50 protein-coding genes (2 of these 50 running past the window's edge) are annotated in these 57671 nt (G+C 70.1%); 24 read left to right on the forward strand and 26 right to left on the reverse strand.

The features are described 5' to 3' along the window. The 5 genes from ACQEVI_RS11135 to ACQEVI_RS11155 all read right to left on the reverse strand — a co-directional run. Window positions 1–977 carry the 5' portion of a D-arabinono-1,4-lactone oxidase gene (locus ACQEVI_RS11135; RefSeq protein ID WP_432898269.1) on the reverse strand. Its footprint begins 283 nt before the window's first position, so the window shows 977 of its 1260 coding nt (coding positions 1–977); the start codon lies at window positions 975–977; its stop codon lies off the left edge, out of view. Between the two features lie 40 nt (window positions 978–1017). Then, window positions 1018–1365, reverse strand: coding sequence for an STAS domain-containing protein (locus ACQEVI_RS11140; RefSeq protein ID WP_116677346.1), 348 nt, complete (start codon window positions 1363–1365; stop codon window positions 1018–1020). A gap of 324 nt (window positions 1366–1689) precedes the next feature. Continuing rightward, window positions 1690–2157: an aminoacyl-tRNA deacylase gene (locus ACQEVI_RS11145; protein ID WP_432898273.1), complete on the reverse strand. Its 468-nt coding sequence runs from the start codon at window positions 2155–2157 to the stop codon at window positions 1690–1692. Window positions 2158–2228: 71 nt separating this feature from the next. Then, entirely contained in the window at window positions 2229–2558 is a 330-nt protein-coding gene (locus tag ACQEVI_RS11150) for a DUF2087 domain-containing protein (protein ID WP_432898276.1), read from the reverse strand. Continuing rightward, the gene (locus ACQEVI_RS11155) at window positions 2555–4480 is read right to left on the reverse strand and encodes a D-alanyl-D-alanine carboxypeptidase family protein (RefSeq protein ID WP_432898279.1); all 1926 of its coding nucleotides are present in this window, start codon (window positions 4478–4480) and stop codon (window positions 2555–2557) included. Before ACQEVI_RS11155 ends, ACQEVI_RS11150 begins: the two co-directional genes overlap by 4 nt. 315 nt (window positions 4481–4795) lie before the next feature. On the opposite strand from ACQEVI_RS11155, the gene ACQEVI_RS11160 reads away from it, so the two are divergent. From ACQEVI_RS11160 to ACQEVI_RS11170, 3 genes are all read left to right on the forward strand, one after another. Next, a complete protein-coding gene (locus ACQEVI_RS11160) occupies window positions 4796–5065 on the forward strand; it encodes a hypothetical protein (protein WP_432898282.1) in 270 nt (89 codons plus the stop codon). A gap of 200 nt (window positions 5066–5265) precedes the next feature. Continuing rightward, window positions 5266–5757 (forward strand): hypothetical protein, encoded by a 492-nt coding sequence (locus ACQEVI_RS11165; protein WP_432898285.1) that lies wholly within the window; start codon window positions 5266–5268, stop codon window positions 5755–5757. A gap of 171 nt (window positions 5758–5928) precedes the next feature. Beyond that, window positions 5929–6666 (forward strand): HNH endonuclease family protein, encoded by a 738-nt coding sequence (locus ACQEVI_RS11170; protein WP_432898288.1) that lies wholly within the window; start codon window positions 5929–5931, stop codon window positions 6664–6666. Window positions 6667–6693: 27 nt separating this feature from the next. Here ACQEVI_RS11170 and ACQEVI_RS11175 read toward each other — a convergent pair whose 3' ends face one another. After that, on the reverse strand, window positions 6694–7308 hold the full coding sequence (locus ACQEVI_RS11175; protein ID WP_432898291.1) for a hypothetical protein: 615 nt from the start codon (window positions 7306–7308) through the stop codon (window positions 6694–6696). 251 nt (window positions 7309–7559) lie between these two features. On the opposite strand from ACQEVI_RS11175, the gene ACQEVI_RS11180 reads away from it, so the two are divergent. From ACQEVI_RS11180 to ACQEVI_RS11200, 5 genes are all read left to right on the forward strand, one after another. Next, a complete protein-coding gene (locus tag ACQEVI_RS11180; protein ID WP_432898294.1) occupies window positions 7560–9086 on the forward strand; it encodes a glycoside hydrolase family 76 protein in 1527 nt (508 codons plus the stop codon). Window positions 9087–9194: 108 nt separating this feature from the next. Then, complete coding sequence (locus ACQEVI_RS11185) at window positions 9195–13946, forward strand: DUF3418 domain-containing protein (protein ID WP_432898297.1); 4752 nt, start codon at window positions 9195–9197, stop codon at window positions 13944–13946. 88 nt (window positions 13947–14034) lie between these two features. Continuing rightward, on the forward strand, window positions 14035–14232 hold the full coding sequence (locus ACQEVI_RS11190) for a PspC domain-containing protein (protein ID WP_377141573.1): 198 nt from the start codon (window positions 14035–14037) through the stop codon (window positions 14230–14232). Between the two features lie 91 nt (window positions 14233–14323). Next, window positions 14324–14512 carry a PspC domain-containing protein gene (locus ACQEVI_RS11195; protein WP_116677359.1) on the forward strand — a complete coding sequence of 63 codons (189 nt, stop codon included), beginning with the start codon at window positions 14324–14326 and terminating at the stop codon, window positions 14510–14512. A 150-nt stretch (window positions 14513–14662) separates the two neighbouring features. Continuing rightward, window positions 14663–16102, forward strand: a complete 1440-nt coding sequence (locus ACQEVI_RS11200) for an alpha-amylase (protein ID WP_432898301.1) — start codon at window positions 14663–14665, stop codon at window positions 16100–16102. Between the two features lie 118 nt (window positions 16103–16220). On the opposite strand, the gene ACQEVI_RS11205 is transcribed toward ACQEVI_RS11200, so the two are convergent. After that, window positions 16221–18656, reverse strand: a complete 2436-nt coding sequence (locus ACQEVI_RS11205; RefSeq protein WP_432898304.1) for an esterase-like activity of phytase family protein — start codon at window positions 18654–18656, stop codon at window positions 16221–16223. Window positions 18657–18813: 157 nt separating this feature from the next. On the opposite strand from ACQEVI_RS11205, the gene ACQEVI_RS11210 reads away from it, so the two are divergent. Both ACQEVI_RS11210 and ACQEVI_RS11215 read left to right on the forward strand, forming a co-directional pair. Then, entirely contained in the window at window positions 18814–20115 is a 1302-nt protein-coding gene (locus ACQEVI_RS11210) for an MFS transporter (RefSeq protein ID WP_432898307.1), read from the forward strand. A 106-nt stretch (window positions 20116–20221) separates the two neighbouring features. Continuing rightward, a complete protein-coding gene (locus ACQEVI_RS11215; RefSeq protein WP_357448055.1) occupies window positions 20222–20626 on the forward strand; it encodes a hypothetical protein in 405 nt (134 codons plus the stop codon). Window positions 20627–20672: 46 nt separating this feature from the next. Here ACQEVI_RS11215 and ACQEVI_RS11220 read toward each other — a convergent pair whose 3' ends face one another. Continuing rightward, window positions 20673–21500 (reverse strand): hypothetical protein, encoded by an 828-nt coding sequence (locus tag ACQEVI_RS11220; protein ID WP_432898310.1) that lies wholly within the window; start codon window positions 21498–21500, stop codon window positions 20673–20675. A 94-nt stretch (window positions 21501–21594) separates the two neighbouring features. Between ACQEVI_RS11220 and ACQEVI_RS11225 the strand changes: the two genes are divergently transcribed. Beyond that, complete coding sequence (locus tag ACQEVI_RS11225; protein ID WP_432898313.1) at window positions 21595–24879, forward strand: SNF2-related protein; 3285 nt, start codon at window positions 21595–21597, stop codon at window positions 24877–24879. 307 nt (window positions 24880–25186) lie between these two features. Further along, window positions 25187–25921, forward strand: coding sequence for a hypothetical protein (locus ACQEVI_RS11230; protein ID WP_432898316.1), 735 nt, complete (start codon window positions 25187–25189; stop codon window positions 25919–25921). A 50-nt stretch (window positions 25922–25971) separates the two neighbouring features. On the opposite strand, the gene ACQEVI_RS11235 is transcribed toward ACQEVI_RS11230, so the two are convergent. Next, entirely contained in the window at window positions 25972–26367 is a 396-nt protein-coding gene (locus ACQEVI_RS11235; RefSeq protein ID WP_432898319.1) for a DoxX family protein, read from the reverse strand. A gap of 135 nt (window positions 26368–26502) precedes the next feature. On the opposite strand from ACQEVI_RS11235, the gene ACQEVI_RS11240 reads away from it, so the two are divergent. Continuing rightward, a complete protein-coding gene (locus ACQEVI_RS11240; RefSeq protein ID WP_432898322.1) occupies window positions 26503–27396 on the forward strand; it encodes an HNH endonuclease in 894 nt (297 codons plus the stop codon). A 199-nt stretch (window positions 27397–27595) separates the two neighbouring features. Here the strand turns inward: ACQEVI_RS11240 and ACQEVI_RS11245 are convergent, their stop codons facing one another. Continuing rightward, the gene (locus ACQEVI_RS11245) at window positions 27596–28081 is read right to left on the reverse strand and encodes a hypothetical protein (RefSeq protein ID WP_432898325.1); all 486 of its coding nucleotides are present in this window, start codon (window positions 28079–28081) and stop codon (window positions 27596–27598) included. Between the two features lie 497 nt (window positions 28082–28578). After that, on the reverse strand, window positions 28579–29250 hold the full coding sequence (locus tag ACQEVI_RS11250; RefSeq protein WP_432898328.1) for a hypothetical protein: 672 nt from the start codon (window positions 29248–29250) through the stop codon (window positions 28579–28581). A 309-nt stretch (window positions 29251–29559) separates the two neighbouring features. Between ACQEVI_RS11250 and ACQEVI_RS11255 the strand changes: the two genes are divergently transcribed. After that, window positions 29560–30087: a PDDEXK nuclease domain-containing protein gene (locus ACQEVI_RS11255; RefSeq protein WP_432898331.1), complete on the forward strand. Its 528-nt coding sequence runs from the start codon at window positions 29560–29562 to the stop codon at window positions 30085–30087. A gap of 39 nt (window positions 30088–30126) precedes the next feature. Here ACQEVI_RS11255 and ACQEVI_RS11260 read toward each other — a convergent pair whose 3' ends face one another. The 13 genes from ACQEVI_RS11260 to ACQEVI_RS11320 form a co-directional block, all read right to left on the reverse strand. Beyond that, window positions 30127–31032 (reverse strand): hypothetical protein, encoded by a 906-nt coding sequence (locus tag ACQEVI_RS11260; RefSeq protein WP_432898334.1) that lies wholly within the window; start codon window positions 31030–31032, stop codon window positions 30127–30129. Next, entirely contained in the window at window positions 31032–31652 is a 621-nt protein-coding gene (locus ACQEVI_RS11265) for a DUF6318 family protein (protein ID WP_432905899.1), read from the reverse strand. The genes ACQEVI_RS11260 and ACQEVI_RS11265 overlap by 1 nt, the downstream gene beginning before the upstream one ends. Window positions 31653–31775: 123 nt before the next feature. Further along, the gene (locus ACQEVI_RS11270; protein WP_432898336.1) at window positions 31776–36335 is read right to left on the reverse strand and encodes a LysM peptidoglycan-binding domain-containing protein; all 4560 of its coding nucleotides are present in this window, start codon (window positions 36333–36335) and stop codon (window positions 31776–31778) included. Continuing rightward, window positions 36335–36793 (reverse strand): pilus assembly protein TadG-related protein, encoded by a 459-nt coding sequence (locus ACQEVI_RS11275; protein WP_432898339.1) that lies wholly within the window; start codon window positions 36791–36793, stop codon window positions 36335–36337. The genes ACQEVI_RS11270 and ACQEVI_RS11275 overlap by 1 nt, the downstream gene beginning before the upstream one ends. Next, the gene (locus ACQEVI_RS11280; RefSeq protein ID WP_432898341.1) at window positions 36790–37224 is read right to left on the reverse strand and encodes a TadE/TadG family type IV pilus assembly protein; all 435 of its coding nucleotides are present in this window, start codon (window positions 37222–37224) and stop codon (window positions 36790–36792) included. The genes ACQEVI_RS11275 and ACQEVI_RS11280 overlap by 4 nt, the downstream gene beginning before the upstream one ends. Beyond that, window positions 37224–37598, reverse strand: coding sequence for a TadE/TadG family type IV pilus assembly protein (locus tag ACQEVI_RS11285; protein WP_432898344.1), 375 nt, complete (start codon window positions 37596–37598; stop codon window positions 37224–37226). Before ACQEVI_RS11285 ends, ACQEVI_RS11280 begins: the two co-directional genes overlap by 1 nt. A 10-nt stretch (window positions 37599–37608) precedes the next feature. Further along, window positions 37609–37896, reverse strand: coding sequence for a hypothetical protein (locus tag ACQEVI_RS11290; protein WP_432898346.1), 288 nt, complete (start codon window positions 37894–37896; stop codon window positions 37609–37611). 87 nt (window positions 37897–37983) lie between these two features. Beyond that, window positions 37984–38877: a hypothetical protein gene (locus ACQEVI_RS11295; RefSeq protein WP_432898349.1), complete on the reverse strand. Its 894-nt coding sequence runs from the start codon at window positions 38875–38877 to the stop codon at window positions 37984–37986. Window positions 38878–38905: 28 nt separating this feature from the next. Next, on the reverse strand, window positions 38906–39784 hold the full coding sequence (locus ACQEVI_RS11300) for a type II secretion system F family protein (RefSeq protein WP_432898352.1): 879 nt from the start codon (window positions 39782–39784) through the stop codon (window positions 38906–38908). Next, on the reverse strand, window positions 39781–41418 hold the full coding sequence (locus ACQEVI_RS11305; RefSeq protein ID WP_432898355.1) for a CpaF family protein: 1638 nt from the start codon (window positions 41416–41418) through the stop codon (window positions 39781–39783). Before ACQEVI_RS11305 ends, ACQEVI_RS11300 begins: the two co-directional genes overlap by 4 nt. Then, window positions 41415–42275 (reverse strand): hypothetical protein, encoded by an 861-nt coding sequence (locus tag ACQEVI_RS11310; protein WP_432898358.1) that lies wholly within the window; start codon window positions 42273–42275, stop codon window positions 41415–41417. Before ACQEVI_RS11310 ends, ACQEVI_RS11305 begins: the two co-directional genes overlap by 4 nt. Window positions 42276–42280: 5 nt before the next feature. Next, the gene (locus ACQEVI_RS11315) at window positions 42281–42985 is read right to left on the reverse strand and encodes an SAF domain-containing protein (RefSeq protein WP_432898361.1); all 705 of its coding nucleotides are present in this window, start codon (window positions 42983–42985) and stop codon (window positions 42281–42283) included. 481 nt (window positions 42986–43466) lie between these two features. Continuing rightward, window positions 43467–44324 (reverse strand): hypothetical protein, encoded by an 858-nt coding sequence (locus ACQEVI_RS11320; RefSeq protein ID WP_432898364.1) that lies wholly within the window; start codon window positions 44322–44324, stop codon window positions 43467–43469. A 238-nt stretch (window positions 44325–44562) separates the two neighbouring features. Here ACQEVI_RS11320 and ACQEVI_RS11325 point away from each other — a divergent pair, with 238 nt between their 5' ends. The 9 genes from ACQEVI_RS11325 to ACQEVI_RS11365 all read left to right on the forward strand — a co-directional run bounded on the left by ACQEVI_RS11325 (window position 44563) and on the right by ACQEVI_RS11365 (window position 55281). Continuing rightward, entirely contained in the window at window positions 44563–44892 is a 330-nt protein-coding gene (locus ACQEVI_RS11325) for a hypothetical protein (protein WP_432898367.1), read from the forward strand. Beyond that, window positions 44889–46037: a hypothetical protein gene (locus ACQEVI_RS11330; protein ID WP_432898370.1), complete on the forward strand. Its 1149-nt coding sequence runs from the start codon at window positions 44889–44891 to the stop codon at window positions 46035–46037. The genes ACQEVI_RS11325 and ACQEVI_RS11330 overlap by 4 nt, the downstream gene beginning before the upstream one ends. Before the next feature lie 12 nt (window positions 46038–46049). Beyond that, the gene (locus ACQEVI_RS11335) at window positions 46050–46349 is read left to right on the forward strand and encodes a hypothetical protein (protein WP_432898373.1); all 300 of its coding nucleotides are present in this window, start codon (window positions 46050–46052) and stop codon (window positions 46347–46349) included. A 112-nt stretch (window positions 46350–46461) separates the two neighbouring features. Then, complete coding sequence (locus ACQEVI_RS11340; protein WP_432898376.1) at window positions 46462–47121, forward strand: hypothetical protein; 660 nt, start codon at window positions 46462–46464, stop codon at window positions 47119–47121. 6 nt (window positions 47122–47127) lie between these two features. Next, window positions 47128–49659, forward strand: coding sequence for an ATP-binding protein (locus tag ACQEVI_RS11345; protein WP_432898379.1), 2532 nt, complete (start codon window positions 47128–47130; stop codon window positions 49657–49659). Continuing rightward, window positions 49656–51650, forward strand: a complete 1995-nt coding sequence (locus tag ACQEVI_RS11350; RefSeq protein WP_432898381.1) for a hypothetical protein — start codon at window positions 49656–49658, stop codon at window positions 51648–51650. The genes ACQEVI_RS11345 and ACQEVI_RS11350 overlap by 4 nt, the downstream gene beginning before the upstream one ends. Beyond that, the gene (locus ACQEVI_RS11355) at window positions 51650–52276 is read left to right on the forward strand and encodes a hypothetical protein (protein WP_432898384.1); all 627 of its coding nucleotides are present in this window, start codon (window positions 51650–51652) and stop codon (window positions 52274–52276) included. Before ACQEVI_RS11350 ends, ACQEVI_RS11355 begins: the two co-directional genes overlap by 1 nt. Next, the gene (locus ACQEVI_RS11360; protein WP_432898387.1) at window positions 52273–53574 is read left to right on the forward strand and encodes a M23 family metallopeptidase; all 1302 of its coding nucleotides are present in this window, start codon (window positions 52273–52275) and stop codon (window positions 53572–53574) included. Before ACQEVI_RS11355 ends, ACQEVI_RS11360 begins: the two co-directional genes overlap by 4 nt. A gap of 189 nt (window positions 53575–53763) precedes the next feature. Next, a complete protein-coding gene (locus ACQEVI_RS11365; protein WP_432898390.1) occupies window positions 53764–55281 on the forward strand; it encodes a DHA2 family efflux MFS transporter permease subunit in 1518 nt (505 codons plus the stop codon). An 89-nt stretch (window positions 55282–55370) separates the two neighbouring features. On the opposite strand, the gene ACQEVI_RS11370 is transcribed toward ACQEVI_RS11365, so the two are convergent. Further along, window positions 55371–56636: an SMI1/KNR4 family protein gene (locus ACQEVI_RS11370; protein ID WP_432898393.1), complete on the reverse strand. Its 1266-nt coding sequence runs from the start codon at window positions 56634–56636 to the stop codon at window positions 55371–55373. 62 nt (window positions 56637–56698) lie between these two features. Here ACQEVI_RS11370 and ACQEVI_RS11375 point away from each other — a divergent pair, with 62 nt between their 5' ends. After that, entirely contained in the window at window positions 56699–57649 is a 951-nt protein-coding gene (locus tag ACQEVI_RS11375; protein WP_432898396.1) for a ribose-phosphate diphosphokinase, read from the forward strand. 20 nt (window positions 57650–57669) lie between these two features. Here the strand turns inward: ACQEVI_RS11375 and ACQEVI_RS11380 are convergent, their stop codons facing one another. Continuing rightward, window positions 57670–57671, reverse strand: partial view of a CCA tRNA nucleotidyltransferase gene (locus ACQEVI_RS11380; RefSeq protein WP_432898399.1) — a 2-nt sliver only. Its footprint extends 1435 nt past the window's final position; a 2-nt sliver of its 1437-nt coding sequence is all that appears in the window; its start codon lies beyond the right edge, outside the window; the stop codon is cut by the window's right edge — 2 of its three bases fall inside, at window positions 57670–57671.

Below are 57671 nucleotides of genomic sequence, written 5' to 3' on the forward strand. Positions count from 1 at the left end.
CCGGCGATCGTGCGGATCTCCGAGGTCAGCAGCAGCGGCCCGATCCGGTCCCCGAGCGCCCGCAGCGCGCGGACGGCGTCAGGCCCCGCCGCACGCGGCAGGAGGTACTCCGACTGCAGCTCCTCGCCGAGCGACGGCATGAAGTCCAGCCGGAAGTGCGGCAGCCGCTCGAACCAGGGTCCCGGCACCCCGCCCTGCTCGGTGCACGCGACCGCCGCGACGTCCGGAAGGGGGTGCATGGGCTCGGTCGCCGGTGCGGCCCCCAGCTCGACCAGGAGCGTGGGCGCCTCGACGCCGGTCGAGACCTTCGACTTGCACCAGACCATCCGCACATCGGGCTCGAACCAGCTCGTGAAGACGCTGACGGAGTACGCGCTGCCCATGACGGCGTCGAGGTTCTCGAACAACGCGTCCCAGGGCAGGCCGGTGAAGACGTCCTGGCGCACGTCGAACGTCGGGACCGTCGCCAGCTCCACGCGCGTCACGATGCCGAGGGCGCCGAGCGCCACCACGGAGCCCGGGAAGTCGGCGTCGCCACGGCGCACGACCAGCACCTCGCCGGAGGCGGTCATGAGCTCCACCCCGACGACGTCGCCCGCGAGCGAGCGCGTCCCGTCGCCCGAGCCGTGGGTGCCCGTGGCGACGGCACCGGCCACCGAGATGTGGGGCAGCGAGGCCATCGCACCCAGGGCACGGCCCTCGGCGTGCAGGCCGGACGCGACCTCGCCGTAGCGCAGGCCCGCACGGACCGACGCGACGCCCGTCTCCGGGTCCACCTCGAGGGACGGCCTGCCGTCGTCGAGCAGGTCGAGCTGGACGTGCACGCCCGTCGTGTCGGCGACGTCGCAGAACGAGTGGCGCGAGCCGAGGGCCCGGACGCGGGGCTCACCGGCGACGATGCCGGCGAGCTCCGCGAGGGTCCGGGGACGTTCGATGCGCTCGGAGGAGTAGGTGAGGTTCGCTGCCCAGTTCTTCACCGGACAAGGGTGCCACTCCTCCGACTGGTTCGGTTCCGGCTCAGGCGCTGGCGGCAGCGCTGCGGACCACCGGGATCCGTTGACTGATGCCGACCATGTCCAGGACCTCCATCACCACGGCGGACGGCTCACGGAGCAGTACGGGCGAACCCGTCTCCTCACCGAGCACGAACACCTGCAGGATGAAGGCCACCCCGGAGGAGTCGATGAACGTGACATCCCGCGCGTCGACGATGACGGGGTCGGGATCGGGTCGTGCTGCGAGCGTGGCCATCGCCGCGCTCGCGTTCTCGCGCAGCAGCGCGTCGATGTCGCCCCAGAGGGTCAGCACCGTGCCCTCGTAGGTGTTCCGGCAGGCGATACCGGATCCCGGGCGACCGGGAACCATGTCCTGCGCTGAGTCTGACGGGAGAGGGTCCATGGGGTCATTCGCTCCGTCCTGCATTGGTCGGGCCTCGACTTCGTTAGACACTGACTTACCAACCGACTTTCAACGGCGACCTTGCACTGGCGACCTTGCACTGGCGGCTTGGACTCTTCTTGGTGCTCCCTGACCGCTCCTTGGTCGGGAGGGGCAAGAATTGCCTAGGGTGAGTGTTCACCCGGCACCTGGCTTCCGTCCACCCCCCAGGCGTTACGGTCACGTTGCACGGAAGCGAACTGCCGGCCTCCGCACCCTCGCGGGCCTGCTCGATCCCGGTCCGAGAACGCCTCAGACCGGGTCGGTCACGTCCGCAACCGTGGCGTCGAGCGCCGTCGTGAGATCAACGGCGTCAACCGTGGCACCCACACCGTGAGCGCCTCCGCCGATCGACACCGGACCTGGCTCACTGAGCCGGGAGTCCGCGACGACGGGCCACCTGTGGAACGACCCGAACGGAGTGATGGTTCCCCTCTCATAGCCCGTGACCTCGAAAGCGACGTCCTTGCTCGGCATCGAGAGCCGGGAGACGCCGAGCAGCGCACGCAGCTTGGGCCACGAGATCTGCCGGTCACCCGGGACGAGCACGAACAGGTAGTCCTCGTCCGCCCGGCGCACCACGATCGTCTTGATCAGCTTCGCCGGCTCGACCCCGCGCGCGGCGGCGGCCTCAGCGAGGCTAGCGACCTGACCGTGTCGCGTCATCTCGAACGGGATACCCGCCGCCTCGAGCGCTGCGACGGCACGTTCTTCAGTCATGAAATTTCCTATCCCGAAAAGACGAGTCTTCGTTGTCTCGACATATGGTCAAGACTTCGCCCTGGGGCAGCTCAGAGGTCGTACTCGGTCCGTTCGGTACGCCAGTACTCGGCTCCGTCCCGGGTGCGCTGCACCAGACCGTGGTCGACCATCGCACGCCGCATGCCCACCGGGTCGTGCGCGACCTCGTGCAGCCGGTCGGTCAGCTCGCGTTCCGTCACCGGCTCCAGCAAGGTGGGCAGCACCCGCGCCGCCAGGTAGCGGGTCACCGCCACCTTGTCGCGCCACCTCCGCGGCATCGACTCGAGCCGCCCCGACCGCAGGAACCGCAGCGGGTCGCCGGCGGCGCCTCCCGGAGGAGACGCCGCGGGCCGGTCGTTCGGGGCATGCTCCGCCGTCATGTGGCGATCAGTCCTCGCCGCCTGACCAGGCTGAGCCTCTCGGGACGGCTCGCCGACAGAGCTGCCGCCGTCACCGTGGCCGAGGTCCCGTCGCCGCTCGCGTCCGTGGACCCGGCGCTCTCCGTGGTCTTGTCGGCTTCCGAACCCTCGTCGGGCGCGCACGGGTCGTCCGCAGGCTCCTCGGCCCCGGTGCTCGGCGCGGGCGTCGGCTCGGGGCTGACGCTCGGCTCGGGCGACGCGCTCGGCGCCGGTTCAGGGTCGCCGTCCGGGCAGGTCGGGTCCGACGGCGACGGGCTGGGTGACGGGCTCGGCGAGGACGGCGACGGGGTCGGTTCCGTCGGAGTCGGCGCCGGGGTCGGCTCCGTCGGAGTCGGGGTCGGAGTCGGAGTCGGTTCCGTCGGAGTCGGGGTGGGCGTGGGCGTCGCCGACGGCGTGGGTGTCGGCTTCGGCGTCGCCGACGGCGTGGGTGTCGGCGTCGGCTTGGGCGTCGGCTTCGGCGGCTTCTGCGACGGCGGGTTGTCGCCCGGCCGGTCGGACGGCTTCGAGGCCGGCGGCTTGTTGCTCGGCTTCGGGTCGAGCGAAGGCTTGTAGCGCGGGGTCGTGTCGTCCGACGGCACCCAGGTCCCGACGTCGGACGGGTCGATCGCACGGTTCGGGATCGAGCCGGCAGCGAAGAACTCGAAGTGCCACGGCTCCGGCTTCGACCCGTCGAGCTGGGCCCACGACGGGTTGTCCCAGCCGTAGTCCGGGCCGTGCAGCCGCAGCCAGACGTACTCCGGTGAGCGGCCGCCGGCGATCGGGTTGCCGAGGTCCACCGCGATGCCCCAACCGTGGTTCGACGTACCGGGGATCGCGGCGAGGTGCGGCTTGATGCCGGCCAGGGTGACCTGGGCCTCGTAGGAGCGGTAGGAGTCGGTGATCGGGATCGGGTAGCCGAACTCCTGCTCGAACAGATCGCTGAGTGCCGTCAGCCGTTCTGCCGCGTCACAGCGCAGCATGTGGCCGGACGCGAACTCCAGGGGGCACAGCACGTCAGTCGGGATGCGGCCGTTCGCGTATCCGGCGGTGGTCCCGCCGAACATGCCCACGACGTCGAGCAGGCTCTCGCGCAGCGAGAAGCCCTCGCGCTGCCCGGCCCCGTCCACCTCGACGAGCGCGTTGGGCACCGACGGGTCCAGCATGTTCGCGAGCCGTACCGCGGCGATCACGACCTCGTCGTAGGTGATGTAGCCGGCCGTCGGGTCCTCGTCGTGCGGGTCGATCACCGAGGTGCGCTCGTTCGACACCTGCACGGCGGGCGGGGCCTCGTCGTCGGTCCCCGGCCCCGGGCGGGGCTCGCGCTCCTCGGGCTCGCGCTCGGGGTTGTCCTGCTCGTCGCTGTCCTGGGCGTCGTTGTCCTGCTCGTCGCTGTCCTGGGCGTCGTTGTCCTGCTCGTCGCGCTCACGGTCGGCATCCGCAGCCGGATCCGCCGCGTCCTCCTGGGCGTCGCGCGCCACCGGCGCGTCCTCGACGCGGAGGCCCTTGTTGTTCTCGCCGAAGGCCAGCTGCTGCATCTGGTACGTCGTGTAGAGCATGCCGAGCTCAGCGGCAGCCTGCGCGATCGTAGGGCTGAAGTTGGGCCCCTGTTCCTGCGCCTGCTCCTCGGCCCGCTCGAGGACGGCGACGATCTGGGCGAGCGTGACGCCGTCGGGAGCGGTCTCCGTCTCACCGACCGTGACGCTCTGCAGCAGCCCGTAGAGCCTGATGGGCAGCTCGCCACCGTTCCCACCGGCGAGGTGCGAGGCGGGGACGCTCGCGGAAGCACTGAACAGCACGCCCACCGCGATGACGCTGGCGACCGCACCGGTCCAGGCGGTCCGGAAGTACTTGCGCAGACCCGCGCGGGAGTCGTGCGGACTTGGCTTCTTCGCCTCGTCGTTCACGCGTCGCCCCCTCGGTCGGTGCGCCACTTCGTGGTGCGGTACGTGCGTCTTGGTCCTTGCACAGGCCTATCACGCCCAGGTGAACTCGAGCGGCGTAATTGTCGGCCGCCCAGGGTGAACCGGTCCCCAGGGTCAGGCGCAGGACCCTGGGACGGATGACACCCCATGATCGCCAAGGGTAACGATTCGGGCGTACGGCGCAATGAAACCTTTCGTGGACATCTCGTGATGCCTCACACTTGCCCGCGTCCCAACGGGCGCACCTGCGTCCGCAGTCGAACGGCCGGAACAGTGGCCGTGAAAGGAAAGTCCCTCATGAGCGAGACCACGAGCGCCCCCGCCGACCAGGGCACGGCCCAGGACCCGAAGGCCAACACCCTGGCGATCGTGGGCTTCATCCTCGCGTTCGTCGCGCCCCCGATCGGGATCGTCGTCTCGGCGATCGCCGTCTCGAAGGCCGGCAAGGCGGGCCTCGACAGCAAGCTCTCGAAGTGGGGCCTGGGCCTCTCGATCGTCTTCACGGTGCTGTACCTCGTGCTGTTCGGCCTCGCCGGCTACGCGGCGATCACCCTCCAGGCGGCCTGACCCGCCGAGACCGCCCCGGGCGCCGCGACGTGCCCGGCAGCGCGACCATGCGTACCCAGCAGCGCGGAGGCTGCCGTTCCCGAAGGAGCGGCGGCCTCTGCCGCTTGAATGGCTGGTACCGGTCTATCCAAGACCATTCGGATACTCCACAATATGGCCTGACATTTCCTAAAACCTGCAACCAGGGGAGCACTACCGACATGACCACGCCCGACACCACGACTCCCGAGGCCGCTGTCGACCAGAGTGCGGCAGCCACCGCCACCGAGGTCGTGGAGACCGAGCCTGCCGCGCCGGAGGCGACGTCCGAGGCGAAGGCAGAGGCCGAGGCCCCCGCAGCCGAGACGGCGCCCGTCGAGACCGCTGCCGCGACGTCTCCTGCCGAGGCCGTCACCGAGGCAGCTGTGGCCGTAGCGACCCCCGTGGCCGCCGAGACCGCGGTCGCCGCGCCGGCTGCCGCGGTCGAGGAAGAGGACCCGCAGACCGCGGTCTTCAGCCTCCTCACCTTCTTCCTGGCAGCCCTGCCCGTCATCGGCGTCATCCTGAACGCGATCGCCGTCGCGCGCGCCGGCAAGGAGGGCTTCGACCTGTGGCTCGCTCGCTGGGGCCTCGCGCTCGCCATCATCGAGACGCTCGGCGCCCTCGCCCTGGTCGGCCTCGGCTACTACCTGGGCGTGCTGAGCGCCGGCTGAACCGCCTGAGCCGCCGGACCCCTCAAGGCCCGCCTGCACGCGGTCCCCTCGCGCGGTCTCCCCGGACCCGCCGCGAGCGGCCGGTGGAGGCGGGCCTTGCGTCGTGGAGCGACATGGCGGACTATGACGACAGACCGGGTGAAATTTCGCTAACCGTCACATCATGGTCATTTGGACGACACCGCCCAGGTCGACGATGAACGCGCCCTGACCGGTCTCGCGAAAGGTCTGCCCATGCCGCAGCTCGTCGTCCAGCACGAACCTCGGCGAGAGCCTCGCCACCGCCTGATCGCAGCGGTCACCGCGCTGGCGCTCGTCGCACTGCTGATGGTGGCGTTCCCGCAGCGGGCAGGCGCCTACCCGCCCGGACTACCCACCAAGGCGGTGGCGCAGTCCGAGCTCAACGCGCTCACGGTGCGGGCGGAGAGCGCGTCCACCCCGTACGACCGCACCCTGTTCCCGCACTGGATCACGGTCAGCGGCTGCACCACCCGCGAGACGGTCCTCCAGCGCGACGGCGAGGACGTCGAGGTCGGCAGCGACTGCTACCCGACGTCGGGCAGCTGGTACAGCGAGTGGGACGGGCTGACGGAGACGGCGCCGTCGGACATCGACATCGACCACGTCGTGGCCCTGTCCGAGGCCTGGGACTCGGGCGCCAGCGAGTGGACGACGAGCCGTCGGCAGGACTTCGCGAACGACCTCACCGGCCCGCAGCTGATCGCCGTCACGGACAACGTGAACGTCTCGAAGAGCGACAAGGACCCCGCCGAGTGGGTCCCTCCGCTCACCAGCTCCCACTGTGCCTACGCGAAGATGTGGATCCGCACGAAGTACCGCTGGAGCCTCACCCTGGACTCCGCGGAGAAGTCGGCGCTGCAGCCGCTGCTCAACACCTGCTCGGCCTGACCGGCCCCGTCCGCCACCGCGGTGCTGTCAGACCCTCAGGTCATTCCGGTGACCTGAGGGTCTGACACGGACGTACGACAGTGCCGCGTAGAGCGCCTCCTCGGCGTCGCGCGCGGCCTCGTAGGCGTCCTGACAGGCGGCGTAGCCCGCGCAGGCGACGTCGAGCACGGCTATCGCGGCCGAGGAGGCGGCTTCGGTTCGTTCCGGGTCGGCGCCGACACCGGCACCCGCGCCCGCGCCCGCGCTCGCGCCACCAGCCACGGTGAGACCCGTCGCGCGCTGTCGGGCGGCTTGGAGCTGCGCCAGCCCCGCACCGTGCCTGGCCTGCCCCGACTCGAGGGCCGAGGCGTAGGACTCGAGCGCATCAGCCACCGCCCCGAATCCGGGCACCCCGTCCCGGACGGTCCGGGCGCCGACCCGGAGTGCCACGGGATCCCCGTCCGGCGAACGGCTCACTGCCGCGTCCCAGTCGGACGCCGTGGTCCGCAGGTCGTCGATCAGTCCCTCGACGTGCTCGGGCGCGTCGCTGTGCTCGAATGCCTGTCGGATGCGGCTCAGACCGTTGATCCGGCTCTCGCACAGAGCGGCGAGCTCACGGGTCGTCATGCCGGCCCGTCGCTGGCTGGTCAACCTGTCAGTCATACCGCTCCCCTCGGGCATCCCGGTGCACGTCACAGGAATCTCAAAAGCCTACGGAAGCGACGCCCGTCGCGACATGGGGAGCCATCCCCATCCTGCGAGCGCCGGTCCCCCACCCGGGCCGCCGACGCTCTTGACCTGCTGTCCGTTCCGGGTGAATCTTGTCGGGCCGCGACTCGGGTCGTGCCGCGTCTGGTCGCTCCATCGCTCCACCACTCCAAAGACGGAAGCAAGGACGAGCACAGGGAGTTTCGATGACATCGCTGTCAGTACCCCCCGACCATCCACGCCGACGTGTCGGCGCCCGCCGCGCCGTCGCCTCGGCGACGGCCCTGGCCCTGGCCTGCCTCCTGACCGTGCCGCTCACCCCGGTCACGCGGGCCGAAGCTGTTCCGCGATCGGCAGCCGCGCCGGACGCCGTCATCTGCGACATCTACTGCGATGCCCGGGACCCCGGGCTCGCCGCGGGCGACCGCACGCCGGTGAGCGCCGCCGTCCACGGCCGGACCTTCCGGCTCCACGTCTCCGACCCCGACGTCATGGGCTGGGGCACTGTCGAGGGCGGCCGGGCGGGCGACGAGGTCTGGCTCGACCGGTCGTTCGACGGCGGCCGGACGTGGGCCTCCGGCAGCAGGCTCGGTGTCACCACGATCCCCGCGGGCAGCACGGGCTGGCGCACCCAGATGTACAACGTGGACGACTGGAACAACGCGGGGATCGGCGCCCTCCGCGTCTGCGGCAAGGCGGGCGACCGGCCGGAGATCGCCTGCACCGGCTGGGCACGTAACGACCGCAACGCCGGGAGCCGCTCGACGGCGGCCGCCACCTCGCTGATGATGCTGTGGGACCGCAACACGGGCCTGTTCGAGACCAACGGCTGGTGGACGGGCGCCAACGCGCTGACCGCCGTCATCGACAACGCCCGGATCAGCGGGATGGGCAGCTACCGGTACGTGATCGCGCAGACGTACGACAAGAACGTCAACGCGCGTGACGGCCAGTTCCGCAACGAGTACCTGGACGACACCGGCTGGTGGGGCCTCGCCTGGATCGCCGCCTACGACCTGACCGGCGACAGCCGGTACCTGAGCACGGCCCGGGCCGACGCCGACCACATGCGCGCCTACTGGACGTCCAAGTGCGGCGGCGGCGTCCAGTGGAACACCGGCATCCCGTACAAGAACGCCATCACCAACGAGCTGTACATCCAGCTCAACGCGGCGCTGCACAACCGCATCCCCGGCGACACCACCTACCTGCAGCGCGCCCGGGAGGGCTGGAGCTGGTTCCGCGCCAGCGGCATGATCAACTCCGGCGACCTGGTCAACGACGGGCTGAACGACTCGTGCGTCAACAACGGTCAGCCGACGTGGACGTACAACCAGGGCGTCATCCTGGGCGCCCTGGCCGAGCTGCACCGGGCCACCGGCGACGCGTCGCTGCTCAGCACCGCACGCACCCTGGCCAACGCCTCGACCAGCTCCACCTACCTCAACCCGGGCGGGGTGCTGCGCGAGGTGAACGAGGGCGACGACTGCAACAGCGACGGCGCCTCCTTCAAGGGCGCCTACGTCCGCGGACTGGGCAAGCTGAACGCTGCGCTGGGCGACCGGCCGTACAGCGCCTACCTCGACCGGCAGGCCGACACCGCGTACGCCAACGACCGTGACTCGCTCAACATGTACGGCCCGCACTGGAACGGTCCGCGGGTCCCGGTGAGCTCGGGACACGGCTGCCAGCACGGCGCGCTCGACCTGCTCAACGCGGCGCAGGCGAGCTAGGACCCGCGACGTGTCAGGCGCACAGCTCGCCCGAGCGACCCGTGCGTCTGACGCGTCGCGGGTGCCCGGTGGCAAATGACCTTGCCGTTCCTGGGAGAATGGGGGGTTGTGAGTACCGAGCCTTCTTCCACCCCGGTGTCCGACGGCGATCGCGGCCGCGCGGGCGGAGGCCGGAACCGCCGCCGTGGGCCGGGCAAGCAGGCGGACAAGCAGAACCGGCGACCCCGGCGCAGCGGGCCGCAGCGCGTCTCGACCGCGCAGCTCGAAGCGGCCGCCGCCAAGCGTGCCGCCGTCGAGGTGCCGCCCATCACCTACCCGGGGCAGCTGCCCGTCTCCGCGCGCCGCGCGGACATCGCCGCGGCGATCCGCGACAACCAGGTGGTCATCGTGGCCGGCGAGACCGGCTCCGGGAAGACCACCCAGATCCCGAAGATCGCGCTGGAGCTCGGCCGTGGACGGCAGGGTCAGATCGGGCACACCCAGCCCCGGCGGCTCGCGGCCCGTACGGTCGCGGAGCGCATCGCGGAGGAGCTCGGCACCGAGCTCGGCGGCGTCGTGGGCTACCAGGTCCGGTTCACCGACCAGTCGAGCGAGGACACGCTGGTCAAGGTCATGACCGACGGCATCCTGCTCGCCCAGATCCAGCGCGACCCGCAGCTGCTGGCCTACGACACGATCATCATCGACGAGGCGCACGAGCGGTCCCTGAACATCGACTTCCTGCTCGGCTACCTGTCGCGGCTGCTCCCCCAGCGGCCCGACCTCAAGCTGATCATCACGTCGGCCACCATCGACTCGGAGCGGTTCGCCGCGCACTTCTCCCCCGCGGCCCTGGCCGAGCGGGGCGGTGCCCCCGCGTACGTCACCGACGTGCTCCCCGAGCTGGCGCCGATCGTCGAGGTCTCCGGCCGGACGTTCCCCGTCGAGATCCGCTACCAGCCGCTGTCGCCGGACGAGGATCCGTCGGGAGCCGATGCCTCGCGGGCCGAGCCTGTCGAGGCCAAGGGGTCTCGACAGGCGCGACCAGGCGGAGCACGGCCAGCGGGTGGAGCACGACCAGGGGGCAGCGCCCGGGCACCGAAGAACGCGCGCGAGGAGAAGGATCTCGTCACCGGCATCATCGAGGCCTGCGACGAGCTGCTGCGCGAGGGCAACGGCGACATCCTCGTGTTCCTCTCGGGCGAACGCGAGATCCACGACACCGCCGACGGGCTCGCCGGCCACCTCAAGGAGCGTGTCCGGGACCCGAAGCATCCGCAGCACGTCGAGATCCTGCCGCTGTACGCGCGGCTCTCCAGCGCGGAGCAGCACCGGGTCTTCCAGCAGCACGCGTCGCGGCGCATCGTGCTGGCGACCAACGTCGCCGAGACCTCGCTGACCGTCCCCGGCATCCACTACGTCGTCGACCCCGGTACGGCCCGGATCAGCCGGTACTCCAAGCAGACCAAGGTCCAGCGGCTGCCGATCGAGCCGGTCTCGCAGGCCTCGGCCAACCAGCGCAGCGGCCGGTCCGGCCGTGTCGCCGACGGCATCGCGATCCGCCTCTACTCGGAGGAGGACTTCAACGGGCGCCCCGAGTTCACCGAGCCCGAGATCCTGCGCACGTCGCTGGCGTCCGTGCTGCTGCAGATGATCTCGGTGGGCGTGGTCAGCACGCCCGACGATGTCGCCCGCTTCCCCTTCGTCGAACCCCCGGACACGCGCGCGATCCGCGACGGCGTCCAGCTGCTCACCGAGCTGGGTGCGCTGGAAGAGGTCTCGACAGGCTCGACCAACGAGATGGTCACGCGGCTCACCGAGGTGGGCCGCACGCTCGCCCAGCTCCCGATGGACCCCCGGCTGGCCCGTATGGTCATCGAGGGCTCACGGCACGGCGTCGCCCGCGAGGTGGCGATCATCGCCGCCGCGCTGTCGATCCAGGACCCCCGCGAGCGCCCGGCGGAACAGCGTGCGCAGGCCGACCAGCTGCACGCCCGGTTCGCCGACCCGCGCTCCGACTTCCTCACGTACCTGAATCTCTGGGAGTACGTCCGGGAGCAGCAGCACCAGATGGGCAGCTCGGCCTTCCGGCGCCTGTGCAAGGCGGAGTTCCTGAACTTCCTGCGTATCCGCGAGTGGCAGGACGTCGTCGCCCAGCTCCGTGAGATGTCGCGGCCGCTGGGCATAGAGATGTCGTTCCAGCCGCGTCACCGTCCCGCCACCACACCCCAGGTCGCCGACACCGACGGTGACCCCTCCGCCGGACCCGACCAAGAGACGCCGTCGTACCGCCAGACGTGGGACGACGACACGATCCACAGGTCGCTGCTCGCCGGGTTGCTGTCGCAGCTCGGGATGCAGGACAGCGGCGAGGTGAAGGCGTCCGCCGTCGCGCACCTGCGTGGGGCACAGCGGGAGATCGCGCTGAAGCGAGCCAAGAAGCAGGCTCGCAACGAGTACATCGGCGCCCGCGGGGCGCGGTTCGCCATCTTCCCCGGGTCTCCCCTGTCGAAGAAGCCGCCGGTGTGGATCATGGCGGGCGAGCTCGTCGAGACCAGCCGCCTGTGGGCGCGCGACGTCGCCCGGATCCAGCCGGAGTGGGCCGAGGACCTCGCCGGTCCGCTCGCGAAGCACACCTACTCGGAACCGCACTGGTCCTCGAAGCAAGGTGCGGCGATGTGCACGGAGAAGGTGCTGCTGTACGGGGTGCCCATCGTCTCCGACCGGCGCGTGCTCTACGCGAAGGTCGATCCCGAGGCGGCGCGCGAGATGTTCGTGCGGCATGCCCTCGTCGAGGGCGAGTGGACCACGCACCACCGGTTCTTCCACGACAACCGCGCGCTCCTGGAGGAGGCCGGCGAGCTCGAGGCCCGCTCCCGGCAGCGTGGCCTGGTCGCGGACGAGGACGACCTGTTCGCCTTCTACGACGAGCGCGTCCCCGACTCCGTGGTGTCCGCCGCGCACTTCGACCGCTGGTGGTCGCGGGCCCGCAAGGAGACGCCGGACCTGCTCACCTTCACGATGGAACAGCTGGTCGGCGACGCTTCGGTCGACACGTCAGCGTTCCCCGAGGGGTGGCCCCAGGGCGAGCTCTCCCTGCCGCTCACCTACCAGTTCCAGCCCGGGTCCGACGCCGACGGCGTCACCGTGCACATCCCGATCGCGGTGCTCGCGCGGGTCGTGCCGGACGGGTTCGACTGGATGGTGCCCGGGCTCCTCGAGGAGCTGACCATCGCGACCATCAAGTCGCTGCCCAAGGCGGTGCGGCGCGAGCTGGTGCCGGCGCCGGACGTCGCGCGCGACGTCGTCGCGTGGATCCGCGAGGAGTGCCCGGCGTGGGAGGACATCGTCCGGGCCGGCGACATGGCGGAGTCCTACGTCTCCGCGTTCACGCGGGCGGTCCGCGCGCTCCGCGACGTGCTGGTGCCGCCGGAGGTCTGGGACGAGGAGCGGATCGCACGCCTTCCTGGGCATCTCCGGGTGACGTTCCGGGTGGTCGAGGAGCGCGGGCGGGGGCGGGACGCTTCGGCGATCGTGCTGGACGAGTCCAAGGATCTGGTGCTGTTGCAGCGGAAGTTGGCTTCGCGGGCTGAGGCTGCTGTGCGGTCGGCGGTGAAGGGTGCTGTGGGTCGGGCTCTGGCTGAGGCGCGAGTGGCTGGGGCGGGCGCGGAAGGCGAAGACTCTCGCGCGGACGCGTTCACGGGCCCCGGGGGGCCCTCCACTTCGGGAAGGAATACGTCCGCGCGAGGGTCTTCGCCTTCCGCGCCCTCCGTAGGTGCGTCGCCTTTGGCAGTGGGGGCGCGCAGCTCCAGTGGTGGGGTGGTTGGCGGGGGTGCCGGCGCTGGTGGGGGTGCTGGGGTTGGTGGGGGTGCTGGGGATGCTGGTGTCGGCGGTGCTGGTGGCGCTGTTGTTGTCGGGGAGCAGAGCGGGCTGACGTCTTGGCCTTCTGGGTTGGCGGACGGCGGATCGTTGCCGGTTTCGGTGTCTACCGGGGTCGGGGCCGGGGTTGTGGTGCGCGGGTTCCCCGCGCTGGTGGAGGAGGTTGCTCCCAAGGTGAAGGGGCAGGCTCGGTCCGTGGGGGTCGCGCTGCGGATCCTGGCCGACGAGACACGGCAGGATGCGCTGCACGCCGCTGGTGTTCGGCGGTTGCTGGTGTCCGAGGCTGCGCTCGGGACCGGGCGGGTGACGTCGCGGTGGACCGGGACGCAGTCGCTCACGATGGCGGCTTCGCCGTATCCGAACACCGAGGCGCTGGTCGCCGATCTGCAGCTGGCGGCCGTCGTCTCGTTGACGTCTGGTCCGGACTCGGCGCGGTATGACACGCCTTCGGGTGGGCCGGATGCCGTGTCCGTGCGGACTGCCGCTGCTTACGCCGACGCGCTGGCGTTCGTGCGTCGGCACCTGGAGGACGAGGTGTACCGCGTCGTCGGGCATGTGGTCGCCGCGCTGTCGGCGAGCCGGACGCTCGAGGCGGAGGTCCGCGCGTCGGGCAGCCTCGCGCTCCTGAACACGCTGCAGGACCTTCGCGAGCATCGCGCGACCCTCATCCACGACGGGTTCGTGTCGGCGACGCCGCCGCGACGGCTGCCGCACCTCGCACGCTATCTGCGCGCGGACTCGCACCGCCTGACGAAGGCGGCGGAGAACCCGGCACGCGACTCCGACCTCGCCTGGCGAATCGGCGACGTGACCGCGGCGTACGAGAAGGCGCTCGCCACCTACGCGGCGGGTTCCCCCGACGCCGCGCGCGCCGCCGAGCTGGCGGACGTGCGCTGGATGCTGGAGGAGCTGCGGGTCTCGTTCTTCGCGCAGCAGCTCGGCACGGACGGCACGGTCAGCGAGAAGCGCATCCGCAAGGTGCTGGTGCCGAACGGCTGGTGAGCCTCATCGCTGCGGAGGGGCTGGATCAGGGCAACACCAGGGAGTCACCGGATACCCGCCAGCCCGCGACGGACGTACCGTCGACGGCATGAGCACACCTACACTTTTCCGTCCCCGTCAGGGCCGCATGATCGGCGGCGTCTGCGCCGGTATCGCCCGCCGCTTCGGCTGGAATCCCACGACGGTGCGCATCGTCGCCGTCGCGTCGATCCTCATCCCGGGACCGCAGGTCCTGGCCTACGTGATCGGCTGGATCTTCATCCCGAACGAGCGCCAGGCGGCGTGAGACCACCCTGGGGACTCCCAGGGAAGGATCAGGGGCCGACCGGGGCATCACCGGATACACAGGCGGCCGCAACGTCCGTACCGTCGATGACATGACCACACAGACACTTTCTCGTCCGCGCCAGGGACGCATGATCGCCGGCGTCTGCGCCGGAATCGCGCGCCGATTCGGTTGGGATCCCACGCTGGTCCGGATCCTCACCGTCGCCTCGTTCCTCATCCCGGGGCCGCAGTTTCTCGCGTACATCGCGTTCTGGATCCTCATGCCCAACGAGGACTGAGTCCACACCTCCGACACGCCAGAGGCCCGGGTCTTTCACCCGGGCCTCTGGCGTGTCGCCGAATGCTCTGCAACGCTTGCAGCAAGATCCGGAAACAGCCGTGCAGCGCCGCACGTGCCTCAGCCCGGGAACACGCCGCAAGGAGCCGCTATGACGCGCCGTCCGAACGCGCCCCGACGATTGCTCGCCACCCTGACGACCTTCGCCGCCGCACTCACCCTTGGCCTGGTCGCGACCACGGCCACCCCCGCCGTCGAGCCTGCCCGGGCCGCGACTCCCGCGCACGGTGACGGTGACGTCATCCTCAACATGTTCCAGTGGACCTGGGACTCCGTCGCCGCGGAGTGCACCGATGTCGTCGGTCCGGCCGGGTTCGGCTACGTGCAGGTCTCCCCGCCCATGGAGCACGTCCGCGGCTCCCAGTGGTGGACGTCGTACCAGCCCGTCAGCTACCGGATCGAGTCCAAGCTGGGCACCCGCGCCGAGTTCGCGAACATGGTCGCCGCCTGCGACGCCGCCGGTGTGGGCGTGATCGCGGACGCCGTCGTGAACCACATGGCAGGCGCCGGCCGGTCGGGGACCGGCGTGGCCGGGACCCCGTACTCGGACGACAACTTCACGGGCACGTACAGCGCAGCCGACTTCAACGACTGCCGCACCGACATCTCGGACTACACGAACCGGTACCAGGTGCAGAACTGCCGCCTCGTCGCGCTGCAGGACCTGCGCACCGGCTCCGACTACGTCCGCGGCAGGCTCGCCGCGTACTTCGACGACCTGGTCTCGCTCGGCGTCGACGGGTTCCGGATCGACGCGTCGAAGCACGTGCCGGCGTCGGACCTGGAGGCGATCAAGTCGCGGATGAGCAACCCGAACGTCTTCTGGGTGCACGAGGTGATCGGTGCCGCCGGGGAGCCGATCCAGCCATCCGAGTACCTGGGCAGCGGCGACTCGCACGAGTTCGACTACGCGCGTCAGCTCAAGCACGACTTCGACGGGCAGATCAAGAACCTGCGGTACATCGGCGACGGCAAGCTGCAGTCGGGGCGGGCGGGCGTGTTCGTGGACAACCACGACACCGAGCGCAACGGAGAGTCGATGAACTACAAGTGGGGCGCCAAGTACGTGCTGGCCAACACGTTCCTGCTGTCCTGGCCGTACGGGTCACCAACCGTGTACTCGGGGTACGAGTTCTCGAACAATGACGCCGGCGCGCCGGGTGCCGGCGAGGCCTCCGTGCCCGACGCGACCTGCGGTGCCGGGCGGTGGACGTGCACGCAGCGCTGGACGGAGATCCGCGGCATGGTCGGCTTCCACAACGCCGTGGCGGGCACGGCGGTCACCAACTGGTGGGACGACGGCGGCAACCTCATCACGTACGGCCGCGGCAACCGCGGCTACGTGGTGCTGAACAACACGGCGTCGGCCGTCCAGCGCTCGTTCCAGACGCCGCTCCCGGCGGGCACGTACTGCGACGTCGTCGCGTCGTCGAACTGCTCGGTGAAGCGGACCGTCAACGCTGACGGCTGGTTCACGGCGACGGTCCCGGCGTACGGCGCTCTCGCGATCCACGTCGACGCGCGGGGCTGAGCAGGTCCGGGGGAAGTACTACGAATGCGGGGTCTGTTGCTCCGCGTAGATCTTGTCCACGCAGAGCAACAGACCCCGCAGACCTGTGGTCACCTCACCGGTCGACCAGCGGATCGCCTCACCTGAACAGCTTGCGAGCCTTGCCCAGGTCGAGGAACACGGTCTCGCCCGTCGCGTCCTGCACACCGTCGTTGTCCGTGACCGCGTACACGTGGCCGTCACCACCGATCGTGAGGCCCTCCAGCTTCTCCTGCGTCCACCCGTTGGTGGCACGCAGCGCAGGCAAGGCGTCGATCGCGAGCCGCTTGCGCAGCACCGGGACCGTCCCCGGACGCGGGTCGCGCTTCGGCAGGTCCACCGTGTAGACCGCCTTGAGCGCCGCCGCCGGGCCATTGAGCTTGTCTCGCTCGATCACGGCGAGCGTGTCGCGGTCCACCACCGTGATCTCGGACAGACCCACCCAGTCGCCGTCGGACGTCGGGGCGGACAGCGGGTAGCCGAACCAGGTCCACTCACCGGTCGCGACGTCGTACCGCCCGATGCGGGCGTAACCACCCACGCCGTCGTCGCTGGTCAGACCCCGCTGCAGCGCGACGAACAGGTGCTCGCCCGCCCGGTCCACGGAACCGGTCACGCCCTCGATGCCCCACTTGCCGAGACCGGCGGCGACGTCGGCGGGCAGGCTCACGCGCTCCTGCACGCGGCCCGACGACGACACGCGCACCAGCGCGTTCTCCGCACCCGTGGCGCCCTCGACGCCGAGCCAGAACCCACCGGACGAACCTCGGCCCGACGGCCGCGCCCAGATACCCTCGGCATCCAGGCCGACGGGTTCGCCGTCCTCCGTCACGACGATCTCGCGGTCGATGACCGCAGGGAGTTCCGCGCCACGCCGACCGGCGGTCGAGACGGAGAGGATCGACGTGGGCGACTTCGCGGCGTCGGTCACGGTCCACAGCCGGTCGCGCTTGCTCGGGTCGGCCGAGAGCGCGCCGAGAGCGGACCAGCCGATCGGCTTGCGCTCACCCGTCGCGGTACGGGCGTCGGCCGACACGATGGACGGGAAGGCCGGCGAGCCGGCGTCACGGGCGTAGCGGTGTCCCTTGCCGAACACCGATACGGACGCACGGACGCCGTCCTCGGCCGAGTCCTCCTCGGAGGACACGACGAGCAGGTTCCGCGACGGGACCGGCAGGATGCCCTCCGGACCGTTGGTCGTGGCCAGGACCTGCACGAACCGCGGGGAAGTCGGGTCGGACACGTCGTACACGGCCACGAAGTTGGAGCGTTCGGAGCCCACGAAGGCGTAGCGGACGCCGTCGAGCGTGGCCACCGCGAGGCCCTCGATCTCGACGCCCTTCTTGCCGGCGCGGTCCTCGTTGTGCAGGCCAACGCGCACAGCCAGCTCCTCGAGGTCCGCCCCCGCGTCCCAGACGACGTCGCCCGTCGCGGCCTCGAAGACGGTCCAGCCGCGGGTGCCGCCCTTCCAGTCGCCCTCGTTCGCGGTGGCGACGTGCTCGTCGTCGACCCAGCCGATGGCGTCGGGCTCGCGCGGGGCCGCCTCGACGGAGCCGGTCTGGTCGATGGCTCCGTCGTCGGCGGCGTCGACGCCCTCCAGCGCGACGGTGCCCGCCGAGAACACGTTCTCGAGCTCGCCGGACACGACGTCGAGCACCGCGACGCCGTTGTTCTCCTGGAGCGTCACCGCGACCCTGGTGTCGGACGGGTTGATCGAGACGTACTCCGGCTCAACGTCCTGCGGGGTGTCCAGGCCCGCGGCCGCGAGCGCCGCCACGTCGAGCGTGACGGGGCGGGTCCGCCAGGTCTGGGGGTCGGAGCCCGGGAGGTCGACGAACTGCAGGAACCCGGCGGGGGCCTGCGGCAGGTCGCCCTCCTCACCGTCGCCGGTGTCGGGGAGCACGTCCTCGTCGCGCTGGTTCTCCATGGCGATGACGGCGTGGGCGCCGTCGTGCGTGACCGCGATGGAGTCGGGCTGGCCGCCCAGGTCGATGGAGCGCACGCGGGTGCGGGTCGCGAGGTCGACGACGTCGAGGCGGCCCGACGGCGCGGTGAACGACGTCGAGCTGTCGACCACCACGAGCACGTAGTCACCGACCACGGCGACCGACGTCGGCTCGTCGTGCTCCGAGCCGAGCTCCGCGAGGGAGAGCGAGCCGAGGCCTCGGGGCGAGTCGGGGTCGCTGATGTCGACGAACCCGATGCGGCGCGCGGCCGCGTCGGTGTGGATGAGGGTCTTGCCGTCCTCGCTGACCGCGGAGATCTCGGCGACCGTCTCGTCGGCGGGGTCGGCGCCGACGGGGGCGTTCTGGAAGACGGGGTAGGTGGCGAGCCGGTGGAAGGTCTCGCCGCGACGGGCGGAGCCGAACCCACCGGTCGAGCCCGACCCGGCGGTCGAGTCCAACCCGCTCGTCGAGCTTGTCGAGACCTCACCACGCTCGGTCGGGGGAGCGGCGAAAGCCGGGAACGCGCTCAGCCCCAGTGCGAGGACGGCGCCAGAAGCTATGAATGCCGCGTGGCGGCGATCGGGAGACACAGGGGCAGGTTGACGCCGGCCCGTGGCAGCCCGGCCGACCCCCGATGACGACAAGATGGACACCGCATGAACTTCGGCGGCAGGCCTGGTCCCCCTCCCCCGCGTCGGCACCGCCGTCGCCAGTCGCCACAGCAGGTCCGACAACTACTGTGAGCGAGTGACCGTCCTTGCCGAGCTACGAGCGCTGCTGCGTCTGCCCGGGTTCCGCAAGCTGTTCACCGTGCGCCTCGTGTCCCAGGCAGGCGACGGCATGTTCCAGGTGGGCCTCGCCAACCTGCTGTTCTTCAGCCCGACGTCGCAGGGGTCGGCGGCGGCTATCGCAGGCGCGTTCGCGATCATGCTGGCGCCGTTCACGATCGTCGGACCGTTCGCCGGCGTTTTCCTGGACCGGTGGCAGCGGCGGCAGGTGCTGGTGTACGGCAACGCCGTGCGTGTCCTGATCACCGGCACGATGGCGGCGCTGATGCTGACGCAGGGCGTCACGCCCGCGATCTATGTGCTGGGGCTCGCCGCCCTGAGCGTCAACCGGTTCCTTCTCGCCGGCCTCTCGGCGGGCCTGCCGCGCGTGGTCCAGGGCGACCTGCTGCTCACGGCGAACGCACTGACGCCGACGCTCGGTGCGGGCGCCGCGTTCCTCGGCGGCGGCATCGGATTCGTGCTCGGCCTGGCCGTTCCGACCGGTCGCATCCAGGACGCGGCTGCCCTGACCTGCGCCTGCGTCGTCATGGGCTGTGCCTCGCTGCTCGGGCTGCGGATGTCCCGCACGCTGCTGGGACCGCTGCAGCCCGCCGTCGGCTCGATCCGGAGCGAGCTAGCGGCAGTGGCGAGCGGCCTGGTCGACGGCGCCCGTTACCTCGCCGCGCGCCGTACCCCCGGCCAGGCGCTGCTGGTGATGGCGCTGCACCGCTTCCTGTACGGGGTGGTGTTCATCGCGGCGATCCTGATGTCGCGCAACCTTCTGGCCGAGCCGGGCGACCGCGCTGCCGGTCTCACCACCTTCGCCACGGTGATCGGCGCGACGGGCGTCGGCGGCGGGCTGGCGATCCTGCTTACCGCGGTGCTGGCGCGGCGGATGGCCCCGCAGTCCTGGATCGCCGTGATGCTGGTGGTGGCCGGGGCGTCGCAGCTGATCCTCGTGCCCGAGCCGGGCTTCGTCAGCGTGGTCACCGCTGCCGCCCTGCTCGGGCTCGCCGCACAGGGCGCGAAGATCGCGGTCGACACGATCGTGCAGCGCGACTCGGAGGACGCTTACCGCGGCCGCGCGTTCGCCTTCTACGACGTCCTCTACAACGCGGCCTTCGTGGGCGCGGCAGCCCTCGCGGCCTTCCTCGTGCCCGACGCCGGATGGTCGCCCGGGCTCTTCGTCGCCCTCTCTCTCGGGTACCTGGCAACTGCGATCGTGTTCGGCATGCGTGGCTCTCGCACGGCTTCCGTTCCTCGGCAACCGCTGGGCGGGTGAATTAGTGGATGAGGTCCGGTCACCAGAGCCAATCGTGCCTGTTTAACGAGTAGAACGGTGCAAGGATTGAAGCACTTACCTACACAGGGACAGGAGGCATCCGTACATGTCCGACGCACCAGCCGTCACCCCCACGCCCACCTGGGGTGAGGTGTTCCCATGGTTCCGCGAGGTCATGGCCGAGGACGACGCGTGGTACGTCGGTCAGGTCGACAGCAAGACCGACATCGGTACCGCCCGCCTCGCCGAGGCCGCCGTAACCCGCCTCAAGTCGTTGCCCGTCGGCCGGCTCTTCCCCGCAGTGCGGCGGGTCGAGCGCCTCGACGAGCTCGACTGGCCCAAGCACCGACTCGTCAACGCGCTGCACCGCGGCGGCTGCTTCACCGGGGACGACCTGTCCTACATGGTGATCGCCGAGATGCTCTCGTGGGAATCGGTCGGCCCGATCATCGTGAAGCAGATCCTCGAGGTAGTCGCACTCGAGGAGATCCGGGTGAGCACGGCGAAGTAGTAGTACACGTTTGGCCCCGGGCTCAAGCCTCTGCAGGGGGCGGTGCCTACGCCTGGGGCTGAACATCCGCGGCGCTCGTGGCCTGCCTGGCCGCCACCAGCCGTCGCGCGGCAGCGACCGCCAGCACCACCGCGGCGAGCATCACGAGTCCCCGCACGAGCCGCACCGCAGCGTAGGCCATGTCGCTCACATCGAAGGCACTGAACGGACCGGGGACCGAGACGAGCCCGAACACGCCGACGACGGCGACCAGCAGTGCGCCGATCCGCCGGGACATGGGCGAGGCCCACCCGCACAGCACCGCCGCTGCGACAACGAGCAGGCTCATCGCCACGTTCAGGGCCAGGGCACCGATCAACCCGGGCGGCGGGCCGCCGTAGGGCATGAGCGCGACCAGCGGCAGCAGCACGTTTGTCCACAGGCTGTGGATGAGTGCGCCGACCAGCACGACGATCACGCCGGTCCGACGCGCGGCCGCCGGCGTGCGGAGGACCCTGGCCAGCACGGCACCGCCGAGGACCACAGTCAGCGCGAGCGCGGCGATGAGGGTATCGAGGACCAGTTCGGGCCGGGCGCCGTTCACCAGCTGCACCCCCGCTGTGCCGAGCTGGAACAGCAGGTGCAGACCGACGACCGCTATCGCCCCGACAAGGACGCGTCTGGCCCGGAGAGCTGCGGCTCCGACGCCGAGCACGACTGTTCCGGCCATCGCCGCGTTCTCGATCACGAAGATCGCGTTGTCCACCGTGAAGCCGAGGTCGAGCTCGGTGCCGGGAACCAGCAGCCGTATCGGGACGGACATCCACACGGCGGCCGCGAGGAGAAGGACGCTGAGTGCGGCGGGCCGGCGTCCGGCGTCGGGCAGGGTGTGCATGGCGACACTCTCCCAGAGGTCACCCACACCGTGGGGTTGAAGGCACGCTGTGGATAACTCCGGACCGGTGGCTCGGGCGTGGAACCATGGAGGGGTGCCCGCAACCGTTCCCGCCCCGCGCATCCACCCCGCGGCGATCAAGCTCCTGGTGGGCAGTGGCGCATACCTGCGCGGCGAGGACTACCAGAAGCAGGGCCGGGTCATCTCGTGGGAGTGGCTGCCGGACGACCTGCTGCTGATCTCGTGGGTGCGCGGCAGCGGCCGCAGCACCTACTCCTGCTCCATCCAGTTCAGGACCAACAGCCCCGGGCCGCCCGTCGTCGTCGGCACGGACTGCACCTGCCCGGTCGGATCCGCCTGCAAGCACGTCGTCGCGACGCTCATCGAGTCCGGGTCGGACGGCCTGGCGTCGATGGTCCGGCCCGCGTCCTCGCTGAAGCGCACGCCGCAGGTCCCTGCGTGGAAGGCGGCAGTGCAGCAGCTCGTGCCGACGGCACCGGTCGAGGCTCCGCCGGCACACCCGTCGACCGCCGATCCCCGGCCCGTGCTGGCGCTGCAGCTCCGCGTGGACGGCACGACCGTCGACAACAACCTCTCCCTGTCGATGCGGCCGGTCCAGCGCAACGACAAGGGTTCGTGGGTGGGTGGCACCGCGTCGTGGAACTACATCCGCAACGGGTTCCTGCGTGGCATCGACCCCGTCGTCCGGGAGTGGTTCACCACGCTCGACGCCCTGCGGGCCACGAGTCCGCGCGGCTACGGCTACATCAGCGCGGGCGACTGGATCAGTCTGGACGACGTGCTCCCCCGCCCCTTCTGGCGCCACCTCGCCGACGCCGCCGACCTCGGCATCAAGCTGGTCGGCAAGTCCAAGCGGGAGTCGTTGCGGCTGGCCGGCGAGGCGTCCATCGCCCTCGACCTCTCCCTGCCCGACGGCGGCGCGCGCCTCGAGCGGACAGTCGCCTTCGACGGCGCCGTCACCCTGGCGACCTCGGTCGGCGCGCTCGGCCGGCACGGCCTGTTCGCCGTCGAGGAGTCCCCCTCTGGCCGCACCATCACCCTCGGCCCGACGACGGCACCCCTCACCGACCAGGAGCTCGCGGCGGTCCACCTGGCCGATCTCAAGATCCCCGCGGACGCGGTCGACGAGTTCCTGGCGGACTACCTGCCGCTGCTGCGCCGGGAGGTGCAGGTGCACGCCGACCCCGACGTCGAGCTGCCGGACCTGCCCCAGCCCCAGCTGGTCGCCACCGTCAAGGCGGTCTCGCCGGCGGAGATCAGCGTGGCGTGGCGGTGGGCGTACCCGCCGTCGGACAAGGAGTATCCGCTGACCACTGCCATGGAACCGGGTGCGGACCTGCGTGATCTCGCGGCGGAGGCCGCGACCCTGGGCAGGGTGATCGCCGCCGTGCGCGAGGTGCCGGGATTCGGTCACTTCCGGGTGGCGCCCGAGGTGTTCCGCGGGCTGCAGGCGATGGACTTCGCCACCACCGTGCTGCCCGTGCTCGAGGAGCAGCCGGACGTCCGCGTGGAGAGCGAGAAGCTGCCCGAGTACCAAGGCCTCGAAGCGGTGCCGGTGGTCAGCATGCGTGCGGACGACAGCACCGACCTGGACTGGTTCGACCTGGGTGTCATGGTCACGATCAACGGGCGCGAGATCCCCTTCGGCCCGGTGTTCGATGCGCTCGCGCGGGGCAAGAAGCGGTTCATGCTCACCGACGGCACCTGGCTGCGGACGGACCTGCCCGTGTTCGCGCAGCTCCGGGCGCTCATCGAGGAGGCACAACGACTCTCCGACCAGCCGGGCAAGCTGCGGATCAGCCGGTTCAACGCCGGCCTGTGGGCAGAGCTGGAGCAGGTGGCCGACATCGTCGAGCAGTCCGACCGCTGGCGCCGCTCGGTGAGCGACCTGATATCGCTGACCGCCGACGGCGTCGACGGGCCGGAGCCCGTGCCGCCGCCCGTTGGGCTCAAGGCCGATCTGCGGCCGTACCAGCAGCACGGTTTCGAGTGGCTCACCTTCCTCTGGCGGCACGGGCTCGGCGGGATCCTCGCCGACGACATGGGCCTCGGCAAGACCGTGCAGACCCTCGCCTTCGTCACCCAGGCCAGGCAGGAGCGGCCCGACGACGGCGCACCGTTCCTGGTGGTCGCGCCGGCGTCGGTGGTGAGCAACTGGGCCGCCGAGGCGGCCAAGTTCACGCCGGACCTGAAGGTGGCGATGCTGTCGACCACCGCCGCGAAGGCACGGACCACCGTCGCGCGGGTGGCCGCGGACGCCGACGTCGTCGTGACGTCGTACGCGATCTTCCGCCTGGACTTCGAGGCGTTCGCCGACGTCGAGTGGAGCGGTCTGATCCTGGACGAGGCGCAGTTCGCCAAGAACCACCAGACACGCGCCAACGAGTCCGCCCGCCGCCTCAAGGCGCCGTTCAAGCTGGCGATCACCGGCACGCCCATGGAGAACAACCTCATGGAGCTGTGGGCGATGCTCGCGATAGTGGCGCCAGGACTGTACGGGTCACCGACCAAGTTCCGTGAGGACTACGTCAAGCCCATCTCGGGTGAGGGCGACTCGACGCAGCTGCTGGCCCGGCTCCGCCGTCGGATCCGGCCGCTGCTGCTGCGCCGCACCAAGGAACAGGTGGCGCCCGAGCTGCCCGAGCGGCAGGAGCAGGTGCTCCGCGTCACGCTGGACACGAAGCACCGCCGGATCTACGACACACACCTGCAGCGCGAGCGGTCGCGGCTGCTGGGTCTGCTCGAGAGCTTCGACGAGAACCGGGTGGCGGTCTTCCGCGCCCTGACGACGCTGCGCCGCATGGCGTTGGACGCCTCCCTGGTGGACCCGGAGTACGAGGGTGTCCCGTCGGCCAAGCTGAGCCTGCTCGCGGACCAGCTCGCGGAGGTCGCCGCCGAGGGACACCGCGCGCTGGTGTTCTCCCAGTTCACGTCGTTCCTGGCCAAAGCGGCGGAGGTGTGCACGGCGCTGGGGATCCCCTACGAGTACCTCGACGGGTCCACGCGGAAGCGTGCCGAGGTGATCAACCGGTTCAAGGACGGCACCGCACCCGTGTTCCTGATCAGCCTCAAGGCCGGCGGGTTCGGGCTCAACCTCACCGAGGCCGACTACGTCTACCTGCTGGACCCCTGGTGGAACCCGGCGACGGAGGCGCAGGCGATCGACCGGACGCACCGGATCGGGCAGACGCGGAACGTGATGGTGTTCCGGATGGTCTCGGAGAACACCATCGAGGACAAGGTGATGGCACTCAAGGCACGCAAGGCACGGCTCTTTGATGCGGTGCTGAGTGATGACGCCGGGGCGTTCGCGGGCTCGCTGGGACCGGAGGAGATCCGAGGCCTGCTGGAGGCTTGACCCTCCTTCTTCCTGCGCGCCGGGCGCGGCGGCACACCAGATCGCGAGCGGACCGCCGTGCCCGTGATCCGAGAAGCTCACGAAGGTCTTCTTGACGAACCACGTGGGCGAGCCGTGGCTCAGCTTCTCGGTCACCTCGGGCAGAGCGAGGCAGATCTCGCGAACGCGATCGAGTGGCTCGGTCACCGATGGACCTCCAACGTCTGTGGTGGCGGGCGCCCGTTCCGTCCCATCATCCTCTGACCTGTACCTTTACCCCGTGGCCGACCTGATCAGCGCTATCGCCGCCCTCCTGTGGCCCCTGCTCGTGATCGTCGTGCTGCTGGTCTTCGGACGGCAACTCCTGTCGAAGCTGCGCAGTTCTGACGATGTCACCCTGGAGATCGGTGGGCAGCGCCTCAACTTCAAGCAGGCGACGGACCAGCAGTCGGACATGATCACCGACCTGCAGCGCGAGGTGGCATCGCTGAAGCAGCGGCTGGACCATGCGGACAGCGTTCCCGGGGGAACCACGTCCCGGCCAGGGGAGCGAACCCCACCGGGTTACGCCTTGCCGGATCCTGAAGCCGAGCCCGCGGAGGGGTCAGAGGGCGCCGCGTGGGATCCCGACGATACATCTTGGATGCTGGAGGAACAGGAGCGCCGGATCTCGGCACCGACCGGCCCCGCGTTCCACTCGATCCTCTGGGTCGACGACCACCCGGAGAACAACGCCGTTCTCGCCGACTCCTGGCGACGCGACGGCGCACACGTCGAGATCGCGCGCTCGACCAGCGAGGCGCTGCAGCTCCTCGAGAGCCACGCGTATGGCCTGGTCATCTCGGACATGGGCCGTCAGGAGTCGGGCGTCGATGTCCCGGACGCCGGACTACGTCTGCTGACGAAGTTCCGAATGACCGATCCGGTCACGCCGTTTGCGCTCTATGGCAACGTCGGGCCGTTCGCGGCAACCGCAAAGGCGGCTGGCGCGACCATGGTGACGGGCTCGACGTTCGAGCTGATGGAGTTCGCGAGCAGCCTGGGGATGCTCGACCAGGTGTGAGGACACCCGACGATCGGACTCAGCTCCGCTGGTCGAGCTCGTCGAGACCCCTACTTCCGCGTCGCAGCCAACGCCCACGCGACGAGAACCGGCTGTCCAATAAGCCGGAGCGCCCGCTTGCGATCAGTGTCGAGGCCGAACCCGTCCCGATGCTCCACGAGCTGAGCGATGTTCCCCGGGAAGACCGCGACGAAGAACGCCGCAACCAACGCCCCGAGCCGACGTCGGAGAGGCTGCTTCCAAGTGGCCACTAGCGCGGCACCAAGGCCGATCTCGACAATCCCCGACCCGACCACAACCGTGTCGGGATCGATAGGCACCCAGGTGGGGACCTGGGCCTGGAACTCCTTGCGCGCCTTGGTCAGGTGGCCGATGCCGGCGGTGAGCAAGACGGCGCCGAGGGCTACTTGGCCGATACCGCGGACGATGCTTCCTGTAGACGTCATGCGGTCTATCCTGCGCCGCATAGTGAGCGCGTCAAGCGCTCGGCCTGCGCCGACCCGGCCTCCGCTCGACCGTCGCTGGGCCGCTCACCCGCTTCAGAGCTATCGCGAGTCGCCGACATCTGGTGAGCTGTGCCCATGGAGTCCCAGGTCGAGAATGCCCTACGCGCCCGCATCATCGCCTGGGTCCAGGAGCGTGCTGAGGCAAATGGCGGATTCCTGCTCCGCGATGAGCTTCTCGGATTCTGGATTGACGACCAGAAGCTCCCGATCATCGACTACTCACGCGGCATTCGAAACCCGACGTCCTTCGAGGCGACCCTGTCCATCGTCAGCGCCCCCAACGGCCCGTACGACGACACGGAGTCCGACGACGGACTGCTCCACTACGCCTACCGCAAGGGCGACCCGTGGTCGGGTGACAATCGAAAACTCCGCAACGCGCTCGTGTCGGGATCGCCGCTGATCCTGTTTCGCAAGGAGCAGCCGAATATCTATACGCCCGTCACGCCGGTCTACGTGGTCGGGGATCGGCCAGAGGAACGCACCTTCATCATCGCGCTCGACGAGTCGTTCAACTTCATACCCAGCATCACGCGCATGCCTGAGCCACAACGGGAGTATGCGCGTCGTCTGGCGAAGCAGCGGCTGCACCAGCCGGCATTCCGCACGCGGGTCGTCGTCGCGTACGACAAGCAATGTGCGGTGTGCGAGCTCAAGCACGCGTCACTGCTCGACGCAGCACACATCGTCCCGGACTCGGAGGAGCGTGGAGTGCCTACGGTGGACAACGGGCTTGCGCTCTGCAAGATCCACCACGCTGCGTACGACCAGAACATGCTCGGCGTGACGCCTGACTTTGAGGTTCGCATCGCCCACCAGCTTCTTGAGGAAGTGGACGGGCCGATGCTGAAGCACGGCCTACAAGAGATGCACGGCCGTACGATTACGCTTCCCAGACGACGGGCCGACCGGCCGAGCCCGGAGCTGCTCGCCTGGAGGTACGAGCGCTTCGGGGAGCTGGTCTCCTAATGCAGCCGTAGACCGGGTCGGCGGTTCACCACAGGCGACCCTTGCGTCGTCCCCCTGTCGCCGCGAGCGAAGATCGCTAGCACGGCAAGACGACCTTATCGGCGGCGAGGTGGCGCGTCCGAACATTTGTGTCGTTGACAGTGTGAACTAGCAGCACGACGGTGATCGGCCATAGAACAGTCGACGGCCCTGGTGGATCTCAGTCCCGCACGATTGCCTGGAGCTCGCCGATCCGGATCTGGGTGTTGTTGGGCGGCGACGTGAAGAGGATCTGGCCAGACTCCCCATTGGTGCTCTGCCATTCGACGGTCCAGTGCGACGTTCCGGTTAGAGTCAGGTTGCCCGAGCTGTTGTTCAGATCGGCACCGAATCCGCAGGTGGGCGACGGCTCCGCGCTATTACGGCCGTCGTACGGCGTGCCTGCCGCGTTGGGGCCGTCACACGAAATTGCACCCACCGTGGCGCCATTCTCAGTGGTCAATGTCCACTCGACACGGTCAAGCGTCCCCCTCGCCGTGACGCTGAGGCCTACCCCCGGCTGAGGAGGGCTGGTGATTGGGCCAGTCGTGTTCGGCGCGGGATTGGCGATCCAGAGCCAGATGGGAAGTCCGATGGTTCCGACCGAACTAGGCGCACCGGTGGACGATGGCGGGGTGGAGCCGATCTGCCCCATGGAGAGGTTCATCGCAGCCACGGCACGCTGCGCTAGCTCTTCGGCAGAAGGGCCCACTGGTGCGGGGGCATCCGGCGACCAATAGAAGGAATGGCCTGGGCAGTTGGTTAAATCGCCGCCCGCCTGTGCGCAGGCGTATGGGGTGCATTCAAGGATGTAGCCGTCGTCGTTGCCTTCCCACGCGCCTGAGCCCTTGGGAGGCTGTGGGACGGCAGCACGCACGTAGCAATCGCCATCCCACGAGCCATACCGCGACGAACATGGAATCTCATCTCCCAGGTGGTCACATTGCTGTGGAACACCACCACCTGGGTTATCGCCACCCCCACCTCCGTCATCACCTCCACCCCCGCCAACTTCACAGGGAATGACGACGCCATCCGGCGTCGTACCGGGAATGCACACGTCGGCAACCGCTGTCGGTGCTTGGATGAGGACTACAAGCGTCATCGCCAAGGCCGTCACCGATGAAGCCAGAAGGCGACCAACTCTTAAAGTGGCTATCGACGTCAGCATGCCTGCTCCGGATGTGGCACCTGCTGGTTAATAGTCCAGACACTGTCCGGTCCTTGATGCCGCATTGCGTAGTCAAATATATAGCGCGTTGGAGCGCCTGCCTGACGAGGGATCGGTTCAGCATCCTTCGAGAAGTTCTTCACCTGGCCGAAATCAACGCATGCGCGCAAGTGGACCGTCTCGAAGCCAGCGTCATCCGGTCGATATTTCGCGACATCAAGCGTCTCGACACTGGCCGCTCCGGTCGTATAGTCGCTTTTCTTCGCGTAGTCGGTATATGCCGTTCGCAAGGAGTTCCGGATATCTGGGTGCCCCCAGAACGGCAACAACTTGGACTCCCAGTCCTGGTACCCGTTGTTTGCCACCGATGCCGTCGTCTCGTAGTACTCCACGAGCCGCGCCTTCGCGTCGGCGATGTTCTTCGCCTTGATCTGCGCCGGCGTCGTCGGGTCGGGCGCAGCCGTTGCTGTCGGGGACGGCGATGCCAATGGGCTCCGTGACGCCGAGACCGAGGGGGACGACGAGCCCGGACCCGGGATCGCACCTTGGACCGTCCCTGGCTCGAACACTCCTGAGCGCACGACCGCGAACCCGGCTACCGCAATGACTGCGACTCCGATGAGGATGGCGATGGTGCGCGTAGGCGTGATGGCGGACGAGACCATCCGGCGACTCCCTCAACTTCGGGCAGAACTCAGTGAACACGGCCGTAGCAAGGGTGCGCTATATCCGTCTCCCCGGCAAGGCGCTTCCGTGATAATTCACAACATCCGGCCAACGTAAGACATGGGAAGCCCAGGAACTCGTCATGAAGCACTGCTGGCCCGGCACCGTATCGTATGGTTTCGTTGCACATATGCAACTCGGGTGGCGGATGCTGGAATGCCTCTACAGGCTTGGGCTATGAGCGATTTCACCTGGCCCGATGTCAAGCACCACCCCGCTCGCGACAACGAGATCGAGGGGAGCGGTTCATGAGCTTCTTCCAGCGCACCGAAGACTTTCGGCCTGAGGGATTCGAGGACGTGGTGGGCGAGCTCGTCGACTCGATCCGACGGTCGTTCACCGGCATCGTGGTGGATCACCTTGAGGACCTGCTAGCCACCCCGGATCGTCACATGTGCCTGGTCGACCGCCATGTGAGCCTCACGGAGGATGACCGGGACTACACGGTTGACCTACTGCTCTTTCACGTGACCCAGATGCGCTACATCGCTATCCAGGTCCAGCCCGGCCGGTTCGATCCAGCCCTTGTCGCGCGTGCTCGCTACACGCTCGACTTGGTGGATGACCTGGTCCGCGTGCCAGACGTTCACGGCCCAACAGTTGGCGTCTTACTCTGCACCGATGCTGCGGCTGACCAGCAGCCTGGGCCCGTCGCGATCACGCTCTACGACGGCGTGGCTGCCAGCGAACAGGCCGAGCTCCCGCTCTCGTTGGAGCTCACCGCGCTGATCGACCGCTGCCTCGACACGACCGGATCCCGCCCCTCGGCACCGTAGGCATTCGCTACGCCGACAACCGTGCAGCTCCGGGCTGGCTCAACCGCCGTACAGGTCTTCGACCAGCCGTGCCCTCGCCTCGAGAATCTCCAAGCTGCCCGACGACGACACAGTCGTCCCCTCTCCCGCCACGTCGTACCAGGTCGGTTCGCCAGCCAGGCGGAACTGCCCGTGCCACGTGGTGGTGAGGGAGATGACCGCATCGCCGGTCTTCGTGTAGGCGTGGGCAACCGTATGCGCCGGATAGGGCGCACCGGGGTCGCTGGTCACCAGAGGGGCCGATCCATCGCCGAAGTCCCACGAATAGTTGCTCGGGACCGCCCGAATTTCTACGGGCATGCCGAACAAACTGGTGCTCATTGTGCGGGGCTGACGTTCAGTGAACGCGATCGTGTCGACGTTGACCAGGGTCCATCCGTCCGGTGGCTGCACGTTCACCTCGGACGGTGCGATCTTCATCTCCTGGAACGCCTTCGCCGCGGCGGCCGGGATGTCTATCTGCTGGCGGCGTTCGGCCAAGCAGGACTCGTCCTCGACCAGTGCGGCACCTGACCAGCCGTTCGCCTCGCGCCGCTGCTCGAACAGGGCACCGACTGCCTGTTCGTCGTCCTCGCACTCAATCCCGGCATAGGCCAGTTGGCGGCCCTCGTCGCAAGATTCGGCGAATGCGGTAGCACCTCCAAGATCGCGGAGGAAACACATGGCGGGAGTGATGCGCCATTGGCGGACGTGCGGCGCGGAAGACTGTGAGCCGGTGCTAGCACTTGAGTCGCGGACCACGGGCGCCCTGTCCGACAGTTGCGCTTCGACCGTGATCGTCTGTTGCTCGGCACGGCCTCCAATCGAGGGGTGATCAGAAGTCGCTCGGGCCACTGCGGCACCGTGAATAACCACAATCAAAGCCACCGATACGAGCACTGGTGAGCGGGATCGCATGGCGTTCATCACTTGGGTACCGACGCGATCTCGACCACGACCCACGAGTCAGCGCGCCTGCCGACCTCGATCCGCACCTCAGATGTTGATGGATCCGCCGAGGAAACCACAGCGCCAGCACCGTCGATGACCACTGATCCCTCCTGCCGGATCGCCATATCGAACGGGTAGATCCCCGTGATTTCGTCCCGCGTGTAGGTCACGAGAATGGTTCCTTTCGAGTCGCCTCCCTCGTAGGTCTGCTCACTCTCTTTGAACTGAGCGACGTCCTCAAGTACGTCGTCGCAGAACCCACAAGCCCGGTGCGACATCGCCTCGAACTCCTCGGTGTCCCCCGTTGCCATCACGTACGGGTAGAGCTCGATGAAGTACTCCGCCGCCGCAGCAGCCCCCTCCGCGTCCTCGCGCTCCATCGCTTCCGGGCGCTCCGGCTTCGTCGGCACAGACGGGGACGGGCTCGCAGACGCGGTAGGCGTCGGATCGCCGGTTGGGCCGGTACTCACCTCAGGATCTGGGGTTGCACCCGTGCAAGCGGACAAGGCCAGGCCAGCCGCCAAGACCAACCCTGCACTACGCATCGCCGCGCCATCCATCCGCGTCCCCCTGCCGCTCACGCCCCACCGTTGCATATCCGCAACGGCCAAGAATGACGCTAGCCCGGGCGACGGAATCCGGAAAGTGGGTGCTGTGGATAACCGAGGTCGAGCCTGCCGAGACGGGTCTCGACAGGCTCGACCAACAGCGGGGACAGGCTAGCCCTGGGTCCTTCGGCCAGCCTCAGCTTCACGGCGGCGGTCCTGCTCGTCCACCTGTGCCAGCAGCTCCTCGGTGTCCGGCTCCGGCTCCATGGCGAGCTGCTCCAGGTGGTCGCGCAGCCGGTCGACGAGTCGGCCCACCGCGTCCCGTCGGCCCGAGGCGATTTCCGCGCGGATCCCGTTGCGCCACGACCGCTCGTCCACGGGGTCGGCGAGCCGCCCCACCTGCGACGCGTGCCGTGCCGTCGCCACGTCGCCCGCGAGCAGCGCGCGGCGCGCGACCTCGTGCGACACGTCCACGACGCCCGACGAGATCGTGTGCATCAGCTGCTCCGCCCACACGTACTTGCGCAGCGCGACACCCTCGAACGGTCGGCCGCGCACCAGGTCGAGGGCGGCCAGGAGGTCCGGCGTCGGGGTCTGCGTGAGGTCCGGACCGACCAGGTCGCAGAAGGAGTGCCAGTCAGTCCTCACCCCGCGCAGCCGGTAGCCGGCGGACTCGAGGTCGGCCTGGCCGCCGTCGTCGGCGGACCAGTAGCGCGGCAGGTACTCGAAACCGTTGGCGTCCGTGCCGAGCCAGCGCCGCGCCCGCGAGACCGCGGAACGCCGGGTCGCGAGATTCGGCTCCCGCGACGGCCACAGCGCCTTCGAGATGTCCGACCCGCGCGAACCCGGGTTGAACGCCAGGAACGCGATCAGTTCCGTCGCCTGCCGCTGGTGGGTGGACGGCAGCTCGACGCCCGTCGTCCCGGCGAGCTCGACGCCGCCGAGCACTCGCACGACCGGGGCTTGGAGGACCTGGGGCTCGGCAGCCTGGTGGGTCTCGGCAGCCTCGACCTGCGAGGCTGGTTCGACCCGAGACCGCGGATCCGAGACGACCGGCGTACCCAGAGGCGGCGTCGCCACGCTGACCGCAGCCGTCGCCCATGGCGAGTACCTCTCGGGCTGCCCGGACGCCGACCCGCCACCCCCGTTACCCGTCCCGAAGCCCGGCGCCGGCGCATGCCCGGCCACCTCACCGACCGCGACGTCGGAATCCGCGGCACCGGCGCGGACAACGTCCATCGGAATCTCCTCCAACGTCGGTTCGGTGCGGTCGATCGAACGGCTCCAGGTGGGGCCAGGTGCGGTCTCGGGGTCGGCCAACAAGGCCAGGGCTTGTGCGTAGGTGGCGGCGTCGAGCTGCTGTGGACGCACGGCGATGTAGGCGGGCATGAGGATGCCGCGGGTGGTGTCGCCGTTGGTGAGCTCACCCGTGAGGTCGAGCGCCCAGTCGCCGACCTCGGCACTGGACGTCACGGCCGCGATGCCCACACCGGGCACTCGTTCGACCAGGCTCTCGAGCTTGGCGCGCTCGACCAGGCCGAGCCGCTCCCCCACCAGCAGGATCTCGGGTGTCCAGGCATCCGTCGCCAGCCCGCGGCCACGCGCTTCGGCGACCGAGCCCGCGCCCACCTGGGCGAGCGTCCGGTCGACGTCGGCCGCGCGGGCCTCCAGCTCGCGGATGATGCCCGCGAGGCTGGGCACGTGCCGGACCCGGCCCGTGTCGACGACGCCCGGCAGCTCGCCGAGAGTGCCGACCACCGTCACCTGCAGGTCGTCGGCCCAGAGGCTCGTCGCCAGCTCGACCGCGAGCGCAGCGAGCGTCGCCTGGGCGGCGGCGTCGGTGCCGCGGATGTCGAGGCATGCGAGGTGCTCGAGGTCGAGCATGAGGTGCGCGTCCTCGTCGTCGTGGCCGACGGTCACGAGGGCCGGGTAGGGCGCCTCGCCGTCGTCGGCTCCGGCGGTAGCGGCCCTTGGTCCCCGCGAGTCGACCTGTGCCGCTGCGTCGGCGTCGCCTGCCGCGAACTGCCAGGCGCACCGGTCGGTGGTGCCGGTCCAGGGTTCGGGCAGGTCGGCGGGACGATCGAGGTAGAGCTCGACGAACTCACCGCTCTTCAGCCGTGCCACGCGGACGCCTGGCAGCGGGAGGCCGCGTTCGCGGTGCCACCGCGCCAGGCTGCGCAGCGCGCTGTCGACCTGGCTGCGCCCGAACGGGTCCTCGACGGTGCGGAGGTCGCGTTCGAGCGCACCCGCCGGAGTGTCCGGCCCGGGTACGACGACGGTCTCGCCGGGCGCACGGCCCTTGTGGACGCGGCGGCGCTTCATGGCGACGAGCGCGATGAGCCCGGCGGCGAGCAGCCCGCCGACGCCGGCCACCGTGCGGATGTCTACGGTTTCGTCGATGTCGTCGACGACCTCGGACACGACGCCGGACGCCGAGTCGAGCGGCGACGTGCCGGCGGCGGTGACGATGGCTGCTGCTCCCGCTGACGCCGTGGGCCGCGCGGTGGTCGCACCGGCCACGTCGACGGTCGCCGAGGCTGACACCGGCGGCGAGGGCTCCACGGCGACCTCGGGTACAGCGACCTCTGGTGCGTAGTCACCGGCGACGGGTTCGTCGCCGGTGAGCTCGTCGGGCAGGACCTCCTCGGTGACGGCCTCGCCGACCGGGGTCTCGCTCACGTCGGGGTCCGGTACGGGGGCGGCCTCTTCGGCCGGTGCTTCGGCGCGAGTCTCGGCTGCCCGCTCGTCGTCCGACGTCGGATCGGTGCCCGTGGTGCCGCTGCCGGAATCCGTCTCGTCGGCGGAGGGCTCCTCCTGCAGCATGAGCTCGTCAGCGATGAGGCCTTCACCGAGCGGCGCGTCCCCCGTGCGGGTCTGCGGTGCCGACTCGTCCGGCTCGAGAAGATTGTCGTTCTGGAGGTCCTCGGGCGTCACCTCGTCGAACTGGGGCTCGGCCGTCTCCTCGCGCGAGGGCGGAGCCTGCGGGACGAGGTTTCCCTCGGCGGTCTCCTCCGGAGCGGGTTCCCTGGACTCGGCCCCGCCGAGACGAGCGGCGCCGGTCCCTGCGTCCGCGGGGTCGGGCGTGCCCGTACCTTCCGAACCGCTCTGGTCGTCGCGCTGTCCGGCACCGTCCCGGTCCGAGCTGGGCGCCTTGGGTCCCGCGTTCTGGCCGACGCGGTTCGGCTCCGTGGCGGCTGGGGCCTCGCCAGCGGGCTGCTCGTCCGAGGGCTGCCCCCCGCCCGGCTCCACGACGTCGTTCCCCGCGCCGCCCGGCTCCTGGATGTCTTCCGGCTCGACCTCCACCGCGCCCTCAGGCGTCACCTCGGTATCCGGTGCGGCCTGCTCCGGCTCGGGCTGCGCCGGTGCCGGCGGGGCCGACTTCTGTGCACGCCCGGCAGCCCCGGTCGCGGACTCCACGCCCGGTCCATCGCTGCTCGACTCGTCAGCGCCGGCATCGTCCGGCGCCGACTCCGCAGGCCCGGCGGACTCGCTCGGCTCGTCGGCCCCCGCGTCGGCGCCCTGGTCGGCGGGCTGCTCGGTCTCGTCAGCCGGCTCGTCCCCCTGCTCGTCGGCACCGGGCGAGGGCTGTGCCGCGTCGTCGGCCCGCTCACCCTCGGTCGTGGACTCCTCCGCACCCGGGACCGTGACGGTCCAGCCGGGATATATGAGGTCAGGGTCCGTGAGCCGGGCTCCGCCTGGCTGCTCGGTGTCCCGGGAGGCCTCGTAGACCTCCGGGTACTTGGTCCCGTCGCCGAGCTCCTCCTCGGCGATCCCCCAGAGCGTGTCGCCCGGCTCGACGACGACCTCTACGGCCTCGGCGCCACGGTTGCGCACATCGACGGTGCCTTCCGAGTCGTTCGTCCCGTCCACTTCGGCGGTTTCGCTGTCAGTGCTCTTCGACGGCGCGATGCCGACCGGCTCGCCGCCACCGGCGTCGTCACCGTCGCCGGGCCGGCCGACCGAGGTCGCGGCGACCCCCACGTCGACAGACGCCGGAAGCTTCAGCACCCACCCCGGCTCGATCCAGTTCCCGGCGTCGAGCGCGTTGCCGTCGGCCTGGCGGACGCCGTAGTTGAGGTCGGCGATCTGCTTGAACAGCGCGCCGTCGCCGAGGGTGAGCTCGGCGATCCGCCACAGCGAGTCACCGGGCTGCACCGTGTAGGTGGCCGACGGCGCCTCGTCGGCCCGGGCACGCTCATCGACCTTCTCGGCGGTGTCAGCAACAGCATCGGCACCGGGCAGGACCGGCGCGGACACGGCAGTCCCGGTCGCTCCCGTCTCGAGCGGCGTCGTCGCAGCCATCGCCGGTGCGACCGCCGGAGCCGCGACGAGCATCGTGATCACCGCGCCGACCAGCGCCGCCGCGGCACGCTGCTGCGTCCCGAGCCCGCGCACGTGCGGCGAGCGCCGTCCACGCAGCGCTGCGATCACCTCGACGACCACCGCGAAGGCGAACGTGAACCACGCGATCCAGCCCACGACCTTGACGAGCCCGATCAGCACGGAGCCGGTCACGTCGGGACTGGACAGCATGGAGATGATCCGGTTGATGCTGACCGGTCCGGTCCACACCGGCCCGCCAAAGATCCACAGGCCGACCGGGATCCCGACGACGAGCACGATCAGCAGCAATGCCGCGCCCAGTCCTCTGACCACACGTGCGCCCGTGCCTGACCGCGGTCCGCCGGGCTCGCCCGTCACCGCACGACCCTGGACTGTCGAGGTGCTCATCAGGGTTCCTCCTGTCCTATCCCGCGGACTGCTCGCGCCTCGGCGTCGGCCGTGACACTGAGCGAGCTGATTCCGATCAAAGTGAGGAACGTGGTCTCGTAGGTGAGCTGGGTACCGACGTTGACGGTCGCACCGTTGACGGCGGTCACACCGCCCTGCACGTCCAGCGCGGCAAGGGTGTCGGCGGCGGCCTGTGTCGCGCGCGCGGGATCGACCTCAGGGGACAGCCCCATCTGGGCACGGTCGATCCGGATCTGCTGCGCGGCGGCTCGTGCCGCCTGATCGGCGGCGTACTCGGCCTCGTCCTCGGCCTGGAGCCGGCCGCCGCCGTCCACCACCAGGCCTATCGCGATGATGAGCGCGGGCACCATCCCGGCCGCGAGGATGTTGATCTCGCCCCGCTCGGTCCGCTCGGTCCGCAAGCGACGTACCCGCATCCACCCGACCCCCCTGGTCATGACCGCCCCCGGTAGGCGTCCAGCACCGATGTCCCGGTAGCACTGATGGTCCGTGATCCGGGCGCTCCCGGCAGTCCGAGATCGCGCAGCGGCACCACGCACTCCACGCGCACGGTGATGGTCCCGACGGTCCCGAGCGGCAGATCGAACGCGTCGGTCGCCGGCAGGACCGACGTCGACGCACAGCTCACCCCGGAGTTCACGAGGGTCGACGTAGCGGTCGACGTCGCCTGGGCACCGGCCACGGCCGCCGTCCGGCTGATCGACGCTGCCCGCGCGGCCTCGTTCGCCGCGGACTGGACCACGCCCTCGGCCAGCACCAGCCGCCCTGCCATCACGAGCAGCAGCCCGATGAGCAGCAGCATCGGGACGACGACGACGGTGTTGATCGCGACATTGCCGCGCTCGGCACGATCCGGGCCGCTGCTCATCAGCCTGCCCCTGACGTGAACCGCTCCACGGGCCCGGTGGCCGACTGCTCCACCCGTAGCCCACGGAAGCCCGGCACGATCGACGGCGCCAGCCCGACCACCCGCGCGGTGGCCATCTCTTGCCCGCGCGTCACCGACACGTTGACCGACGCGAACGCGTCGCCCCCGCGAGCGAGGCGCGCGGCTGCCTCCGCGTATCCCGAGTCGACGCTGCCGCCCTCGACGCGCGCTGCCTGGACGGCGCCGTTGGCCACCGACTGGGCAGTGTTCTGCGCGTGGAAGTAGAGCACGCCCTGCACCATCCCGAAGATGAGCATGAGGACGAGCGGGTACGTCAGGATGGTCTGGAGGGAGGCGGCACCGCGTTCGTTCATCGCTACATCCCTATAGCTGACCCATATAGCGCTCGACCAGGGCGCGGATCGCGGCCCCGAGCGCTATCGCGATGCCGAGGCCTACCACGGACAGCACGACCACCTCGATGGACTCCAGGCCGGCGTCGTCGGGCTCGCCGTCACGTCCCACGGCCGGCCGACGACGGAGCTCGGCCGAGCGCTCGGCGAAGCGGGTGTTGAGGGCGTCGACGCGACCACGCGCCGCTGCCGCACGCAGAGACGCCCGTGCCGCGGCGCGCGACGCCGCCGACCGGCCCTGGCTCAGGTACTGGTTCATGGTGACTCCCGGGGTGCTGTCGACTTCAACAAATGGGTAAGAAGCGGCTCGTGTGACACCGGGCGGTGCCACCGGGGGTGAGCCGGTTCAGGGCGCAGTCTGAAACATTGTGACCCCGATGGGAAATATAAGCATTAAAAAGTACACAAAAACTGTCATAGTCCCCGGCACGGTCATGCGGACGGTCGCGTCGTGGGCGAGCTGCTGCTCGACATCGAGCTGGGCGTCACGCATCGCCGCCGCCTTGGACTGCAGCTGGTCGTGGATCGCCGAGCCCTGCGTACCGGCAAGCTCCACGATGGAGGCGACCTCGCCGAGCGCGTCCACCTCGACCTCCTCGCCGAGCTCGCGCAGGGCCACCCACGGCGCCTGCCCTTCCCAGCGGCTCCGTTCGAGCGCCGCGGCGATCCGCCGGAACGGCCAGGAACCCGCTACCTGCGCCGCGGCGAAGGTAGCCTGCGTCGCACCCGCGCCCGAGATGCGCTCGATCGCGAGCAGCTCGAGATAGGTCGACACCGCGCGGGAGAACTCCTGGCGGGCGCGCTTCGCCTTGCTCCGGGCGTCGAGGTCAGGCAGGAACCAGGCGCCGAGGGCGAACACGAACGTCACCCCGAGCGGCACGGACACCGGCATGCCCAGGTTCAGCATGCCCACGCACAGTCCGAGGAACGGCACCGCGACCAGCACGATGACCGTGCCGAGCGCCTTCTCGCCGTAATGGTCCGTGGCGGTCTTGCCGATGAGGTCCAGGTCTGAACGGGTGGGGCCCCAGCGGCCGAGCATCGCGATGGGCAGCCTGCGCTGCGCCCATGCCCCGAAGGTCTGGGTATACCGCTGGGTGGCGGTCAGCTCGCCGCCGTCGGACACCGTGATGGGCTCTACCTTGTCGTCACCGCTCAGGCGGTCCAGTGCGGACTGGAGCCGGGGCGTCGACGGCAACAGCTCGCGCACGACGAGGAACAGACCGAGCCCCGCAACCACGCCGCTTCCCACTGCCCAGGGCCACATGTCAGGCCTCCCGCTCGTCGGGCAGGAACCGCGGGATCGGCTGCCCGAGGCTGATCTTGCGCATCCACAGCAGGCAGGCCACGTACGCGCTGAACAGGACGACCGCCACGACCTGGCCCAGCGCGGAGTCGTACCCGCTGAGGTAGCCGGACATCGCCGTGAACCCGAGCACCACGAGGGTCACGATCGTCACCCAGCGGACCGTCGCGCGTCCGGTCGAGCGCTCCGTCTCGATCTCGCGCCGCGCCTTGGCCTGCGCCGACAGGGACTCGGCGAGCTGCCGGAGCGCGGGGGCGACCGCGCCGGTGCGGTTGTCCGACTCGAGAATCATCGCCGAGGCGATCATGTCCGCCGAGTAGTCGTCCATCTCGTCCGCCCACCGGTAGAGGGCAGGCTTGATGGGCTGGCGTGCCTCCAGGCGCGCCACGAGCCGGGCGAGCGAAGGACGCACGGACGGCGCCGCGCTGTGCAGGGTTGCCGCGATTCCCTGCTCCAACCCGACGGCGCCGCCGGACAGCACGCCGATCAACGACCGCACCCAGGCGGTCAGGTCGGTCAGCTTCTCCACCTCGTTGGACTGCGTGGTGGTACGGAACAGCGAGGGCAGGCCCACGATCAGCGCCGGCACGATGAGGATGAGGGACCACCATCCGGTCATGATCCCGATCACGAGGCCCGCCACCGCGCCGATGCCGAGCAGCCTGCGCTGGGCGTAGAGCGGACCGCCCTTGGTCAGACCGAACAACCGGAGCAGACCGTGGAAGGGCGGCGTGGTCCGGACAGGCTTCGGCCTCGCCTCGTGCTTCTGCGCACCGACGGCGACGAACCACAGCCCGAGGCCCAGAGCCAGGCCGACAACCACCGCGACGAGCGTGGTCATGGGTTCCCCCAGAGCCCGTCCCGGTAGTTCAGCAGGCCCGCGTCGAAGCCTTCCGCCTCCAGGTCGGCGAGGAACGACGGCGTCGTCTTGGGCACGGCGCGGCCGTTCGGGCCCGGCTCGAAGACGTCGGTGATCGCCACCGGGTTGCCGGCCTCACCGCGCGTCACCTCGATCACCTCGGAGACGTACCGACGGCGGAGGCCGTCGGCCCCGACGTCGACCCGGAGGAAGACGATGAGGTCGACCGACTGCGCCACCTGCCGGTACGCGTACGTCTCGGAGAGCGTGGAGTCCTGCACGGCCATACCCACCAGGCGTTCGACGACGTCGCGCGCACCGTCGGCGTGCACCGTCGACAACGAGCCGTTACCCATCTGCATCGCCTGGAACATGGACACGATCTCGGGCCCGCGCACCTCGCCCACGATGATGCGTGAGATGTTGTGCCGCAGCGACTCGTACACGTTGACGTTCGTGTTGATCTCGCCCATACGTCGGCCCGAGGTGTTCATCTCGCCGGAGCCCTCACGCGTGCGCAGGGCCACCACACGCTTGTGCTTCTCGGGCTCGAGGTGCAGGTAGAGCTCGTAGTCGGTCTCGATGGTGGCGATGGACTCCCAGGCGTCCAGGCCGGCACAGAGTGCTCGGAGCAGGGTCGTCTTGCCGGACCCCTGGCCCTGCCCGGAGACGACTATCGACTTGCGCGCCCGGACCGCCGCCGTCAGGAACTCGGCGAGGACCGCGTCGATGGTGTCGTTCCTGCGCAGCAGCTCCAGGTCCACGGACTGCAGTCGCTGCAGTCGGATGGTGACGCGCGGCCAGGGCACCACCCAGCCGACGGCGGCGAGCCGCACGCGACCGGGCAGGTCCAGGTTGAGGAACGGGTTGGCGCGGGTGAACGACCGCTCGTTCGCGGGGTCGCGCGCCGCGAGGAACTGCAGGAAGTCGATGAGCTCGGCGTCGGAGTCCGCGATGGGCTCCGCGTAGGCGCGGCGTCCGTCGCCCATCAGCATGAGCACGGGCGCGGTGCCCGTGATCTCGATGTTCTCCACGTCAGGGGTGTCGATGAGCGGCTGCAGCCGGCCCAGCCGGAACAGGGCGTCGAACAGCGCGCGCGTGACCTCTACCTGGTACTCCGGGGTCCAGTTGCGCTGGCCGCCGGAGAGCAGGGCGTCGTTGTGGTCGCGCACCACCTGCTGGATCAGCTCCTGGCCGAGGGCCTCGCGCTGCTCCTCGTCCAGCTCACGCGTAGCGAGCGCCGTCGTGAGCCGTGCGGAGACCTCGCCGCGCAGGCTGTTGACCTGGCGCCAGAACTCGGAGTCGCGCAGCCGCGGGTTGCCGGGCTGGCCGTGGTACTCCCGGCCGGCGCGGGCGACCGCACCGACCCAGGGCGAGGCACCTCCGCCGGACGGGTGCAGAGCACCGCCGTTCGCCGTGGAGGCTCCGGAACCTGTGCCGCGCGCGCCGCCTGCCGGTTCCGCGGGCGGGGTCCGGTACAGCGGCGGGGCCTGCCCGGGGCCGCCCTCACCGGTGCGGGTGCGCTGGGGCAGCCCGGAGGCCTTGCGGTCCGCCTCGCGGTTCTCCTCGTGGAAGATCGGCAGCGAGGAGAGGTCAGGGAACTCCGGCGGGGTCATGCGCGTCCCCCGCCGTCGGCGTAGACGGGTGGACGGCGCGGGCCGGACCCGCTGCCGCCGTCGCGCGGGCCGGTGGCGAACCGTGCACGCCGCTTCTCGATGCGTTCCTGGAGGCGCGAGATCACCGGCCCTGCCGACCGGACGAGCGGCGAGGCCGAGTACTTGCGTCCCGCGGGCGACCCCACCGACAGCACCTCGGCGTTCACCGGGTCCCACGCGATCGAACCAACGGTTCCGAGGCCGAGCGTGCGCGCGATCTCGTTCGCGTCGTACGGTCGGCCGGGCCCGACGGTCAGCGCGGTGAGGTTGGTGAGCTCCCGCGCGGCGGCGTCCACCACCGAGGTACGGGACTTGACCAGCTCGCGGGTCACCGCGATGTCGGGCAGGCGTGAACCGGTGGTGATCAGTACCTGGTCCGCGAGCCGGACGAGCGGTTCGCGGTCCTCCCGCACGACGCCGCCGGTGCCGAGCCGTCCCAGGTCGACCAGGACGTCGATGCCGCCACGTTCCAGCGCGACCAGCTGGTTGGCGAGCGGCCCCCAGAGATTGGCGACGGCGGGGGCGGTGTGCGGGCTGACGATGCCGGGCAGCAGCTTCTTGTCCGGATCGTTTCGAACGAGAGGAATCGTCTGCCCCCAGAAGGAGGCTTCGAGGTCGCCGTGGGAGTGCGCGATCGCGAGCGGTTGCAGGCCGCGGTCGTGCGGCAGCTGGCCACGGAAGTACCCGGCGAGGATCGAGGACCCGGCCAGGTCGGCCTCCACGAGGAGCACCGGCCGGGGCCACTGGAGCGCCAGCACGAGGGCGGCCGTCGTGGTACCCGGCGAACCCTTCGCACTGGCGAAGGCGATGAGGGCCACGCGAATCACCCGGCCCCGACGGCGTCGATCACGATGGCCACGCGGCCGCTCGCGGCGCGGGCCGCGAGGTCCGCCGCGGTGGAGGACGTGACCTGCACGTCGACGACCGTCTGCTCACCGATGGTGGTCTGAGCGGGCGATACCACGGTGGCAGCGATCGCGAACGGTGCCCGGGCGGGCGGCTCACCACCGGTCGCGGGCGTCTCGACCACGCGCACGCTGTCGCCGGCCTTCAGGGGCTGGGTAGGCATCTGGTTGGGGGCGAGCGCGATACCCACGATGGACTGCCCGGCCGGTGGCCGGAGCTCGGTCGCGACGCTGTCGGCCGTCAGGAGCTGGCCGGCCTTGAGGTCGGCCGTGGCTACCTTGCCCGTCGTCATCTCGTCGAGCTGGTCGGCGAGGACCGGCTCGAGCAGGGCCGATCCCGCCCCCTCGGGCAGCTCGGCGACCCCGATGTCCCCGGGGGTGATCGGGGCGCCGCGCGGGATGTCGGTCGTGACCGCCAGGACCTGGTAGGTCTGCCCGAGCGAGGTGGCCAGGTACACCGACCCGAGCACGCTCACTGCCACGAGCGCGAGCCCGAGCGCGATGAGTGCCGGGCGGCGGCGGGCGCGCGTCGGTTTGAGCGGCCCCGGGGGTGCGGGTCGCTGGGGTCTTGTCGCGGACCGGGCGTGCTGGTCCTGGTTCGCGACCTTCGTGCTACTGCTCACCGTGCCGTCTCCTCCGAGCCCGTCGGCGGAGTCCGCCTCGGGTTCCCCCGGTGCGGGACCCATCGAGGTTCCCATCCGTGCGCCTGTCTCCACCGTGCTCCCTGCCCCTGCTGGTCGAGGGCCTCCTGCGCGTGCCACGCGAGTGTCACCGCAGGTAATCCTCAACTACGCGGGCGGACCCGGCAGGTTGAACGCTAATCAGCGTTCCAGGTGACCGCTAGGTCAAGGAGACTTCAAAGTTGTGGAGATGGCTTGAATATTGAGTGACCTTGAAACGATCTGCCGATTACGGGTCGATACCACGGCTGTGGTGTTGACTCGGCAGGTCAGGCCATGAGATGAGGGTCCCCCACCACCCGGCGTGCACAAAAACGGGCCAGGGTGAACTTCGGACAGACCGAGAGGGCCCCGCTGGCGGTGGGACCCTCTCGCGATGACATGAACTTCCGACAACTTCAGGGCTTCACGCACCCCCCAGTGCTCAGCCCGTCGGTCGTCGTCGTCCCTCACCGTCCCGTTCGCCCGGCTGTCCCCCAGACAGACCACCGGACTGAACGGCTTCCGCCAGCCGTCGCACTGCGCGACTCGCCCGCTGGCGCAAGGCTGCGTGCGAGATGCCCAGCTCGTGGGCCACCCGCCGCTGATAGTTCCCGCGACCCGAGCCGAGCTCGGCGTACTCCGGGAGATCGGGGTCCGGCGCGTACAGCCGCGCCAGAAGTGCTGACTCGTCCTGCGTCAGGACGCTCTTGTCGAGGCCCCACGCGATGACGTCGAGCACCTCGCCGGTGGTACCGAGCGACATGCTCGCGAGCGAGTAGACGACGTCCGGCCCGGGCTCGGGCGTCGTCGGCCGCTCGAGGACCGTCAGCGTGGTCGTGTCGGTGGGGATCTCCGCCACCCGGGGACCGCGGCTCGCCCGCCCGCCCTGTGCGTGCGGTGCCCGGTCGCCGACGACGCGCGTCAGGGTGTGCCCCTGCAGCCGCATCGCGACCCGGTTGCTGCGCTCGAGGTCGTAGTGGGTGATCGCGTCCCACATCGCGGCGGCGGCCTCCTGCTCGAGGTCCTGCACGTCCGGGTAGTGGCGACGGGACCGGCGCACGATGGTGCGGACCGCGGGAAGCATGCACTGCAGCACCGCACGGCCGGCGGCGAAGCTGCCGCCCGCGTGCTCGACGATGAGCGCGTACAGCACCTTGTCGGCGTCGTCGGGGGCGAGCTGCACGGTGCCACCCGTACGCAGTCCGGCGAGCTGTGGGAAACGTCCGACGAGACGCGCGATCTCCATCGCGAACGACCGCGTGCGGACCAGGTCGGCCCAGTCATGGTCAAGCTCTCGCATCAGCGTTCCTGATGCCGGTGCAGGTGTACGTGCAGGCATGGCGATTCCCCCCTCCGTCTGCCCCGAGTCCACCGAGGGGGTGTTGCCCGCCACTGTTGCCCGCTCGGTTTGCTCTCGTGTGACCTGCGTCACAGTTGGCCGAAACCCGGGCATCACCGATGTCACACGAACTGCCGACCTGCCATTTGTGCTGAGCAGACGCAAGAGACGTAGGAGACGGAGAAACGGGAGAGGCGAGATGAGCAAGGACGAGCTCGACCAGGCGCCCGGCGCCGGACTCGGCAGCACCGACCTCGGCAGTGCGGGCGTCCGCAGTGCGGATCCCGATGCACAGGACTTCGACCACACGTGGTCGCTGCTTCGCGACACAGCCGAGGTGCACGCAGCCCGCGGTGAGGTGGCACCTCTGGTGCGCGACCTCATCGCATCCCTCTCCGAGGACCCCCTCGGCGAGGAAGACACGACCGTCCGCCTGACCGAGGCGCTCGACAGCCCTCGCGTACGCAGCGCCCGCGAGGCTCGCGAGCGCATCCGCGCGGACCTGCAGAACGAGGTGCGGACGCGATGAGCTCGGTCCTCGTGCGCCGGCGCGGCAAGAAGGCGGCCAAGCCGGCCGAGCTGCCCGCCCCGGCCGACGGCGCCTCCAGTACCGGCTCGCCCTGGGCCGGCGGACCCGACCAGCCCGCGACTCCCCCGTCGTCGGGCGGCGGAGGCGACGGCGACACCCCCCCTCCTCAGGTGGTGGAGTGGTCCAACGGGCCCGCCCTGGTGACCAAGGCCTGGGGCGCGGTGCTCGCGCTCGCGCTGCTGGCCGGGCCCGCCGCCCTGGCGTGGACCCTGCTGCGCCCCCAGCCTGCCCCCGTGTCCGCGACTGCCGGTGCGGCGAGCACCACCGAGGAGGCCGCCGCGAACGAGCGTGCGGTCGAGCTCGTGGAGACCTGGCTGCGGGCCGACAGCAACGACCAGCAGCTCCTTGCCTCCCTGACGAACGCCCCGGTCGGCTCTCTTCCCCAGACGGGCCTGACCATCCGCGACTCGTCGGTGGCGCAGATCGAGCCGGCGGACGACGACGTGTGGTCGGTGACCGTCGGCGTCGACGTCGCGGAGCCCGCGCCCGGTTCGACACCCCCGCCCGCGGGTGACGGAGCGAAGGCCGACGAGGAGACCGAGGTGCCGCTCGTCTGGGTGCGCCGCTACTTCCAGGTGCCGGTCCTGGTCGACCGCACGGACACCGAGTGGTCGGGCGCCAACCTGGCGGTGACCGCTCTCGCGTTGCCCGCCCCCGTCCCCGGGCCCGCCGCGGCCGCCGAGCCGCCGGACCTCGACTACCCCGAGACCATCTCTCCGACGTCCGCAGCCGGCCAGTCGGCCGCGGGCTTCCTCACGGCCATGATCGCCGGCGACGGCGAGATCACGCGTTACCTCCGACCCGGCACGTCGATCTCCGCGATCACCCCGGCCCCCTACACGGCGGTGACCGTGTCGGGTATCAAGGGCACGCACGAGGTCACGGACGACCCCGCCGACGGCGACGGTACGCACGCCCTGATCACCGCCGAGCTCACACGGCTCGACGGCAACAAGACCACCGCCCAGTACGTCCTCACGCTCGTTGCGCGGGACGGCCGCTGGGAGGTGGCCGGCCTCGAGCCGGCCGTCCGTATCAGCACGACGCCATCCGGCGCGATCGACTCCGGCACCGCCGGGGACTAGAAGGAGAGAACCATGATCAACGAGATTGTCATTGCCGGCGGTTTCCTCGACCTCATCACCGTCAAGTCCGAGGAGGTCAAGAGTGCTATCGAATCGGTGACCTTCGTGGTCGTCATCCTCATGGTCGTCATCACGGCGGTGAAGACCAAGATGTCGATCGCGGCGATCCTGATGTCCGCGATAGTCGGCGGCATCGTCCTGTGGCTGGTGAACGGGGGCATCACTGTCACCTCCGACCTCGCCAGGGACGAGTTCGACTCCGCTCCGGCGATCGTGAACACCCAGATCGTGGACCCGCAGACAGCACTCTGACCGTCGCTGGGGCCGACAGGGCCAGGCACATGGGCAGGATGCCGAGGGCACGACACAGGGTTGGTCAGGTGGGCGCGTTCGCGCGCCCAGCACGTGGTGAGGAGGGTGTCCGGTGACCGAGACCGCGAAGTTCTACACGAAGGCCCGCCGCATCCCCATGCTGGTGGGGAAGCTACCCAGCGGCGGGCGCATCTGGGGCGGCCCGTACACGATCACCCAGGTGGGGGCGGGCGCCGTGGTGGCGTTCGCGCTGTGGCAGACCGCCCCGTTGTGGGCGCGGCTGGGCGGCTTGATGAACGTAGTGGTCGCCGTCGGCGTGGTCGTGGGAGTCGTCTGGGCAACGGGCAAGCTCCCGAGCAGCGGGCGTAACCCCGTCGCGTTCGTCATGGACGCGATGAACCTGACCACCAGCCCAGGGCGCTTGGCGGGCGGGCAGGTCTCCCTGCCCAAGCCACGGCTGATCACCCACCGGGTGATGGTCGTGCTGCCGCGACAGACCGTCACCACGTCCCGTGGCGAGACGGCGGCCGAGCAGCTCCGGCCGGCGGCCGGGGTGCGAGCCGGAACAGTCGAGCCACAGCCCCCAGCCGTGGCCCGGCTGATCCCGACCGAGCTCCTGCCCGAGCTGACCGGGCGTGGGCCCTGGGCAGCGGCAGCGGCGACAGCAGCGGCCGGACGCAAGAACGCCGACCTCACCGGCGTCGGACAGTTGCTCGCCGGCAAGCCGCAGGACACCGACCGTACGGCCCCCACCACCCCGCGAGAGGACTGAGCCTCCATGCTGAGCCACATCTCGGCCCTGACCGACGGCCTCATGTGGACCCGCACCGGGACCGTGTGGGCGGTCTGGCGCGTGTCACCTGTGCCGTACGCATTTCAGCCCGACGACAAGAAGCACGCCGCGCGGCGGCACCACACGGCGCTCTACCGCGCGCTGCGTGGCGAGTCCCTGCACCTCGGCCTGACCGCGGCCACCGACCCGGCGTCGGTGGTGCTCTCGATGATCGAGGGCGTCGACCTGACCGAGCGCGAGGCGTGGGCAGCCGAGTGCGAGGCCACCCTCGACTTCCTCGAGCAGATCCCGATCGGACGACGCGTCCACTGGATCGCCGCGCCCCTGGCCAACCCGGGCGCGAAGGCGTTCATGGAACCGCTGCAAGCGAGCTGGACCACGCTCCAGGACACGCTGATGATGCCGCGCTCCGTGCCCGGCAGGCATCCGGTGGGCGAACGGGCGGCGCAGGCGGAGGCGCTGCGCAAGGAGATGCCCTCCGCGTTCGATCCCCGGCCGGCGACGGTCGCCGAGATGGCCTGGATGTTCGGCCACGCGCTGCAGCGTGGCCTGGGGCTGGACACCGCGGTGCCCGTCGACGGGTCCCTGGACGCCGAGATGCACCTGTCCGGGCCCTCCGTCCTGCCGTCCGCGCTGGTGGACCCCGCCGGGCAGACCGACTCCGAGAAGAAGCTGGGCCCGCTGCAGATCCTGAAGCGGCCCTACGTCAAGGTGATCGACCCGACCAACCCCGAGCTCGCCTCGTACCAGACGACGCTCGTGGTGAGCGATACGCCGTCGGGCGGGATCGTGTACCCGGGCTGCGAGTGGATCGGGCGCGTCGACGAGTCGGGTGTGCCCTGCGACTGGGCGATCCGCATGACCGTGCGGTCCCGCGACGAGGTGACCAACCGCAACCGGCGCGCGGTGCGCACGCTGAACGACCAGTTCGACCAGCGCTCCGAGGAGGAACGCGCCGGATCCTCCCTGGACACGACCGCACGGGCGCTCGGCGAGTACCAGGCGGTGATGGACGCGGACGAGCTCGAGGTAGAGGTCGACGCCACCACCATGTTCACGGTCTCCGGCCACACCCCCGAGCAGGCGCTCGACGACGCCCGCGACCTGACCAAGTACTTCGCCGCGATGCAGTTCTCGCTGCGCACGGACCCCACGATCCAGCCGACGCTGTTCGACGCCACCCTCCCGGGCATGCCGACGCCCCGCGCGGTTCGGGAGTACTCGCAGATCACTACCGCGCGGGCGTTCTCGGCGGCGGTGCCGTTCGCCACGACGGAGCTCGGGGACACCTCCGGCGCGCTGTTCGCCCTGGAGATCTCGAACGGGGCCGCACGGCCGAACCCGGTCTTCGTGAACCTGGCGGGCGCGACGGACAAGCTCGACGTCGCGCTGGCGATGGGATTCGTGGGCGAGCTGGGCGCGGGCAAGTCGGTCAGCATGAAGACGGTGGCCATGGACAACGTCGACATGGGTGCCACGCTCATGGCGGTCGACCACACCGAGATGGGCGAGTGGGGTGTCGCCGTCTCGGAGATCCCGGGCTCCCAGGTGGTCGAGATCTCCGAGGACGCCACGGTCTCCATGGACCCGCTGCGGATCCTGCCACCGGCCCAGGCACCCCGTGTCGCCCGGGCCTTCATCACCGTGCTGCTGTCGGTGCAGACCAAGTCCGAGCAGAACGTGCTGCTGTCCAAGGTGCTCCAGACCGAGTACATGTGGCGGCACAAGATCACCTCGCTCGGCTCGCTCGCCCGGCACCTCGAGGAGGACTGCGAGTACCCGGGCGCCCGGATGCTCGCCGACGAGATGCGGATCTTCTCCGAGCTCGACTTCGGCCGCGCCCTCTTCGACGACTCGCTGCCGCCGCTCGACCTGAGCTCGCCGGCGATAGTGCTGCACACCCACAAGATGCAGCTGCCCTCGAAGGCCGACATGGAGCACGGGCACCTGTTCGCGGAGCTCAAGGCCGAGAAGGTGTTCGGCCGGGCCACGTTCGCGCTGATCGCCGCTCTGGCCAGGTACCGCTGCTTCGCCAACCGCTCCCGGCTCGACATCTTCGCCGCCGACGAGGCGTCCAAGACGATGTCGTCGCCCGAGGCGGCCGAGGAGATCGGCATGTTCATCCGGGACGGCCGCAAGCACAAGGCCGCCCTGCTGCTCGGCAGCCACGACGCGGAGGAGGACTTCGGCAACGAGGTGGTCCGCGGACTGATCCCGTTCCGCGTGCTCCTGCGCCACCGGGACGCCAACCTCGCGCGCCGCGGCCTGCGCTGGCTCCACGGGCTGCCCGTGGGCGCCCCGGTCGACGAAGGACTCGTCAAGCTCGTCACCGAGGGCACCGCCCCGGTGACCGACGCCGCCGTCGGCGTGACGGAGGAGCGGCGGGGCGAGTGCCTCATCCGCGACTTCCAGGCCCGGTACGGCCGGGCCAAGGTCATGGCGCCGTTGGTGGAGTCACGGGCGCAGACCGTCAAGACCACGCCGACGAGCTCCACGGGCGCGGTGATCGGGTCATGATCCGGCTGGCGCCGCTCTCGGCAGCGGCTGATCCAGGCGGTGGGCTGAACCTGGAGGACACCCAGGGTGTGAACATCGACCGGTTCATGCTCCAGTGGGACACGGGTTCGCCGTGGAACCCGCTGAACGTCGACTCCGAGATCTTCTCGACCCTCGCCGGCATGTTCTGGGTCTGGTACCGGGACATGGTCGCCGTGCAGATCTGGGTGCTCGACTGGGTCCTCGGCATGGACTGGCTCGGCTACATCCTGGCGCCGCTCGCGGGGCTGAGCATCATCATCCAGGGCATGATCGCGCAGATCGGCCTGCTCAACCTGATGCTGATCATCCTGGCGTTCGTGGTGGGCTTCTGGCTGCTCAAGGGCCGGTACGCGGGCGGGTTCATGGAGCTGTTGATCGGCTGCCTGATCGCCGCCCTGGCCACGGGATTCCTCGCCAACCCGATGGCGACCATCGGCGGTGAGCAGGGCGTCATCATGCAGTCGCGGAACGCCGGCATGGACATCGCCACCGGTTTCGCGACGGAGGGTGCCTCGTTCGAGCGTGACTCGACGGTGATCCGCGAGGGTCTCAAGGGCCAGCTCGTGGACACCCTGCTCCGCGCGCCGCACCAGATCATCAACTACGGCACGGTCATCGACGGCACGGGCTGCGAGGACACCTACACCGAGAACGTCGGCCGGGAGAACGCGGTCGAGGCGATCGGTGGCTGTGACGAGGCCTACCAGGAGGCGGCGTCCACCGTCGACGCCGGCACCGTCGTCTCGACGCTCAGCCTGCTCACCACCGGCTTCGTGTTCCTGCTGCTGTCCGTGGTGATCGTCGGCGGCACCATCTTCGCGGTGCTGCTGCTGGGCTGGTCGGCGATCAAGCTGCTGTGGCAGCTCCCCGTCGGCGTCATCTCCAGCGGGACCCGCGCCCAGCTGTTCCGCACGTTCGCGAGCGTGGCATTCGGCGCGGTCCTGGTGGCCATGGCCACGATGTTCCTGGTCGCGTGGATGAGGATGCTGCTCGGCTTCTACGACGCCACGAGCGGTCTACCGTTCCTGGTGCGGCTGTACCTGTTCAACACGCTGGTCATCGCGGGCGCCGTCTTCTACGTGCTCATGGGCGCCAGCGTTCGCCAGGCCCTGCGCGGCCTCGCCGACAAGCTCGCGGCAGCCGGCGTCCCCTCCCAGGTGGGCGAGCCCGCCGCGATGCCGTGGGACGGCACCGCGAAGTGGCGCGACCGCTACAACAAGGCGAGGGAGTGGGCGGGCGTCGGCATCGGGCCCGCTCCGGTCAAACCGAACGGCGACGGCGTCAAGATCGACGGCAACGACATACAGGCCGCCGGCCCGTCCGCCATGGACGGGACTCCTGGTGGCGGGCCGGTCGGCAGCTCGGCGGGCGGCAACGGGGGTACGTCGAACGGCGCGCCGGGCGACGACAACCGCACGGTCCCCATCCCTGTGGGCGCCGCCGGACAACCGGTGGGGCCCGATGGCACCCCGGCCGACAGGGACGGCAGCGGCAACGCCTGGACCAGTGCGGCGCGCACCGCCCAGGACGGATCGCCCGACGGCGGACGTGCGGGCACCGATCCGTTGCCGGACGGGACGAACGCCGGTGAGAAGCCGTCCAACGAGCCCGGCCCGCACCTTCCGCCGACCGCCGGCGAGCGCCTCAGCGACCGGCTGGGCGGCGCACGCCGCACGGGGACGTCGGTGGCGCTGCAGGCGGGGGCGATGGTCGCGAGCGGTGGCACGTCCAGCGCAGCCGTCGGCGCCTCCAAGGCGCTCAGCGTGGTGCAGAAGGCCCGCCAGGCCAAGCAGGCGCTCGGCGCCGCGCGCGGTCTGGGCAAACGGGGTGAGCGGTCGAAGAGCGCCGCCCGGCTGGCCCAGTCGTTCAACGCGGCACGTCAGGGTGGGGCGCCGCAGGCCGGCGGGCCGCAGCCGTCGGCGATCGTCCACAACCCCGGCCGCCGTCAGATGCGAGGGCTGGGCCGCTGATGAAACGTGTAGTCATCGTGGTGATCACGGTGGTCGCTCTCGCGATCGGGACCTGGATCGGCTGGCCGCGCGAAGGCGGCTTCGTCGACCCGACCGCGCAGGAGAGTGACGGTGTCGTCACGCCCAGGGGGCAGGACGACTTCACGAATCCCGAGGGCTCGCCCGAGAACGACACGGGCGAGGTGACCGCTACCGAGGAGGTCGAGGGCGAGCCGGGGGCCGGCGACCCCGCCGTGGAGGTGACCGCCGAACCGGAGTTCGACGAGACGGCGCCCAGCGAGCCGGTCGAGGCGATCTGGGACGAGACGGTCCGGACAGCGGCCCGCGAGGCGGCGCTCGCGACGATCACCGCGTTCGCGACGACCGATCAGGCCGCGGACGCCTGGTGGGCGGACCTGAAGCCACTGCTCACCCCGCAGGCCCGGCCCGTCTACCAGGACGTGGACCCCCGGCTCGTGCCGGTCACCGAGGTGACCGGCGACCCCGAGGTCACCGACGAGACGTCGACGCTGCTCGCCGAGGTCGCGGTACCGACGGACATCGGTCCCTACACGGTGCTCCTGACCCGGGCCGACGGCGCAGCGCCCTGGCTCGCCGAGCAGATCAGGCCGCCGGAGGGATCGTGAACGGGCAGGGCGCCGCCCGGATCGCGACGCGTGCTGTGTCACAGGCCGTCCGGTCCGGAGGCGGGCGGCCTGGCAGAGGCAGGAAGAAGGACGATCCGACCAGGCGCGCGGTGCTGGTGCTGGCGGTACTGGTCGCCGCCGTCATGGCGGTGCCTGCGGCGGTGATCGCGATGGTCGTGCTCGTGGGCGGCGCGGTGAGCGAGAACCAGTCGCAGAACGGCTGCAGCATGTCGGCCTCGGTCGTGCCCGCGGGCGGTCAGGCGACGTCGGCCGGCGGCTTCACGGGTGAGCAGCTGCAGAACGCGACGGTGATCCTGCAGGTGGGCCAGGACCGCGGGGTGCCTGCCCGCGCCCAGGCCATCGCGGTGATGACGGCGCTCGGCGAGTCCGGCATGCGCAACCTGTCCTACGGCGACGACCGGTTCGGGGTGCGCAACCCCGACGGCACGCTCACGTCGTCGATAGGCATGTTCCAGGAGCAGAAGTGGTACGGGACCGTCGAGGAGCGCCTCGACCCCGTGCAGTCGTCGGGCCGGTACTACGACCGACTGCTCGCGGTCACCGGCTGGGAGACGATGGAGCCGACGCTCGCCGCGCACAAGGCACAGCGCAACGCCGACCCGTACCACTACCAGAAGTACTGGGACCAGGCGCTCCAGGTCATCCAGCTCGTCAGCGGGGCGGACAAGCAGGACCTCGCGGCGCTTTCGCAGTCCATCCAGGGCGCGGCGGCCGGCGCGCCGTGCATGACCGGCTCGGTCGGGCACGCCGCCGTCGGCGCCGGTGGCTGGGCCAACCCGGCGGTCGGCTCCAAGGCGTCGGGGTTCGGGCCGCGCAGCACGGGCATCGTCGGTGCGTCGACCTATCACCTGGGCCAGGACATCGCCGCGTCCTGCGGAACGCAGGTGTACGCGGCCGCAGCGGGACGCGTGGTGATCTCCGGAGCGACCGGTTGGGGCACCGGCAACACGATCCGCATCGAGCACGGGCTGGGCCTCGACTCGACGTACGGCCACCTGCTCACCGGCACCAACCTGGTGCGGGTCGGCGAGACGGTGCAGGCCGGGCAGCAGATCGCGTCGATGGGCGGCGACTCGCGCATCGACCCGGCGGGTGCGGGCACGTCGTCCGGCTGCCACCTCCACTACGAGGTGCGGGTCAACGGCCAGGCGGTGGACCCCGAGCCGTTCATGGCCGCGCAGGGCGTGACGCTCGGTGTTGCCGCGGCAGTCACGGAGTCGGTATCCCCCGGAGACGCGACGGACTCAGGGGAGCCGGCGGACGCGGCGGGAAGCTGACGTCTCGGCGACCGAGCGAACGACCGCGGGCAGAATCGATGACTTCTGCTGTCCGCAGACGTCGGTAGAAAAGAGGTCGCGATCATCGGAGGGAATACCCGACGATGTTCCGGCGTCGTTCAGACGTAGGTCGTGTGCAAAGTCGCTCTCGATCTCGGCCCGCGCGCACCGTACCGAGAGGGCAAGCCCATGAGTACCGACATCATCGACACATCCGACCACCTGACGGAACCACCTGCCACACCGCCCGCTGCGGGCGACGAGATCGCACCCACCCGCACCGACAAGCTGGCTCCCGGCCACTTCCGCGCCATAGCGCTGCTCATGGCGAGCGCCTTCACGGTGATCCTCAACGAGACCACCATGTCGGTTGCGCTGCCGCCGATCATGGCGGACCTCGGCATCACGGCCACGACCGGCCAGTGGCTCACCACCGCGTTCATGCTGACGATGGCCGTGGTCATCCCGGCGACCGGGTTCCTCATCAACCGGCTGGGCACGCGCGGTGCCTACCTGCTGGCTATGGCCCTGTTCACGGCGGGCACCGCCCTGGCGCTGATCGCGCCGAGCTTCGCGATCCTGGTGACCGGCCGCGTGGTCCAGGCGACGGGCACGGCGATCATGATGCCGCTGCTCATGACGACGATCATGACGATCGTGCCCTCGCACATGCGGGGACGCATCATGGGTAACGTCACGCTGGTGATCGCGCTGGCCCCGGCGCTCGGCCCGGCGATGTCGGGGGGCGTCATGGAGTTCCTGGGCTGGCGCGGGGTGTTCGGCGTCGTGCTGCCGATCTCGGCGCTCGCGCTCGTGGCGGGCATCCTCTGGATCCGCGATGTGTCCGACAAGGACGAGCACCACCTCGACCCGCTGTCCCTGCTGCTCGCGCTGGTCGCGTTCGGCGGGATGGTGTGGGGCCTGTCAGGCCTGGGCGAGGCGTCGCAGCACGCCACCGCGATCAACCCGTGGATCCCGCTCGGCATAGGCATCGCGGTGCTCGGCCTGTTCATCTGGCGGCAGATCGCCCGGCAGCGCACCGACTCCGCGCTGCTCGACCTACGGACGTTCCTCGAGTCCAACTTCCGCGTCGCGGTCGCCATCATGGCGGTCGCGATGATGGCGATGTTCGGCACCCTGATCGTGCTGCCGCTCGTCCTGCAGGAGGCCCTGGGGCTGGAGCCGTGGGCCGTGGGCCTCATCATGCTGCCGGGCGGTGTCGCGATGGGCGTGCTCGGCCCGATCGTCGGCCGGTGGTACGACCGGTTCGGCGCGCGGCCGATCCTGATCCCCGCCACCGCGGTGGTCACCGTGGGGATCGGCATGTTCGCCTTCATCTCCACCACGACGTCGATCTTCTACATCCTCGGCGCGCACATCCTGCTGATGGTCGGCCTGGCCTCGGTGTTCACGCCGCTGTTCAGCGCCGCGCTCGGGGTCCTCAAGCCGCACCAGTACTCGCACGGTTCGGCCACGATCAACACGGTGCAGCAGGTGGCCGGTGCCGCCGGTACCGCGCTGTTCATCGCGATCATGACCATCCACTCCGCCTCCCTGACCGCGGCGGGTGCGTCCGACGCGGAGGGCATGGCCGGCGGTGCCGGCCTGGCCTTCGGGATCGGCGCCGGTGTGATGGCGCTGACCATCGGGCTGGCGACGATGATCAAGCGCACGGAGTCCGACGGCGAGTTCAGCGGCGGTCACTGACCCGGCAGGGTAGGTGCCGCGGGCTTGCGGAGGGCGGGAATCCGGTACCGGGTTCCCGCCCTCTTCGCGTCCCGGTCGGTCCGCGCGCCCTACCGGTCGAAGATCCGGTCGAGCAGACCTTTTCGCTCGGGGCGGGTCAGGCGGGTGACCTCTACGGGCTCCAGACCGCGCAGGTCGAGCAGCCGGTTCGCGGTCGCGATCGACTCGGTCAGGGCCGGCGGGCGGGCCAGGTCGGGGACCAGGCCGGCTGCCTTGAGCGTGTCCGGCACCGTCCCGGCATCGAGTCGCTCGGTCCAGCCGTCCGGATCGAGGTTCAGGAACTCCGGCCCTGGCTGGTCGACCACCGGCTGCTCGGGGTCCCGCTGGTCGAGCTTGTCGAGACCTGGTTCCGCCGGGCTCTCCGTCCGCCCGACGAGCAGCGCCGCCAGGCTCTCCGCCCGGTACACCGCCCCGGCCCGCATCTCGTGGTCGAGCAGCAGGATCTGTCCGACGTGCCCGTTCACCCCCGGTGCGAGATCGGCGGCGTAGACGTTCCCGGCGCCGTCGGTCCCTACGGGGAACCAGAGCGGTGAGCCGATCACCGACTGCACCCGGCCCGACGGATCCTCGGCGGCGAACGTACCGGCGTCGGCGGTCCAGGTACTGAAGCGCTCGGCAGGCAGGAAAGCCTCCCGGAGAAAGCTGCCGCTCAGGGGCACTATCTCGAACCCGCCGAACCCGTCCTCCTCTGGCGCGAGCTTCAGGTTCCCCGAACCTGCTGACGCATACAGCGCCCGCACCTCGTCGGGCAGGTGCGATCCCGCGGGCAGCTGCGCTTCGGCGGCGGCCAGCTCGTCAGGTGACGCGCCGACGGCGTCGGGCATCCGCTCGGCGATGACACGCGCCACGGCATCCGGGTCGGCCGACGGTGCGGCGGCGGCGTCCGGTGGCGGCACTATCGTCGCGAGGTACTGCGCCGGGAGCGTTCCCGCTTCCAGCACGACCTCGAGGATCGGCGTGACCGGCCCCGGGACGACGTTCGACGGCAGCGTGACGAGCTCTACCGCATCGCCGTCAGGGCGACGGGCGGCGACTACCCGCACGACCTGCTCGCCGTCCGGCGTGAGCTCGGCGAGCGCGCGCAGTGCGTCGTCGAGATCTGCCTTCGGGCCTCGGCCACCGGTCCGGGCGGCCTCGCGCGCGAGCTTGCGGTAGTGGTCGCGGCGGAGGTCGGCGTCGCCGTCGTCGAGGTAGGTGCCCTGCCAGGCGCCACGGCCGACGGTGCCGACGAACTCGCTCACGTCCGTCCCGGGCGGAGCGGAGCGACGCAGCGCGTCGATGAACGGTTCCCAGGTCTGCCAGTCGGTGAGGCTCACCGACCACATGATGCCGTCTTGCTGCTGGGCACGTCGGCTCGACGTTCCGTAGACTTCCAGCCATGGCCGAGGTACGGGTCTTCGCGGGTACCGGGGGTCAGCGCTTCGCTCGCGAGATGTGCGCTGATCTCGACGTCGCGCTGAGCCCGATCAACCTCCAGCGTTTCGCCAACGACTGCCTGCAGGTCCAGCTGCTGGAGAACTGTCGCGAGCGCGACGTCTACCTGGTGCAGCCCATAGCGCGCCCCACGCAGGAGAACCTGATGGAGCTCCTGCTGATGATCGACGCCGCCAAGGGCGCCTCGGCCGGCCGGATCACCGCCGTCATGCCGCACTTCGCGTACGCACGGTCAGACAAGAAGGACGCGCCGCGCATCTCTGTCGGCGGCCGCCTCGTCGCGGACCTGCTGGAGACGGCAGGTGTGGACCGCATCCTCACGATGACGCTGCACGCACCGCAGGTGCAGGCGTTCTTCCGGGTGCCGACCGATCAGCTCAACGCGCTCCGCGAGCTCGCGGCACACTTTCTGCCGAGCGACCTCTCCAAGGCCACTGTGGTCTCCCCCGACCTCGGCAACGCGAAGAGCGCGTCGGCGTTCGCCAAGATGCTGGGTGTCCCGGTCGCGGCGGCCGCGAAGGAGCGCTTCGACGGCGACCGGGTCGAGATCACGTCCCTGATCGGCGACGTCACGGGCCGCGACATCATCGTGCTCGACGACGAGATAGCCAACGGGTCGACGATCGTCGCCATCCTCGACCTGCTCCGTGAGCACGGCGCACGCAGCGTGCGGATCGCCTGCACGCACGGGATCTTCGCCAACGACGCGGTCCACCGCATCGCCGCCGACCCCGACGTGGTCGAGATCGTCACCACCAACACGGTGCCGTCGACCGGGCTGCTGGCCCACGACAAGCTGACGGTGATCAGCGTCGCGCCGGCGTTCGCCGAAGCGGTGCGCCGCATCCACAGCGGCGAGTCGGTAAGCGCCCTCTTCGACCCGACCCACGTCTGACACCTGGGCCCTTCGGCGAGCT

It is taken from the genome of Promicromonospora sp. CA-289599, from assembly GCF_050936155.1.
GTDB lineage: Bacteria > Actinomycetota > Actinomycetes > Actinomycetales > Cellulomonadaceae > Promicromonospora.

What these genes read in the sequence shown, in the direction of transcription:
- ACQEVI_RS11140 (WP_116677346.1), bottom strand. Translation starts at nt 1,365, where the DNA reads ATGGTTCCCGGTCGCCCGGGATCCGGTATCGCCTGCCGGAACACCTAC.
- ACQEVI_RS11145 (WP_432898273.1), bottom strand. Translation starts at nt 2,157, where the DNA reads ATGACTGAAGAACGTGCCGTCGCAGCGCTCGAGGCGGCGGGTATCCCG.
- ACQEVI_RS11150 (WP_432898276.1), bottom strand. Translation starts at nt 2,558, where the DNA reads ATGACGGCGGAGCATGCCCCGAACGACCGGCCCGCGGCGTCTCCTCCG.
- ACQEVI_RS11160 (WP_432898282.1), top strand. Translation starts at nt 4,796, where the DNA reads ATGAGCGAGACCACGAGCGCCCCCGCCGACCAGGGCACGGCCCAGGAC.
- ACQEVI_RS11165 (WP_432898285.1), top strand. Translation starts at nt 5,266, where the DNA reads ATGACCACGCCCGACACCACGACTCCCGAGGCCGCTGTCGACCAGAGT.
- ACQEVI_RS11175 (WP_432898291.1), bottom strand. Translation starts at nt 7,308, where the DNA reads ATGACTGACAGGTTGACCAGCCAGCGACGGGCCGGCATGACGACCCGT.
- ACQEVI_RS11180 (WP_432898294.1), top strand. Translation starts at nt 7,560, where the DNA reads ATGACATCGCTGTCAGTACCCCCCGACCATCCACGCCGACGTGTCGGC.
- ACQEVI_RS11190 (WP_377141573.1), top strand. Translation starts at nt 14,035, where the DNA reads ATGAGCACACCTACACTTTTCCGTCCCCGTCAGGGCCGCATGATCGGC.
- ACQEVI_RS11195 (WP_116677359.1), top strand. Translation starts at nt 14,324, where the DNA reads ATGACCACACAGACACTTTCTCGTCCGCGCCAGGGACGCATGATCGCC.
- ACQEVI_RS11200 (WP_432898301.1), top strand. Translation starts at nt 14,663, where the DNA reads ATGACGCGCCGTCCGAACGCGCCCCGACGATTGCTCGCCACCCTGACG.
- ACQEVI_RS11215 (WP_357448055.1), top strand. Translation starts at nt 20,222, where the DNA reads ATGTCCGACGCACCAGCCGTCACCCCCACGCCCACCTGGGGTGAGGTG.
- ACQEVI_RS11220 (WP_432898310.1), bottom strand. Translation starts at nt 21,500, where the DNA reads ATGCACACCCTGCCCGACGCCGGACGCCGGCCCGCCGCACTCAGCGTC.
- ACQEVI_RS11235 (WP_432898319.1), bottom strand. Translation starts at nt 26,367, where the DNA reads ATGACGTCTACAGGAAGCATCGTCCGCGGTATCGGCCAAGTAGCCCTC.
- ACQEVI_RS11240 (WP_432898322.1), top strand. Translation starts at nt 26,503, where the DNA reads ATGGAGTCCCAGGTCGAGAATGCCCTACGCGCCCGCATCATCGCCTGG.
- ACQEVI_RS11245 (WP_432898325.1), bottom strand. Translation starts at nt 28,081, where the DNA reads ATGAACCTCTCCATGGGGCAGATCGGCTCCACCCCGCCATCGTCCACC.
- ACQEVI_RS11250 (WP_432898328.1), bottom strand. Translation starts at nt 29,250, where the DNA reads ATGGTCTCGTCCGCCATCACGCCTACGCGCACCATCGCCATCCTCATC.
- ACQEVI_RS11255 (WP_432898331.1), top strand. Translation starts at nt 29,560, where the DNA reads ATGAGCTTCTTCCAGCGCACCGAAGACTTTCGGCCTGAGGGATTCGAG.
- ACQEVI_RS11260 (WP_432898334.1), bottom strand. Translation starts at nt 31,032, where the DNA reads ATGAACGCCATGCGATCCCGCTCACCAGTGCTCGTATCGGTGGCTTTG.
- ACQEVI_RS11265 (WP_432905899.1), bottom strand. Translation starts at nt 31,652, where the DNA reads ATGCAACGGTGGGGCGTGAGCGGCAGGGGGACGCGGATGGATGGCGCG.
- ACQEVI_RS11270 (WP_432898336.1), bottom strand. Translation starts at nt 36,335, where the DNA reads ATGAGCACCTCGACAGTCCAGGGTCGTGCGGTGACGGGCGAGCCCGGC.
- ACQEVI_RS11275 (WP_432898339.1), bottom strand. Translation starts at nt 36,793, where the DNA reads ATGACCAGGGGGGTCGGGTGGATGCGGGTACGTCGCTTGCGGACCGAG.
- ACQEVI_RS11280 (WP_432898341.1), bottom strand. Translation starts at nt 37,224, where the DNA reads ATGAGCAGCGGCCCGGATCGTGCCGAGCGCGGCAATGTCGCGATCAAC.
- ACQEVI_RS11285 (WP_432898344.1), bottom strand. Translation starts at nt 37,598, where the DNA reads ATGAACGAACGCGGTGCCGCCTCCCTCCAGACCATCCTGACGTACCCG.
- ACQEVI_RS11290 (WP_432898346.1), bottom strand. Translation starts at nt 37,896, where the DNA reads ATGAACCAGTACCTGAGCCAGGGCCGGTCGGCGGCGTCGCGCGCCGCG.
- ACQEVI_RS11300 (WP_432898352.1), bottom strand. Translation starts at nt 39,784, where the DNA reads ATGACCACGCTCGTCGCGGTGGTTGTCGGCCTGGCTCTGGGCCTCGGG.
- ACQEVI_RS11305 (WP_432898355.1), bottom strand. Translation starts at nt 41,418, where the DNA reads ATGACCCCGCCGGAGTTCCCTGACCTCTCCTCGCTGCCGATCTTCCAC.
- ACQEVI_RS11320 (WP_432898364.1), bottom strand. Translation starts at nt 44,324, where the DNA reads ATGCGAGAGCTTGACCATGACTGGGCCGACCTGGTCCGCACGCGGTCG.
- ACQEVI_RS11325 (WP_432898367.1), top strand. Translation starts at nt 44,563, where the DNA reads ATGAGCAAGGACGAGCTCGACCAGGCGCCCGGCGCCGGACTCGGCAGC.
- ACQEVI_RS11330 (WP_432898370.1), top strand. Translation starts at nt 44,889, where the DNA reads ATGAGCTCGGTCCTCGTGCGCCGGCGCGGCAAGAAGGCGGCCAAGCCG.
- ACQEVI_RS11335 (WP_432898373.1), top strand. Translation starts at nt 46,050, where the DNA reads ATGATCAACGAGATTGTCATTGCCGGCGGTTTCCTCGACCTCATCACC.
- ACQEVI_RS11345 (WP_432898379.1), top strand. Translation starts at nt 47,128, where the DNA reads ATGCTGAGCCACATCTCGGCCCTGACCGACGGCCTCATGTGGACCCGC.
- ACQEVI_RS11350 (WP_432898381.1), top strand. Translation starts at nt 49,656, where the DNA reads ATGATCCGGCTGGCGCCGCTCTCGGCAGCGGCTGATCCAGGCGGTGGG.
- ACQEVI_RS11355 (WP_432898384.1), top strand. Translation starts at nt 51,650, where the DNA reads ATGAAACGTGTAGTCATCGTGGTGATCACGGTGGTCGCTCTCGCGATC.
- ACQEVI_RS11365 (WP_432898390.1), top strand. Translation starts at nt 53,764, where the DNA reads ATGAGTACCGACATCATCGACACATCCGACCACCTGACGGAACCACCT.
- ACQEVI_RS11375 (WP_432898396.1), top strand. Translation starts at nt 56,699, where the DNA reads ATGGCCGAGGTACGGGTCTTCGCGGGTACCGGGGGTCAGCGCTTCGCT.